The sequence below is a fragment of the Kribbella steppae genome (assembly GCF_004342025.1).
GTDB lineage: Bacteria > Actinomycetota > Actinomycetes > Propionibacteriales > Kribbellaceae > Kribbella > Kribbella steppae.
Genome location: NZ_SLWN01000004.1, coordinates 57,672 through 114,943 on the forward strand (window position 1 = coordinate 57,672; position 57,272 = coordinate 114,943).

Annotated in this window: 52 protein-coding genes and 1 pseudogene (2 of these 53 cut by a window edge); 24 read left to right on the plus strand and 29 right to left on the minus strand. The window is 68.7% G+C overall.

Annotation, left to right across the window (positions count from 1 at the left end; genetic code table 11):
- On the plus strand, positions 1–619 hold the 3' portion of the coding sequence (locus EV652_RS12365; RefSeq protein ID WP_199238150.1) for an alanyl-tRNA editing protein. It extends 110 nt beyond the left edge of the window; the window shows 619 of its 729 coding nt (coding positions 111–729); its start codon lies off the left edge, out of view; it ends in the stop codon at positions 617–619.
- A gap of 45 nt (positions 620–664) precedes the next feature.
- A complete protein-coding gene (locus tag EV652_RS12370) occupies positions 665–2,026 on the plus strand; it encodes an FAD-binding oxidoreductase (protein WP_132209239.1) in 1,362 nt (453 codons plus the stop codon).
- Here the strand turns inward: EV652_RS12370 and EV652_RS12375 are convergent.
- Complete coding sequence (locus EV652_RS12375) at positions 2,023–2,871, minus strand: NAD-dependent epimerase/dehydratase family protein (RefSeq protein WP_132209240.1); 849 nt, start codon at positions 2,869–2,871, stop codon at positions 2,023–2,025. The two genes, EV652_RS12370 and EV652_RS12375, sit on opposite strands and share 4 nt — an antisense overlap.
- Before the next feature lie 91 nt (positions 2,872–2,962).
- On the opposite strand from EV652_RS12375, the gene EV652_RS12380 reads away from it, so the two are divergent.
- The gene (locus EV652_RS12380) at positions 2,963–4,120 is read left to right on the plus strand and encodes a pyridoxal phosphate-dependent aminotransferase (RefSeq protein WP_132209241.1); all 1,158 of its coding nucleotides are present in this window, start codon (positions 2,963–2,965) and stop codon (positions 4,118–4,120) included.
- A gap of 12 nt (positions 4,121–4,132) precedes the next feature.
- Here EV652_RS12380 and EV652_RS12385 read toward each other — a convergent pair whose 3' ends face one another.
- The gene (locus EV652_RS12385) at positions 4,133–5,476 is read right to left on the minus strand and encodes a sulfatase family protein (protein WP_132209242.1); all 1,344 of its coding nucleotides are present in this window, start codon (positions 5,474–5,476) and stop codon (positions 4,133–4,135) included.
- Positions 5,477–5,556: 80 nt separating this feature from the next.
- Between EV652_RS12385 and EV652_RS12390 the strand changes: the two genes are divergently transcribed.
- Entirely contained in the window at positions 5,557–6,510 is a 954-nt protein-coding gene (locus tag EV652_RS12390) for an MBL fold metallo-hydrolase (RefSeq protein WP_132209243.1), read from the plus strand.
- Positions 6,503–8,104 (plus strand): FAD-dependent monooxygenase, encoded by a 1,602-nt coding sequence (locus tag EV652_RS12395; RefSeq protein ID WP_199238151.1) that lies wholly within the window; start codon positions 6,503–6,505, stop codon positions 8,102–8,104. Before EV652_RS12390 ends, EV652_RS12395 begins: the two co-directional genes overlap by 8 nt.
- On the opposite strand, the gene EV652_RS12400 is transcribed toward EV652_RS12395, so the two are convergent.
- The 5 genes from EV652_RS12400 to EV652_RS12420 form a co-directional block, all read right to left on the minus strand.
- Positions 8,073–9,221: a DegT/DnrJ/EryC1/StrS family aminotransferase gene (locus tag EV652_RS12400; RefSeq protein ID WP_132209245.1), complete on the minus strand. Its 1,149-nt coding sequence runs from the start codon at positions 9,219–9,221 to the stop codon at positions 8,073–8,075. The two genes, EV652_RS12395 and EV652_RS12400, sit on opposite strands and share 32 nt — an antisense overlap.
- On the minus strand, positions 9,218–9,973 hold the full coding sequence (locus tag EV652_RS12405; RefSeq protein WP_132209246.1) for an amidohydrolase family protein: 756 nt from the start codon (positions 9,971–9,973) through the stop codon (positions 9,218–9,220). The genes EV652_RS12400 and EV652_RS12405 overlap by 4 nt, the downstream gene beginning before the upstream one ends.
- Positions 9,970–10,653, minus strand: coding sequence for an amidohydrolase family protein (locus tag EV652_RS12410; RefSeq protein WP_132209247.1), 684 nt, complete (start codon positions 10,651–10,653; stop codon positions 9,970–9,972). Before EV652_RS12410 ends, EV652_RS12405 begins: the two co-directional genes overlap by 4 nt.
- Before the next feature lie 7 nt (positions 10,654–10,660).
- Positions 10,661–11,914, minus strand: a complete 1,254-nt coding sequence (locus tag EV652_RS12415) for an ABC transporter substrate-binding protein (protein ID WP_132209248.1) — start codon at positions 11,912–11,914, stop codon at positions 10,661–10,663.
- A gap of 108 nt (positions 11,915–12,022) precedes the next feature.
- Positions 12,023–12,622 (minus strand): TraB/GumN family protein, encoded by a 600-nt coding sequence (locus tag EV652_RS12420; protein ID WP_199238152.1) that lies wholly within the window; start codon positions 12,620–12,622, stop codon positions 12,023–12,025.
- Between the two features lie 166 nt (positions 12,623–12,788).
- Between EV652_RS12420 and EV652_RS12425 the strand changes: the two genes are divergently transcribed.
- Positions 12,789–13,292, plus strand: a complete 504-nt coding sequence (locus tag EV652_RS12425) for a GNAT family N-acetyltransferase (protein ID WP_242001715.1) — start codon at positions 12,789–12,791, stop codon at positions 13,290–13,292.
- Here EV652_RS12425 and EV652_RS12430 read toward each other — a convergent pair.
- Together EV652_RS12430 and EV652_RS12435 are read right to left on the minus strand one after the other, a co-directional pair.
- On the minus strand, positions 13,282–13,791 hold the full coding sequence (locus tag EV652_RS12430) for a flavodoxin (protein ID WP_242001716.1): 510 nt from the start codon (positions 13,789–13,791) through the stop codon (positions 13,282–13,284). The two genes, EV652_RS12425 and EV652_RS12430, sit on opposite strands and share 11 nt — an antisense overlap.
- A 255-nt stretch (positions 13,792–14,046) precedes the next feature.
- Positions 14,047–14,877, minus strand: a complete 831-nt coding sequence (locus tag EV652_RS12435; RefSeq protein WP_132209251.1) for an oxidoreductase — start codon at positions 14,875–14,877, stop codon at positions 14,047–14,049.
- A 151-nt stretch (positions 14,878–15,028) separates the two neighbouring features.
- Between EV652_RS12435 and EV652_RS12440 the strand changes: the two genes are divergently transcribed.
- Complete coding sequence (locus tag EV652_RS12440) at positions 15,029–15,916, plus strand: helix-turn-helix domain-containing protein (protein ID WP_132209252.1); 888 nt, start codon at positions 15,029–15,031, stop codon at positions 15,914–15,916.
- Here EV652_RS12440 and EV652_RS12445 read toward each other — a convergent pair.
- Positions 15,913–16,287, minus strand: a complete 375-nt coding sequence (locus tag EV652_RS12445; RefSeq protein WP_132209253.1) for a DUF5997 family protein — start codon at positions 16,285–16,287, stop codon at positions 15,913–15,915. The two genes, EV652_RS12440 and EV652_RS12445, sit on opposite strands and share 4 nt — an antisense overlap.
- A 57-nt stretch (positions 16,288–16,344) precedes the next feature.
- Here EV652_RS12445 and EV652_RS12450 point away from each other — a divergent pair, with 57 nt between their 5' ends.
- A complete protein-coding gene (locus EV652_RS12450; RefSeq protein ID WP_132209254.1) occupies positions 16,345–17,103 on the plus strand; it encodes a LysR family substrate-binding domain-containing protein in 759 nt (252 codons plus the stop codon).
- 76 nt (positions 17,104–17,179) lie between these two features.
- Positions 17,180–17,698, plus strand: coding sequence for a VOC family protein (locus tag EV652_RS12455; protein WP_132209255.1), 519 nt, complete (start codon positions 17,180–17,182; stop codon positions 17,696–17,698).
- A 10-nt stretch (positions 17,699–17,708) separates the two neighbouring features.
- On the opposite strand, the gene EV652_RS12460 is transcribed toward EV652_RS12455, so the two are convergent.
- Positions 17,709–19,736, minus strand: a complete 2,028-nt coding sequence (locus EV652_RS12460) for a GMC oxidoreductase (RefSeq protein ID WP_132209256.1) — start codon at positions 19,734–19,736, stop codon at positions 17,709–17,711.
- A 56-nt stretch (positions 19,737–19,792) separates the two neighbouring features.
- Between EV652_RS12460 and EV652_RS12465 the strand changes: the two genes are divergently transcribed.
- Both EV652_RS12465 and EV652_RS12470 read left to right on the plus strand, forming a co-directional pair.
- Positions 19,793–20,551: an SDR family NAD(P)-dependent oxidoreductase gene (locus EV652_RS12465; protein ID WP_132209257.1), complete on the plus strand. Its 759-nt coding sequence runs from the start codon at positions 19,793–19,795 to the stop codon at positions 20,549–20,551.
- Positions 20,552–20,597: 46 nt separating this feature from the next.
- The gene (locus EV652_RS12470; protein ID WP_132209258.1) at positions 20,598–21,692 is read left to right on the plus strand and encodes an aldo/keto reductase; all 1,095 of its coding nucleotides are present in this window, start codon (positions 20,598–20,600) and stop codon (positions 21,690–21,692) included.
- Here the strand turns inward: EV652_RS12470 and EV652_RS12475 are convergent.
- Positions 21,679–22,269, minus strand: coding sequence for a TetR/AcrR family transcriptional regulator (locus tag EV652_RS12475; RefSeq protein WP_132209259.1), 591 nt, complete (start codon positions 22,267–22,269; stop codon positions 21,679–21,681). The genes EV652_RS12470 and EV652_RS12475 overlap by 14 nt on opposite strands.
- Before the next feature lie 113 nt (positions 22,270–22,382).
- On the opposite strand from EV652_RS12475, the gene EV652_RS12480 reads away from it, so the two are divergent.
- Positions 22,383–23,342 carry a TIGR03885 family FMN-dependent LLM class oxidoreductase gene (locus EV652_RS12480; protein WP_132209260.1) on the plus strand — a complete coding sequence of 320 codons (960 nt, stop codon included), beginning with the start codon at positions 22,383–22,385 and terminating at the stop codon, positions 23,340–23,342.
- A gap of 183 nt (positions 23,343–23,525) precedes the next feature.
- Here the strand turns inward: EV652_RS12480 and EV652_RS12485 are convergent, their stop codons facing one another.
- The 7 genes from EV652_RS12485 to EV652_RS12515 all read right to left on the minus strand — a co-directional run bounded on the left by EV652_RS12485 (position 23,526) and on the right by EV652_RS12515 (position 29,260).
- Complete coding sequence (locus EV652_RS12485) at positions 23,526–23,921, minus strand: DoxX family protein (protein ID WP_132209261.1); 396 nt, start codon at positions 23,919–23,921, stop codon at positions 23,526–23,528.
- Positions 23,922–24,099: 178 nt separating this feature from the next.
- Entirely contained in the window at positions 24,100–24,621 is a 522-nt protein-coding gene (cpt, locus tag EV652_RS12490) for a chloramphenicol phosphotransferase CPT (RefSeq protein ID WP_132209667.1), read from the minus strand.
- Positions 24,622–24,677: 56 nt separating this feature from the next.
- Positions 24,678–25,364: a GAF and ANTAR domain-containing protein gene (locus EV652_RS12495; protein ID WP_132209262.1), complete on the minus strand. Its 687-nt coding sequence runs from the start codon at positions 25,362–25,364 to the stop codon at positions 24,678–24,680.
- Between the two features lie 37 nt (positions 25,365–25,401).
- Positions 25,402–26,652 (minus strand): MFS transporter, encoded by a 1,251-nt coding sequence (locus EV652_RS12500; RefSeq protein ID WP_132209263.1) that lies wholly within the window; start codon positions 26,650–26,652, stop codon positions 25,402–25,404.
- Positions 26,653–26,703: 51 nt separating this feature from the next.
- On the minus strand, positions 26,704–27,315 hold the full coding sequence (locus EV652_RS12505) for a maleylpyruvate isomerase family mycothiol-dependent enzyme (RefSeq protein WP_132209264.1): 612 nt from the start codon (positions 27,313–27,315) through the stop codon (positions 26,704–26,706).
- Positions 27,315–28,124, minus strand: coding sequence for a fumarylacetoacetate hydrolase family protein (locus EV652_RS12510; protein WP_132209265.1), 810 nt, complete (start codon positions 28,122–28,124; stop codon positions 27,315–27,317). Before EV652_RS12510 ends, EV652_RS12505 begins: the two co-directional genes overlap by 1 nt.
- The gene (locus EV652_RS12515) at positions 28,121–29,260 is read right to left on the minus strand and encodes a cupin domain-containing protein (protein ID WP_132209266.1); all 1,140 of its coding nucleotides are present in this window, start codon (positions 29,258–29,260) and stop codon (positions 28,121–28,123) included. The genes EV652_RS12510 and EV652_RS12515 overlap by 4 nt, the downstream gene beginning before the upstream one ends.
- A gap of 63 nt (positions 29,261–29,323) precedes the next feature.
- On the opposite strand from EV652_RS12515, the gene EV652_RS12520 reads away from it, so the two are divergent.
- The gene (locus tag EV652_RS12520; protein ID WP_132209267.1) at positions 29,324–30,076 is read left to right on the plus strand and encodes an IclR family transcriptional regulator; all 753 of its coding nucleotides are present in this window, start codon (positions 29,324–29,326) and stop codon (positions 30,074–30,076) included.
- A 66-nt stretch (positions 30,077–30,142) separates the two neighbouring features.
- On the opposite strand, the gene EV652_RS12525 is transcribed toward EV652_RS12520, so the two are convergent.
- The 5 genes from EV652_RS12525 to EV652_RS12545 all read right to left on the minus strand — a co-directional run bounded on the left by EV652_RS12525 (position 30,143) and on the right by EV652_RS12545 (position 37,718).
- Positions 30,143–30,955, minus strand: coding sequence for a class I SAM-dependent methyltransferase (locus tag EV652_RS12525; protein WP_132209268.1), 813 nt, complete (start codon positions 30,953–30,955; stop codon positions 30,143–30,145).
- An 88-nt stretch (positions 30,956–31,043) separates the two neighbouring features.
- On the minus strand, positions 31,044–32,924 hold the full coding sequence (locus EV652_RS12530) for an FAD-dependent monooxygenase (protein ID WP_132209269.1): 1,881 nt from the start codon (positions 32,922–32,924) through the stop codon (positions 31,044–31,046).
- Positions 32,921–34,051, minus strand: coding sequence for an MFS transporter (locus tag EV652_RS12535; protein ID WP_158441150.1), 1,131 nt, complete (start codon positions 34,049–34,051; stop codon positions 32,921–32,923). Before EV652_RS12535 ends, EV652_RS12530 begins: the two co-directional genes overlap by 4 nt.
- 70 nt (positions 34,052–34,121) lie before the next feature.
- Complete coding sequence (locus EV652_RS12540; RefSeq protein ID WP_132209271.1) at positions 34,122–37,292, minus strand: ATP-binding protein; 3,171 nt, start codon at positions 37,290–37,292, stop codon at positions 34,122–34,124.
- A gap of 15 nt (positions 37,293–37,307) precedes the next feature.
- Positions 37,308–37,718 carry a PRC-barrel domain-containing protein gene (locus EV652_RS12545; protein ID WP_132209272.1) on the minus strand — a complete coding sequence of 137 codons (411 nt, stop codon included), beginning with the start codon at positions 37,716–37,718 and terminating at the stop codon, positions 37,308–37,310.
- 311 nt (positions 37,719–38,029) lie between these two features.
- Here EV652_RS12545 and EV652_RS12550 point away from each other — a divergent pair, with 311 nt between their 5' ends.
- From EV652_RS12550 to EV652_RS12575, 6 genes are all read left to right on the plus strand, one after another.
- Positions 38,030–39,241, plus strand: a complete 1,212-nt coding sequence (locus tag EV652_RS12550) for a helix-turn-helix domain-containing protein (RefSeq protein WP_132209273.1) — start codon at positions 38,030–38,032, stop codon at positions 39,239–39,241.
- A gap of 114 nt (positions 39,242–39,355) precedes the next feature.
- Positions 39,356–41,329 (plus strand): outer membrane protein assembly factor BamB family protein, encoded by a 1,974-nt coding sequence (locus EV652_RS12555; RefSeq protein ID WP_132209274.1) that lies wholly within the window; start codon positions 39,356–39,358, stop codon positions 41,327–41,329.
- 10 nt (positions 41,330–41,339) lie between these two features.
- Complete coding sequence (locus EV652_RS12560; protein WP_132209275.1) at positions 41,340–43,295, plus strand: NHL repeat-containing protein; 1,956 nt, start codon at positions 41,340–41,342, stop codon at positions 43,293–43,295.
- 44 nt (positions 43,296–43,339) lie between these two features.
- Entirely contained in the window at positions 43,340–44,575 is a 1,236-nt protein-coding gene (locus EV652_RS12565) for a DegT/DnrJ/EryC1/StrS family aminotransferase (protein ID WP_132209276.1), read from the plus strand.
- Positions 44,572–45,297 (plus strand): hypothetical protein, encoded by a 726-nt coding sequence (locus tag EV652_RS12570; RefSeq protein ID WP_132209277.1) that lies wholly within the window; start codon positions 44,572–44,574, stop codon positions 45,295–45,297. The genes EV652_RS12565 and EV652_RS12570 overlap by 4 nt, the downstream gene beginning before the upstream one ends.
- Positions 45,294–46,025, plus strand: a complete 732-nt coding sequence (locus tag EV652_RS12575; protein ID WP_132209278.1) for an amidohydrolase family protein — start codon at positions 45,294–45,296, stop codon at positions 46,023–46,025. The genes EV652_RS12570 and EV652_RS12575 overlap by 4 nt, the downstream gene beginning before the upstream one ends.
- Positions 46,026–46,057: 32 nt before the next feature.
- Here EV652_RS12575 and EV652_RS12580 read toward each other — a convergent pair whose 3' ends face one another.
- Positions 46,058–46,582 (minus strand): GNAT family N-acetyltransferase, encoded by a 525-nt coding sequence (locus EV652_RS12580; protein WP_132209279.1) that lies wholly within the window; start codon positions 46,580–46,582, stop codon positions 46,058–46,060.
- Positions 46,583–46,700: 118 nt separating this feature from the next.
- Between EV652_RS12580 and EV652_RS12585 the strand changes: the two genes are divergently transcribed.
- Positions 46,701–47,780: a HupE/UreJ family protein gene (locus tag EV652_RS12585; RefSeq protein WP_132209280.1), complete on the plus strand. Its 1,080-nt coding sequence runs from the start codon at positions 46,701–46,703 to the stop codon at positions 47,778–47,780.
- A gap of 38 nt (positions 47,781–47,818) precedes the next feature.
- Here EV652_RS12585 and EV652_RS12590 read toward each other — a convergent pair whose 3' ends face one another.
- Positions 47,819–49,033, minus strand: a complete 1,215-nt coding sequence (locus EV652_RS12590) for an RNA-guided endonuclease InsQ/TnpB family protein (RefSeq protein ID WP_242001717.1) — start codon at positions 49,031–49,033, stop codon at positions 47,819–47,821.
- A 157-nt stretch (positions 49,034–49,190) separates the two neighbouring features.
- Here EV652_RS12590 and EV652_RS12595 point away from each other — a divergent pair, with 157 nt between their 5' ends.
- The 3 genes and pseudogenes from EV652_RS12595 (at position 49,191) to EV652_RS12605 (ending at position 54,494) form a co-directional block, all read left to right on the plus strand.
- Complete coding sequence (locus tag EV652_RS12595; RefSeq protein WP_158441151.1) at positions 49,191–52,763, plus strand: outer membrane protein assembly factor BamB family protein; 3,573 nt, start codon at positions 49,191–49,193, stop codon at positions 52,761–52,763.
- Between the two features lie 145 nt (positions 52,764–52,908).
- Positions 52,909–53,609 (plus strand): annotated as a pseudogene (locus EV652_RS12600) (helix-turn-helix transcriptional regulator).
- A 69-nt stretch (positions 53,610–53,678) separates the two neighbouring features.
- Positions 53,679–54,494, plus strand: coding sequence for a glucose 1-dehydrogenase (locus EV652_RS12605; protein ID WP_132209283.1), 816 nt, complete (start codon positions 53,679–53,681; stop codon positions 54,492–54,494).
- A gap of 133 nt (positions 54,495–54,627) precedes the next feature.
- On the opposite strand, the gene EV652_RS12610 is transcribed toward EV652_RS12605, so the two are convergent.
- From EV652_RS12610 to EV652_RS12620, 3 genes are read right to left on the minus strand one after another with little or no spacing between them, the layout of a single operon-like run.
- Entirely contained in the window at positions 54,628–54,903 is a 276-nt protein-coding gene (locus tag EV652_RS12610) for a hypothetical protein (protein WP_132209284.1), read from the minus strand.
- A 48-nt stretch (positions 54,904–54,951) separates the two neighbouring features.
- Positions 54,952–55,749, minus strand: coding sequence for a CPBP family intramembrane glutamic endopeptidase (locus EV652_RS12615; protein WP_132209285.1), 798 nt, complete (start codon positions 55,747–55,749; stop codon positions 54,952–54,954).
- The gene (locus EV652_RS12620; RefSeq protein WP_132209286.1) at positions 55,746–56,795 is read right to left on the minus strand and encodes a LacI family DNA-binding transcriptional regulator; all 1,050 of its coding nucleotides are present in this window, start codon (positions 56,793–56,795) and stop codon (positions 55,746–55,748) included. The genes EV652_RS12615 and EV652_RS12620 overlap by 4 nt, the downstream gene beginning before the upstream one ends.
- A 171-nt stretch (positions 56,796–56,966) precedes the next feature.
- Here EV652_RS12620 and EV652_RS12625 point away from each other — a divergent pair, with 171 nt between their 5' ends.
- A protein-coding gene (locus EV652_RS12625) for an alginate lyase family protein (RefSeq protein WP_132209287.1) crosses the window boundary here: on the plus strand, positions 56,967–57,272 show its start. Its footprint extends 2,916 nt past the window's final position; only the first 306 of its 3,222 coding nucleotides appear in the window; the start codon lies at positions 56,967–56,969; its stop codon lies beyond the right edge, outside the window.

A 57,272-nucleotide genomic window follows, 5' to 3' on the forward strand; every position in this document is an offset into this window, starting at 1 on the left:
GTCCGCGTTCTACCCCGGCGGAGGCGGCCAGCCGCCGGATCAGGGCGTCCTGCTCTGGGGCGGCGTCCGGACCCGCATCCAGGGCACGGTCAAGGGCGACGACCTCTATCTGGTGCCGCACGAGGACGACCCGGTGCCGCCGGTGGGAACGGCCGTCCGAGGTGCGCTCGACGATCAGCGCCGTACGGACCTGATGCGGACGCACTCCGGTCTGCACGTCCTGACCGGCGTGGTCTTCCGGGACTTCGGCGCGCTCGTTACCGGCGGAAACATGGAGCCGCTCACGGCCCGGATGGACTTCGACCTGGCCGAGGTCCCGCCGGACTTCAAGGACCGGGTGGCCGAGGCGGTCAACGCGGAGATCAGCACCGACCGCCGGATCACGGTGGCCAACCTGCCGCGCGAGGAAGCGTTCGCGATCCCGGACATCATCCGCACCGCCACCAACCTGCTGCCACCCGATATCGAGGTCGTCCGGATCGTCGACATCGCCGGCCTCGACACCCAGGCCGACGGCGGCACCCACGTCGCCTCCACCGCGATGATCGGCCGGATGGACGTCGTGAAGATGGAGAGCAAGGGCCGCGGCTTCCGCCGCCTCCGCGTCCGCATCACCTGACCCTCGGGAGGGGCAGACTGCGGAACTGGAGAGGGGAGGCACACGATGGGTGCGCTGGCAGAACAGCTTCGGGGTGTGGTGGAGGGGCCGGTCTTCGGGCCCGAGGACGAAGGTTTCGCGGCGGAGGTGGCGGGGTTCAACCTCGCCGCACAGCACAGTCCCGAGGTAGCCGTCGGGATCACGTCGGAGGCGGATGCCGCCGCGGTGGTGCGCGCGGCAGCTGAGAGCGGTACGCCGGTCCGCGTACTGGCGACCGGTCATGGATCACCTGTACCGATCACCGACGGTGTCCTGGTCACCACGTCGCGACTGGCGAACGTCACCATCGACGTGGACGCCAAGATCGCGCATATCGATGCAGGCTGCCGGTGGGCCGAAGTCATCGCGGCCGCGGGCGAGCACGGGCTCGCGCCGGTCACCGGCGCGTCCGACGCCGTCGGCTGCATCGGTTACACGCTCGGCGGTGGTCTCGGACCGCTCGCCCGGACGTACGGCTTCTCGTCCGACTGGGCGCGCGGCTTCCGCGTCGTGACGGGCTCCGGCGAGGTCGTCACGGCCAACGCTGACGAGAACGCCGACCTGTTCTGGGCCCTGCGCGGCGGCAAGGGCGGTTTCGGCCTCGTCATGTCGATGGACTTCGCACTCGTCGAGCTCAGCACCCTGTACGGCGGCTCGGTGTTCTTCGACGCCGACGACATCGCGACCGTGTTCGGAACCTGGACCGAGTGGACGAAGACGCTGCCCGAGACCGCGAACTCCTCGGTCGTGATCCTGCGCCTGCCCCCGCTGGAATTCATCCCCGAACCGCTCCGGGGCAAGACGGTGCTCAGCGTCCGGTTCGCCTTCGTCGGCGATCCGGCCGAGGGCAAGAGCCTGTTCCAGCCGATCCGGGACGCCGGTACGGCGCTCATCGACACCGTCGGCGAGATGGCGGCCACCGACATCGCGCTCATTCACAACGACCCGAAGGACCCCACGCCGGCGTTCGACCGCGGTCAGCTGCTGAACGACATCGACGCCGGCTTCGTCTCGGCGTTCCTCGAGGCGGTCGGTCCGGAGCGGCAACTGCCCCTCGTCGCCATCGAGATCCGGCATCTCGGCGGAGCAGCGAGTCGCGACGTACCGGAAGGCAGTGCGGTCGGTGGGCGCGGCGGCGCCTACAGCCTGGTGCTGATCGGCGTGCCCGATCCGAGCCTGTTCGAGACGGTACTGCCGGGTGTGGTCGACGGCGTCAGGGCCGGGCTGACCGACTGGATCTCGGCCGAGACCACGATCAACTTCGACGCTGCCTTCTCATTCCCCGGTTCGTACCAGGCAGCCTGGCCGTCGGACACGTTCAGCCGGCTGGCCGAGGTGCGCGCGGCGTACGACCCGGATCAGGTGTTCCCGTACGGGCCGGCCAGCTAGTCGCGCCAGGAGTACTGCGGGTCGTAGCCGAGCAGCTTGCGGGCCTTGTCGATCGACAGCAGGGTCTCGTTCGGGCCGAAGGGCCGTTTCACCGGTACGCCGGGGAAGACTTCGGCCAGCAGTTCTTCGTTCGGCCGGGTCATCACCGTGTCCGCGTTCGCGATGATGAACACGTCGGTGCCGGTGACGTCGTACTCGAGCGCCTTGCGGACCGCCTGAGCACCGTCGCGCGCGTCGATGTAGCCCCAGAGGTTCCACTTGCGCAGCCGGGCGTCCGCGTCGAACGACGGGAAGTTCACGTAGTCCTCGGGGTACATCACGTTGGAGAACCGCAGGCCGATCAGCTTGAGGTCCGGATGCCACCGGACCAACTGCCGGGCCAGCTCCTCCTCCAGCGTCTTCACCAGCGAGTACGTGCTGTTCGGCTGCGGCGGATACTCCTCGTCCACCGGCACGTACGGTGGGAAGTCGTCGAACGGCAGCCCCAGCACGGTCTCGCTCGACGCCCAGACGATGTTGCGAACGCCGGCCCGCAACGCCGCCGAGAACACGTTGTAGGTCGCGACCATGTTGTTCTCGAACGTCGCCGCGTTCGGCCGCAGCCCCGGCGCCGGGATCGCGGCCAGGTGGACGACCGCGTCGACACCGTCGTGCCGGTCGTCGATCCCCGCGAGTGCCTCGTAGGTCTGGCCGAAATCGGTCAGATCGACCCGTGACGACGTCACGCCGGTCCGGGCCGGTGGCGCCTGGTCGAGGGCGACCACGTCCCAGCCGTTGTCCACCAGGTGATCGACGACTGCCCGGCCGAGCTTGCCGCTGCTTCCGGTGACCGCAACCCGTGCCATCCGTACTCCCTTTCCAGCTGTTGCTCCCGATAATTCCACGCCAGGCAAGCGCTATCAGCCGGTAACCAAGCAGTGGACTAGGCTCGACCCTGTGAAACTAGCTGGGCGGATGGAACGTCTCGGGACCGAGTCGGCGTTCGAGGTGCTGGCCAAGGCCAAGGCTTTGGAGGCGAGCGGCCGGGAGATCGTGCACCTCGAGATCGGCGAGCCGGACTTCGACACCCCGGCCCACGTCGCGGCCGCCGCGCAGCAGGCCCTGGACAAGGGCCACACGCATTACGTGCCAGCGCCCGGCATCCCGGAGCTGCGGACCGCAGTGACGGACTTCCTCGAACGCACCGGCCGGCTCAGCACCTCACCGGACCGGGTGCTCATCACACCGGGCGCCAAGCCGATCATGTTCTTCACGATCATGGCGCTGTGCGAGGAGGGCGACGAGGTCCTCTACCCGGACCCGGGCTTCCCGATGTATGCCTCGATCGCCGCGTTCGCGGGCGCCACGCCGGTCCCAGTGCCGCTGCGCGAGGAGAACGGGTTCGTCATCGACCCCGAGGAGTTGGCGTCGCTGGTCACGCCTCGCACCAAGCTGCTGATCCTCAACTCCCCGCACAACCCGTGCGGTAGTGCCTCGACCCCCGAGCAGCTCGAGGCAATCGCCGAGATCGCCATCCGGCACGACCTGGTCGTTCTCAGCGACGAGGTCTACTGGGCGCTGCGGTACGACGGCGACCACCACAGCGTGCTCGACATCGACGGCATGGCCGAGCGGACGATCCTGCTCGACGGCTGGTCCAAGACGTTCGCGATGACCGGCTGGCGGCTGGGCTTCGGTGTGTTCCCGCAGCCGCTGATCGAGCCGATCACCCGCCTGGTGATCAACTCGGTCTCCTGTACGTCGGCCTTCAGCCAGCATGCCGCGATCGCTGCCCTCGAAGGTCCGTGGGACGACGTCGACACCATGCTCGACGCGTTCCGGGAGCGGCGCGAGGTGATCGTGTCGGGCCTGAACGCCGTACCAGGTGTGTCGTGTGTCGAACCGGGCGGTGCGTTCTACGCGTTCCCGAACATCACCGAGCTCGGCATGTCCGCCGCCACCTTGGCCGACCGCCTGCTCGAGGAAGCCGGCGTCGCCTGCCTGCCGGGTACGTCGTTCGGTGCGTACGGCGAGGGCCATCTGCGCTTCTCGTACGCAAACTCGGTCGAGAACATCCGGCGCGCCCTGGACGCCTTCAAAGACCTGACGTCCTAGCGCCCTGACGTCCTAGAGCTCAGCCTCGGCCGGCTCGATGTGCAGCTGGCCCGAGTCGCGCTCGGGGCTCACAGCGATGGTCGGCGACGCCTCACCGGCGTCGATCATCCGGCTGATCAGTCGCTCCCGCAGCCGGGCGGCAACGTGGGTGTGTGAGCGGTAGCCGATGAGGTTGTCCAGCTCGTACGGGTCGGCCATCAGGTCGAACAGGTAGGTCTCGACGTAGTGATCCGCGCCGGCAGCGGCCGGATCGCAGTCCGGTGCGACAACGCCGTACTTCCACCGCTGCGTCCGCACCGCGCGGGCGGTCTCGGACTCGCTGACCTGGACGAAGACGTCGTCGCCCCACGCGGCCTTGCGATCGTGCAGCAGTGGCACGACCGACCTGCCCTGCATCTCCTTCGGCACCGGCAGGCCGGCGGCGTCGAGCAGGGTCGGTGCGAGGTCGACATGGCTGAGCAACTGGTTGACCTGACCGCCTCCGGTGAAGATGCCGCCGGTGGCCACGGTCGGGACCCGGATCGAGGCGTCGTGGACGGAGCGCTTGTACTCGGAGTTGCGCGTCTTGAAATGGTTCCCGTGGTCGGAGGTGAACAGGACGATCGTGTCGTCCCGCAGCCCGAGGCTGGTCAACGTGTCGAGCAACCGCCCGTAGGCCTCATCGATCCGCTTGATCATCCCGTAGTACCCGGGCAGTTGCCGGTACGACGTCCCGCCCAGCGTCGCCAGGTCGGGCGGGGTCCACGCACCGCGATAGGCCTCTTCGTAGCCCTCGGGAGCCGGGTAGTCGTCACGGCGGTTCTGATGATGTGGTTCCAGCAGTGACAGGAACAGGAAGAACGGCCGGTCCTTCGGTTTGGCGACGTACCGCATGGCGGCGTCGGTCAGCGCGTCCACGCGGTAGCCGGGCAGCTTCACCTGTGCGCCGGTGTCGTCGTACACGATCGTGTTGTAGGAGTCCGAGGTGTGTTCAAGCGCGTTCGCGGCTAGCCAGTACTCGTACCCACCGCGTTGCGCGGGAGCGACCGGCCCGCGAGAGGCAGAGTCGCCCAGATGCCATTTCCCGACGTACGCCGTTTCGTAGCCCGCGGCACCGAAGTGGTGCGCGAGCGTCCTGGCGTCCTCCGGCAGCGGAATGCCATTGCGATAGGGGCCCGCGGTCGTCGGATACAGGCCGGTCTGCAGCGTCGCGCGCGCCGGAGTACAAAGCGGTTGGCACGTGAACGAGTTGGCGAAATGCGTCCCCGCCCGCCCCACCCGATCCAGGTTCGGCGTCAGCCCCACCGGATTGCCGTGCAACCCGGTCGTGTCCCAGCGCTGCTGATCGGTAAGGAAGACAACGACGTTCGGACTCATGGTGTTGATCCTTTACTGATGGAGTCACCAGTGTCACGGTGAATGGCAGGTATCGGTCGCGCCGGAGACTGGAGGTTGGGATGAAGCCGTTCGCGTCTTCGGCTGATCTGTCCGAGAAGACCGAGACGCTCGAGGTCCTCGCCGACGGGGTGTACGCGCTGACCGCGGAGGGCGATCCGAACGTCGGTGCGATCGAGGCCGAGGACTTCCTGATCGCCTTCGAGGCCAGGGCCACGCCCGTCGCCGCCCGGGAATGGCTGGACCGGCTCCGTGAGCACACCACGAAGCCGGTGCGCTATCTGGTGCTCAGCCACTACCACGCGGTGCGGGTGCTCGGCGCGGCCGCGTTCGGCGCCGACGTGATCATCACGCACGACAACACCCGCAAGCTGATCGCGGAACGCGGCCAAGAGGACTGGGACAGCGAGTTCGGCCGGATGCCGCGGCTGTTCAAGGAACCTGCCTCGATCCCCGGCCTCACCTGGCCGGACCTGACGTTCTCCGACCAACTCACCATCGACCTCGGCGGTCAGCGCGGTGAACTGGTCCTGCAGTACTGCGGCCGCGGCCACACCGCCGGAGACATCGTCGCGTGGCTCCCCCGCCAGCGCATCCTGTTCGCCGGTGATCTGGTCGAGGCGCAGGCCGCGCTCTACACCGGGGACGCCTTCCACACGGATTGGTCGACGGGGACGCTCGACCGGGTGAAGGCGTTCGAGGCCGAGGCGCTCGTCGGCGGCCGCGGCGCCGTACCGCGTTCGCGCGAGGCGGTCGACGCCGCGATCGAGCAGACCCGGCACTTCCTGCTCGTGCTGCGCGAGAAGGTCGGGGCGGTGCACTCGCGTGGTGGGACGGTGGCCGAGGCGTTCCAGGAAGCGCATGCAGCGCTCGCCCCGGAGTACGGTCGCTGGCCGATCTTCGAGCACTGCCTGCCGTTCGACGTACAGCGTCTGTGGGACGAACTGGACGGCATCGACTGGCCGCGGATCTGGACTGCCGAACGTGACCGCGAGGTCTGGAACAGCCTTGTTTGACGGCCCTCCGATCGCGGTGATCGGCAACGGACCGGTCGGGCAGACCACCGCGTTGCTGCTGGCCCGTTGGGGCATCCCGGTGCTCCTGCTCGACCAGCGACCGGCCCGGGACGTCGTCGGTTCGAAGTCGATCTGCCAGCAGCGGGACGTGCTCGACATCTGGGCCTCGGTCGGTGCGGAACGGATCGCCCGCGAAGGCCTGGCCTGGACCACGGCGCGCACGTTCTACCGTGACCGCGAGCTGTTCTCCTGGTCGTTCGTGGATCCCGGCCGCTCGGCGTTGCCTGCCTGCGTGAACATCTCCCAGAGCCGCACCGAGGCGATCCTCGACGACTGCATCGCCGCTCAACCGCTGATCGACCTACGTTGGGGACACGAGGTCACCGGCATCTCCCAGGACGACACAGGTGTCACGCTGACCAGCGACACCGGGACGTTGCAGGTTGTGTACGCCGTGCTGTGCGCCGGCGCGCGGGCGGAGACGCTGCGGCAGCAGCTTGGTGTCACGTTCGAAGGCGAGAGCTTCGACGACCGATTCCTGATCTGCGACATCCGCGCGGACCTGCCGGGGTGGGAGAACGAGCGGCGGTTCTACTTCGACCCGGTCTGGAACCCGGACCGCCAGGTCCTCATCCATCCGTGCCCAGACTCGACGTACCGGATCGACTGGCAGGTGCCCGAGGACTTCGACGCGGAGGCCGAGCGGGCCGACGGTCGGCTGGACGCGCGGATCCGGCAGATCGTCGGCGACCGTCCTTACGAGATCGTGTGGCAGTCGGTGTACCGGTTCCAGTCCCGGTGCGCGGATCGGATGCGGGTCGGCCGGGTGCTGCTCGCCGGAGACTGTGCCCATCTGTACGCACCGTTCGGCGCCCGTGGTCTGAACTCCGGGGTCCCGGACGCCGAGAACGCGGCCTGGAAGCTCGCCTTCGTCCTGCACGGCTGGGCGCCGGTCGAACTCCTCGAGACCTACCACCTCGAACGGCACGCGGCCGCGCTCGAGAACCTCGACGTCACCAGCGCAACCATGAGATTCCTGGTGCCGCCCGATGCGGCCCACTGGTCACGGCGACGTGCCCTGCTCGACGCTGCCCTCGCCGATCCGGCCAAGGTCGCCGACGTGGACTCGGGCCGCTTCGCCGAGCCCTTCTGGTACGTCGATTCGCCGCTCACCACCGCCGATGCGACACGCCCGTTCGGCGGCCGGCCACCCCGCGGCCAACTCCCGCCGCCTGGTCCTGGCATCGTCGTTCCCGATGCGCCCGTGACCGGAGGCGGCCGGCTGCGCGAGCTGGTCCGCGACGGATTGTTGCTCCTGACAACCGACGGCACCCAGACAGCTGTGTCCGCCGAGGGCGTCGATGCGGCTGGCCTTGCCGCGACCATCGCAGCGGCCACCTGCGCACCGCATCGCGTCGTCAGCCTCACGGACCTCGGCCTCGACAACACTGTGGTCGGCGCACGTCCCGGCGAAGCATGGCTGATCCGCCCGGACGGTCACGTCTCGGCAGTTCTCACCGACCTCTCACCAGAGTCGGTTCGCACGGCTGTCCGGCGTACCCTCAGCGCCGGGAGAATGCCTGCTGAACTTTGACCGTGGCGGTCACGATGTCGGCGAGATCTTCCTCGTCGGCCATCAACAGACTCTGCCGGATCCAGACGATGGAATCCCCGGCGGCCTCCCCCACCGGGCACGGCTGGAGGTCGGAATACGGGCGGAGTGCGTCCTCGCGCGACAGCGAGCGATACCCGGAATCCAGCGGGATCCCCTCGGCCGTCATCGCCGCGATGAAGTCGGCCTTACTGCGTCCGCCGTACGCACGCGGCTCGTATCTCACCAGCGCAAGATGATGGCTGCTCCTGGTCGTGCCGACCGGTTCGGGAAGGATGTCCAGACCTTGCTTGCGGAGGAATCCGACCGAGCGTTCCCGGGTCGCGACCTGCTCGTCGAGGGCGGCGAGTTGCGGGATCAGGACGGCGGCCTGGAACTCCGTCATCCGCAGGTTCCAGCCGACATCGGGGTGCTCGTACCACCCACCCTCCAGGCTGCGTCCGACATTGTGGAACGCCCACAACCGCCGGTAGACGTCCTCGTCATCCGTGACGATCAGCCCACCCTCACCGGCCGTCATCGCCTTGCTGGACTGGAAGCTGAAGCACGCTGCATCGCCCAACGTGCCCACCGGCCGCCCGTGCCGCGTCGCGCCGTGCGCCTGCGCCGCGTCCTCGACGATCGGTACGCCGTACTGCCTGAGCGCCTCGACATCCGCCGGTGCACCGGCGAGGTGGACGGGCATGATCGCCTTCGTCCGCGGTCCGATCAGCCGTCCGACCGCAACCGGATCGAGGTGCAGTGTGTCCGGCGTGACGTCCGCGATCACCGGCCGCGCCCCCGCGAGGACAACCGAGGTCGCACTGGCCACGAACGTGTACGCGGGCACGATCACCTCGTCGTCCCGACCCACTCCCAGCGCTCGTAGAGCGAGGAAGAGTGCGACGGTGCCGTTGACGACACTCACGCCATACGACGCTCCGACCGAACGCGTGAACGCCTCGGTGAACTCGTTGACCTTCGTACCCGACGTGGCTCCCCACGCGCCGCTGTCGAGCACCTCCAGGAGCAGGTCGCGTTGTTCTTGCGTCGCCGGTGGTGGCCAGCTCGGCCAGGCCGCACGTCGTACCGGCGTACCACCGTCCTGTGCGAGCGTCATCGAGCTGCCTCCAGGAGTCTCGTCATGGTGCCGAACAGCAGTTGGTCGCGTTCCGCCGGCTCGATCGGCGCGAGCATCACCCGCCCCAGCCCGACGCGCAGATCCAGGAACAATGCGTCCGACCCGAAGACCATCCGATCCGCGCCGACGGTGGCGACCAGCCAGGCCACATGCCGCGCGGTCAGCCGCGAACTGCAGATCTCGAGCGTGACATTCGGGTACTGCGTGGCTACCTCAGCCGCCGCGGGAAGTCCGGCCGGGAACAGCCCGGCATGGCCCATCAGCAACTCGACCGACGGGTAGCGCGGGGCGACTTGCGCGAACCGCGCCGGGTCGCACCAGGGCGAGCCGTACATGCCGTGCGACAGGATGACTCCACCGTGCTCGGCGACAAGCTCGAACGCGGGTGCGTAGCCAGGTCCTTCGAGCGGATGCTGATGTGTGTCGGGGTGCAGCTTCAGCCCGATCACGCCGGGTGTCGCGAGCAGGTCGGCCGTCCGCTGCGGCGCCTCGGGGTCGTGCGGGTCATAGACGGCGTACCCGAGGAAGCGGCCCGGGTGCTTCTGGATCTCGTCCAGCAGGAGCGCGTTGCCGGCCCTGGAGTCGGGACCGATCGCGAGCAGGTGGGAGACGCACATGGTCGCGACGCCGCAGCTGTCCATCACCCGGACCAGGCTCTCGGTCGAACTGTCCGCGATCGCGAACGCGAACCACCCGCCGAGATGCCCGTGCGCGTCGATGATGCCCGTCATCCGAGCAGCTCCAGGACGTTGCCACCGGCAATCAGCTCGACGTCCCGTTCCGCCAACTCGAGGTGGTCGAGCTGGAACCGCGGCCCGGCGTCGTCGGTCTCGGGTGCTCCGGTGCCGAACAGCACGCGATGGGCGCCGTACCGGTTCGCCATCCACTCGACCTGCAGATGGCCACACAGACTCGCTGTGTCGACACGCACCTCCGAGTGGGCGTCCATGAGATCGGCGAGCTCCCGCAGCGCGCGATAGCCCGTGTTGATCAGCACGATCCGCAGCGTGGGCACCTCGGTCGCGAGCCGGTGGATCTCCGCGGGGCTCGCCGACTCCCACCCGAGCAGCACGGTGATGTTGCGCTCGGCAAGCTCCCGCGCGCCTTCTAGCCCCTGCGGGCCGCCGAGCGCGAACCGATGCTCAGCCGGACACATCCGCACAAGCCGTGCATCGGCCGGCACCGCCGTCCCCAGCGGTCCTGGTACGACGACCGGCACCCTCGTCAACCGTGGATGCTCCGGTCCGTCGACAGGCGTGACCGGGTCGTAGTGGAGCGCGTGCGAATGCACCACACAAGCCGCGTCGATCGCCAACCGGTCGAGCTCGGCCAGGAGCCCGGGCACGTCTCGACTCGGCACGTCGCCCACTGGAACCGGCCCGAGGATCCGGTTGGCGTCGACCACTCTCATCGCTGGCTCAACGCTGTCTCGACAGCAGTTCGTCGGATTGTTTCGCCGCCGCGTCGAGCGCCTGCTGCGGCGTCTTCTTCCCGGTCATCGCGGCCTGGATCTCGACGGCGAGCAGTGCCATCACCTGCCGTGCGGCCGGGTTCACCTCACCGTGGAAGGCGTACTGCAGCGCCTCCTCGAACTTCTTCGCCTGCTCGTCCGACGCCGGGACCGGCGCGTCGGTCCGTGGCGACAGGTAGTTCGACGCGGTCCCGAGACTGATGACCTGCTTCGGCTGGGTCATGAAGCTGAGGAACTTCTCCGCACCCTCGATGTTCTTCGACCCGGCGTTCACCGCGAGCCCGCCGGGCAGCCCGAACCCGACCCGCTTCTTGTTCTCCAGCGGTACGCCGACGACCACATTGGCCGCACCCCAGCTCGAGTTCACCGTCTTGGCGTCGATCAGCGTGTTGGTGAAGCCCATCGCCACCTGCTGCTTGCCGAGCGCGTGGTCGGCGACCAGGTTGGCGTTGGTCAGGCTGCTCTTCGGGATCCCACCCGTGTCGTACAGGTTCTTGATGAAGGTCAGCGCCTCGACGCCTGGCGCCTGGTTGAAGGCGACCTTCTTGCCGTCCTCGCTGAACACCGAGCCACCGGCCTGCCAGAGCAGCGGGTAGAAGCTGAGGTTCAGCGACGTCTCGGGTGAGGCCGAGTAGTCCAGCGTGGCGACGCCGGCCTGCTTGAGTTTCGGCGCGGCCGCCTTGATCTCGTCCCAGGTCTCCGGCGGCTTCGTGATGCCGGCCTTGGCGAGCAGTTTCTTGTTGTAGAGCGTGGTGGTGACGGTGTGATAGATCGGGGCGCCGTACAACTTGCCGTCGACGGTCAGCGCACTCAGCGCTCCGGGCAGGAACTTCGACTTGTCCGCCTCGAGCACCTTGTCGATCGGCTCGAGCGAACCGCTCTTGACGAACTGCGGGATCTGGTCCGGCCCGAGCAGCAGCACGTCCGGGCCCTTGCCGCCCGAGAACGCGGTGGCGAGCTTCTGGTCCCGGTTCAGCCAGGGTTGGTGCTCGATCTTCAGATCGACGTCGGTGTTGGCCGCCTCGAAGTCTTTCTCGACCTGCGACCAGTAGGCGGTGGCCGCCTTCTCGTCGGCGATGACCGGATACATCCAGACTGTGACGGGCTTTGCCGACGCCTCCTCGCCCGATCCGCCACAGGCGGTCAGTGCGGCGGCCGCGGCGAACGCGGTGAGCGGAACCACGAGACGGTTGATCTTCATCGGACCTCCACAGCCTTTACGGTCAGGACCGAAACTACCGCGCGGCGCACCGGTGGCGTCAACCACCTAGCAGAAAACCCCGGTAAGTTTTCAGTCCCGGCCGTTATCTCACTCGGCCGGAACCGCCATCACCCAGTCGGCGCTGACGACCCGGTAGCCGAGTTTGTACAGGCCGCGGAGGATGCCCGGTACGTGCCCGGCGCCGTACACGACCGCGACGTCGATCTTCTCCTCAGCCCGGTCGCGGACGATCTCGGCCAGGGCGGTCAGCACCCGCTCGTCGCGGCGGTCGAGCAGCAGGTCCATGAACTCGTCCAGGTTCTCGCCACGGAGCTCCTCGGACCGGGTCGGCAGGTCGTTCACCTCGAGGTTCAGGATCGCCCGCCGGCCGGCGAAGAACTGCCCGACCGACACCACCGGGACGGCCGCCCAGGTGAACAGCTTGGTCTTCCACGGCAGCTTGCCGAACCCTTCGTCGAACTCGTCCCCGGTCAGGTCCGGCGTCACGATCGGTACGCCGAGATCGTCGTACGGAATGTCGTCCTCGACCAGCCCGGAATCGTCGTTGGCCGGGATCACCTTGTACGTCGTCGTCAGCGCGCCACCGACCGCCGAGTCGCCGATGATCCCCTCGACCACCAGCAGGTCGCACTCCCGCAACTGGCGCTCGACCTCCCGGTAGAACTCCGGCGCTGCCACATGCAACATCGGAAACACCAGGACGACCGGCCCACCCCCACGCCGCGTGCACCGCAACACCGCACACCGAGTCCCCACCACACTGCTCTCGACGATCTGCACTGCCACCACCCCCGCTTCCCAGTGTCAGAACCCAAAGGGTCAACTCCGGCCGACCCTTGACATACTTTCGGCCGTGGAGACGAGTACGGGGACGGGCGAAGTGCAGCAGCGGACGGCCTGGGGCCGTTGCGTGGACTGGGCGCTACGTCCCGCTGAGCCGGCTGATGTCGAGCCGATCGCGGAGCTGCGTGCGACGGTGATGCGCCCGGACCTAGAGCGGTTGGGGCGGTACGACGAGCATCGGGTCCGCCAGCGCCTGCGTGACTCCTTCTCACCACAGCACACGTCGGTCATCGTGGCCGACGGCACCTTTGCGGGCTGCGTGACGCTGCGCCCGGCCGACGACGGGCGCTGGCTGGAGCATTTCTATCTCGCTCCGGACCTCCAGGGCCGCGGCCTCGGATCGGCCGTCCTGCGGACCCTCCTGGAGCAGACTGACTCCGACGGCGTACCTGTCCGTCTGAACGTCCTGCAGGGCAGCTCCGCCCAACGTCTCTACGAACGCCATGGCTTCACCGTCGAGGACGAAGACCCGATCGACGTCTACATGGTCCGACAACCAGACGCTACTCGCTGAGCAATCCCGTACGACGCAGCCACGCCTCGACCTGAGGACGGGCGGTTCGGACCGTTTCGCCTTGGATTGCTAGGCCTTCGCCGATGGTGGCTCCGGGGCAGGCGGCGGTGTAGTCGTCGACGGCCCGGCCGAGTCCGCTCATCGCGTGGGTGGTGAACGGGTAGATCGTCTTGCCGGTGAAGTCGTGGCCATCGGTGAACGTCGACATGATCATCGGGGGCCGTACGTTCCAGATCGGGCTGCCGAGCAGGAGTACGTCGTACTGGTCGATCGACGGCTCTGGGTTGGCGATGGCGGGGCGGGCGTCGTCGTTCTGCTCGCGGACGTTCCGGGCGACGGTCTCGTCGTACCCCGTCGGGTAAGGGTCGGCCGCCTCGATCCGGTACACGTCACAAGCGATCAGGTCGCTCACCATCTCCGCTACTACCTGGGTGTTGCCGACCTCCAGCGTGCGCCGGCCGCCGTAGTGGTAGTTCTCGCCGGCGCGGGAGAAGTACACGAGGAGAGCCTTGGAGTTCCCGGGTTGGGTCGCTGGTCCCGACGTCCCGGGTTGGGGCGCTGGTTCGGACGGCCCTGGCCGCGTTGAGGAGCACGCGGTCAGAGTCGTCGTACCCACGAGCCCGGCAGCCGCGAAGGCGAGGAACGAGCGGCGGGACGGTGGTTGATGTGCGCGCATTCAGTTGATCCGGACGCCGAACCCGAGGATGGGTAGCTCGACGCCGTTGTTCAGGGTGACTGTCTGCATGAGTGTCTTTCAGTTGTCGTAGCTCGTGCTGGTGCTGAGGTGGCTCCACTGCTCGAGCTGCTTACGGTCGGCGTCGAGGACCCCGTTGATCGCAGTGAACGCGTCCTGACCGAGGACCAGGAACCTCGGCGGAGTCGGCTCGGCGAGCGCGGTCAGGATGGCCTGCGCGGCGCGTGCGGGATCGCCGGGCTGGGTGCCGTGGACCGTGTCGTTCTCCTTGCGTCGCTTGCCGGCGGTGTCGGCGTAGTCGGCGATCGCGTCGGCAGACTGGGACAGCGAACGCCCGGCGAAGTCGGTCCGGAACCCGCCCGGCTCGACGATGGTGACGGTGATGCCGAGCGGTTCCAGCTCCTTCTGCAGGGAGCCGGACAGCCCTTCCAACGCGGCCTTCGTTGCGGAGTAGTACCCAGAGCCCGGCGGGCAGATCCTGGCGCCGATGGACGAGACGTTGACGATCGCTCCGGTACGACGTTGCCGCATGCCGGGCAGGACGGCCTTGATCATCGCCACCGGCCCGAAGACGTTGGTCGCGAACAACTGCTCGACGTCGGCCTCGTCACCTTCTTCGACGGCGGCGCGGTACCCGTAGCCGGCGTTGTTCACCAGGACGTCGACAGCGCCGAACCGCGTCTCGGCCTGCCCGACGACCTCGCGGACCTGCTCGCGGTCCGTGACGTCGAGTTGCTGGACGAGCGTCGTACTGGGGTACTTGTCTGCCAGGTCGGCGACCGTGCCGGGATCGCGCGCGGTGACGACGGCGTTGTGGCCGGCGGCAAGCACCGCCTCGGCGAGGGCTCGCCCGAGTCCGGTGGAACAGCCAGTGATCAACCAGGTGCTCATGAATCTCCTTTCGCTACTCCCAGCAAACTCTTCTTCCCGCACTCCAGGAAGGCGCTCCTGATCCGTGGACTGCCAGTACCCCCTTCGCGGAGCGCCAAGGGGGATCTGACAGTGCCTGCCACGTTGCGTCACCGGGATCTACGCTGGCGGCATGGACAGTCGAACCGAGGTCCGTGAGTTCCTCCGCTCCCGGCGCGCCAAGGTGACACCCGATCAGGCCGGGTTGCCGGTCAGCGGGCACCGGCGGGTGCCCGGGCTGCGGCGGGAGGAAGTCGCGCTGCTCGCAGGGGTGAGCGTCGACTACTACGCGCGCCTCGAGCGTGGCGACCTGGCGGGTGTCTCCGACGAGGTCCTGGATGCGATCGTCGGCGTACTGCGGCTGGACGAGGCGGAGAGCACCCACCTGTTCAACCTGGCCCGCGAGGCCCGGTCCAGCCCGAGTCGTCGGCGGCGGGCCGCCGTACGGCCGGAGCCGCAGATCCGGCCGAGCCTGCAGCGGTTCCTGGACGCGATCACCGGTGCGCCGACCTGGGTCCGGAACGAGCGGATGGACTTCATCGCGGCCAACCCGCTCGGTCGCGCGCTGTACGCACCGCTCCTGGAAGACCCGGTCCGGCCGGCGAACAACGCCCGCTACTTCTTCCTCAACCCGGCCGCGATGACGTTCTACCCGGACTGGGACCGCAACGCGGACGACATCGTCGCCACCTTGCGTAGCTACGCCGGCCGCAACCCGCACGACAAGGGCCTGACCGATCTCATCGGCGAGCTCGCCACCCGCAGCGAGGACTTCCGCACCCGGTGGGCCGCGCAGAACGTCCGCTTCCACCGGACCGGACTGAAGCGCATCCATCACCCGGTCGTCGGCGAGCTCGAGCTCAGCTACGAAGCGATGGAGCTGCCGGCCAACCCCGGCTGGACGATGTTCTCCTACACCGCCGAGCCCAACTCCCCCACCGACGAACGGCTCCGCCTGCTGGCCAGCTACGCAGCGACGGTCGAGGCCGCCAAGGCGGCAGAAACCGCTGACAAGCCCTAGTCGCGGGTTTCTTCCTTCAGCCGGGCCGCTTCCCTGCGGACATCGGCCTGGACCCCGCGTTCGTGCTCGAGCCAGTCGGGGTTCTCCGACTTGATGTCGTCGATCTGCTCGGTGGTGAGGGCCTCGGTGATACCGCCGCGGGCGAGGCCGCTGATGGACACGCCCAGCTTGGCGGCGACCACGGACCGCGGGTGCGGACCGTCGCGGCGGAGGTCGCGCAGCCACTCGGGCGGGTCGGCCTGCAGCGCGTTCAGCTCGTCGCGGGACACGACGCCCTCCTGGAAGTCCGGCGGCGTGGCCTGGAGGTACACGCCCAGCTTCTTCGCCGCCGTGGCGGGCTTCATCGTCTGGACTGCCTTACGCGACGTCATGGCGCAAGGGTAGCGAGCGGGTGCGCGGCCGCTGATCACGCCCGGTAGCCTGACGAGGTGACCGGGTCGCAAACGTCGTTCAGGCTCGGGTACGTCCCAGGGGTGACGCCCGCCAAATGGGCGCGGATCTGGCAGGAGCGGTCACCCCGCATCCCACTCGACCTCATCCAGGTCACGGCCGCGGAAGCCGTCGGGCTGGTCCGGAGCCACCAGGCGGATGCCGCCCTGCTGAGGTTGCCGATCGACCGAACCGGTCTGCACGCGATTCCCTTGTACGTCGAGACGACGGTCGTGGTCATCCCGAAGGACCACGTCGTGACGGCGGTCGAAGAGGTGACCACCGAGGACCTGGCCGACGAACTCATGCTGCACCCGCTGGACGACGTACTCGACTGGGAGCGCCCACCCGGCCGGCTGATCGATGAGCGGCCGGCGACGACCGCGGACGCGATCGCACTCGTCGCGGCTGGGACTGGGCTGGTCGTCGTACCGCAGTCGCTCGCTCGGCTGCATCACCGGCGGGATCTCACCTTCCGACCGCTCGTGGACGCGCCGGAGTCGGGCGTCGCGTTGTCGTGGCCGGAGGAGGAGACGACCGAGCTGATGGAGCAGTTCATCGGCATCGTCCGCGGCCGGACCGCCAACACCAGCCGGGGCCCCGCCAAGCCGACAGCGTCCAAGCCGACCGCCGGCAAGCGACAGACCGGCGCCGGCAAGCAGACCGGCAGCGGCAAGCAGGCCGGCGGCGGCAAGCAGCAGGCCGGCAGCGGCAAACGGCAGGCCGGCGATGGCCGACGCCGGAAGCCTCGCCGATAGCACCCTGCTCCGGCCCTGGTCTTAAGTTGAGCTTTCAACTATCATCGGGAGTGCAGTCGACGAGAAGGAGTGCGTCATGGCGATCTTCCGGTTGAACCACGCGGTGCTGTACGTGCGCGACGTCGCCGCGAGCGTCGCCTTCTACCGCGACGTGCTCGGCTTCGGGTACACCGAGGGCGGTGACTCGTTCCAGGGCGCGGCCTTCCTGCGCGCGCCGGGATCGACCAACGACCACGACCTCGGCCTGTTCGAGCTCGGCTCCCAGGCCGGCCCGTCCGGTGCCGGGCGGACGACGGTCGGGCTGTACCACCTCGCCTGGGAGGTGGACACCCTCGGTGATCTCGAGGATCTGGCGACCACGCTGGCGGATGCCGATGCGCTGGTCGGGGCGTCGGACCACGGCACGACCAAGTCGCTGTACGGCAAGGACCCGAACGGGTTGGAGTTCGAGATCGTCTGGATCATCCCGGCGGATCTGCTCACCGACGAGGACCGCAACAAGGCCGGTGTCGGTCGGCTGGACCTCACCGCCGAAGTGGCGAAGTACGGCCGCGATGCCCGCAGCGGCGTCGGTATCTCCCGCATCCTCGGCTGACCGCCGCCCCTCAGCGGGTGATGCTGTCGGCGATGCGGAGGGAATTGGCCAGGACGGTCAGGACCGGGTTCACCCCACCGTTGGTCACATGCACCGAGGCGTCGGCGATCCACACGTTGTCGTGCCCCCAGACCTGGCCGCGCGGATCGGTGACCGAGCGGGCCGGGTCGTCGCCCATCCGGCAGCTACCCGCCTGATGCTGACCGCTGCTCGCTTGCTGCGTACTGCCAAGACCGCCAACCGCGGTCCGCACCGCACCAGCCTCGACTAGCCACTGCCGAGCCTTCTCGCTCATGAAGGCATGCGCCCGGACGTCCTCGGGATGAATGGAACCGCTGAGCACCACGACCGGGTTCCCGAACCGGTCCACGACCGTCGGATCGACCCTCACCCGCGACTCCGCTGACGTGACCTCCTGGATCGGGCCGACCACCCGCATCATCCGGCGAGCCTCACGCCGCATCGCCTGCTTCCCTGCCACCCCGGCCCGCGGGATCAGCCCGGCCGCGGTCAGATAGTCGTACGTCGCGGCCGGCGTCGGAACGAACTCGTTCGCCAGCATCCCGCCGCCCACCAGCCCGTCGTTGCCGTGCCGGAAGTCGCACGTCGCGATCGACACCCCAGGACCGACCAGATCGACGATCTCGTCGTCGAAGAGCCCGACCGCTCCGGCGTACACATGTGCCTGCAGGTACCGCCCGACCTGATCCCGGTTGTTGCCGAGTCCGTCAGGCTCACCGTCGTGTGCGCTGTTGAGCAGCAGCCGTGGTGTCTCGGTGGCGCCCGCCGCGACGACCACCTCGGCGCAGTTCACCGTACGACGCCAGACCCGGCCGGCCTCGTCGTACCCGACCAACGCAACCCCAACGACCCGGCCATGGGACGTCACCAGCCGCTCAGCCGTCGTCTCGGTCACCAACGTGCAGCGGCCCGTCGCGAGCGCGGCCGGCAACGCGGTGTTGTGTGTCCCGCCCTTGGCCTCGACCGGGCAGGCGAACCCGACGCACTGCCCACACCGCACGCAGCCCGCCCGGCCTTGGTAGTCGACGGAGTTGATCAGCAGCGGTACGTCGAGAGTCCCCCAGCCGAGCCGCTCAGCCGCAGCCGCCAGCCGCTGACCGGGAGCGGTCCGCGGCAAGGCCGGCATCGGCAACGGGATGGACCGTGCGTCGTGCCATGGGTCCACTCCCCCACCGCTGACGCCGAATCGCTGCTCGGCCAGGCTGTAGAAGGGCTCCAGGTCGTCGTACGTGATCGGCCAGTCCGCCAGGCTGCTTCCAGCCGGAACCCCGTAGGTGCTGGCCATGGCGAAGTCGCGTGGGACGAACCGCCACGCCTGCGCGCCGTACACGCGCGTGCCGCCGCCGACGGTGAAGGCGTTGTTGCCCCACCCCGGATCCGGCGGCAGGACAGAGCGCCGTACGCCGTCCATCACCGAGATCCGCGGTCGACCGTGCGGATCGGGGTCGGTCGGAGCGGGCAGCGCAGACCACGACCGCGGGTTGCGCAGGTGGTCGTGGGTCAACGACGCCGTCGTCGGGTAGCGGCCGGTCTCGACGACCAACACCGACCGGCCCGACTCGGCGAGCACCTGCGCTGCCGCCCCGCCGCCCGCACCTGAGCCGATCACGATGGCGTCGTACCGATCGGCCACTGCTGACGGCGGCGTGATGGCCAACTCGGTCTGCACCACCTGCCCGCCGCCGGGCTCCCAACCGACGACGGCCCACCCTGGCGGTTGGTTGCCATAGGCATCTGGAATGTGCCCGTCACCAGCGTAGTACCCCTGCGCGATCAGCCGAACGAGCCAGGCGCCATCCTCATCCGCGAGCACCGCGTCGAGATCCGGCTCGTCCCCCGCCACCTCCAACGCCCGCTCCACCCCCGGTCTCCAATCCGGCCGGTCCTCCGCGAGCACCCGCTCGACGAACGCGACAGCACCCGCATCCGCCGCCGAAGGAAACTCATCCGCCGGAACAGCCACCTCAGCCAACCGCCCGAGAGCCGCCCGCTGCCGTTCCGAGAGCCCGTCCACCATGCGATCCCCTTCGTTGCCGTCAACACCCACGATTTCACTAACTACCCTCGGGGTTTATGGGCAACCTCTTCGACCTGACCGGGATCGTCGCCGTCGTCACCGGATCGAGCCGTGGCATCGGCTTGGCGATCGCTCGTGCGCTCCTCGGCCAGGGAGCCGGCGTCGTCATCAACGGCTACGCGCCGGACGAGACCACCCAGACTCTGCAGACGCTCCTCAGCGAGTATCCGGATCGGGTCGCAGCCCTGGCCGGTGACGTGAGCGATCCGAGCGTCGCGCAACAGCTGGTGGATGTCGCCGTAGAGACGTTCGGGCGCCTCGACCACGTGGTGTGTAATGCCGGGATCGACATCATCAAGCCGGCGGTGGACTACACACCGGACGAGTGGGACCGGATCCTGGCCGTCAATCTGCGCGGTGCGTTCCTCCCCGCTCAGGCCGCGGCCCGCCACTGGATTGCCCTGGGTCAGGCCGGTTCCGTCACCATGACGTCGTCGATCGCCGGCCAGGTCGGTATCCCGACACTCGCGCCGTACGCCGCCAGCAAGGGTGGCATCAACCAGCTCGTCCGGACGCTGGCCGCCGAGTGGGCCACCCACGGCATCCGCGTCAACGCGGTCGCTCCCGGCTATGTCGCCAACATCATGGACAACGTCGCTCTGCACGACGAGCAGCGGATCAACACCTTCACCCCGCTGGGTCGCCGCGCCACCGTCGACGAGATCGCCGCCCCCTACGCCTTCCTGGCCTCCCCCGCCGCCACCTACATCACCGGCGCCATCCTCCCCGCCGACGGCGGCTACACCGCGACCTGATTTTTTGTACTTGTGGGTCCATTTTCTCCGAGCCACGATGAAGGTCATGGCACTTGATCACTACTACCTACTGGGCCGGTCCGGGCTGCGGGTGAGCCGGCTGGCGCTGGGCACGATGAACTTCGGCACCGGCGGCTTCCACGCCGCGTACGGCAAGACCGAGGACGAGGCCCGCTCCATCTTCCGGCGGTACGTCGATGCCGGCGGCAACTTCATCGACACGGCCGACTTCTACACCGCGGGTGAGAGCGAGACGATCCTCGGCCGCCTGATCGAGGAGGCGGGGATCCGGGACCGGATGGTGCTCACCACCAAGTTCACCAACAGCGTCGACCCCGGCGACCCGAACGCAGGCGGCAACGGCCGCAAGGCGATGATCCGCGCGGTCGAGGCCTCCCTGCGCCGCCTGCGGACCGACTACGTCGACCTGTTCCTCCTGCACACCTGGGACCGGATCACGCCGGTCGAAGAGGTACTGCGCACGTTCGACGACCTCACCACCGCGGGCAAGATCCGGTACGCCGGCCTGTCCGACGTGCCAGCCTGGTACGCCGCCCGCGCACAGACCCTCGCCGACGCGCACGGACTCGCACCGATGGTCAACCTGCAACTGCCGTACTCCCTGGTCGAGCGGACGATCGAGACTGAGCACGTCCCGGCCGGCCAGACACTGGGCCTCGGGATCACGGCATGGAGCCCACTCGGCAGTGGTTTCCTCACCGGCAAGTACCGCAACACCGACCAGGGTGTTGCCGGTGCCGGTCGTCTCACCGGCGACGGCGCACCCGTACGTACGTGGACCGACCAGCACTGGGAACTTCTGAAGACCGTCGAAACCGTCGCGGACAAGCTGGGCGTGACGATGGCCCAGGTCGCGCTCAACTGGGTCGCAACCCAACCCTGCATCGCCTCGGCCATCGTGGGCGCGAGCAGTCCGGAACAGTTGGACAGCAGCCTGGGAGCACTCGAGTTCGAACTACCGGCGGAGTTGCGGTCGGCTCTCGACGAGGCGAGCGCCGTACCGCCGGAGTCGGTCTACCGGATGTTCACCCCGGAGTACCAGGGCTGGCTGGTCAACCCTGGTGCGAAGGTCACCGACAAGCCCGCCGGGTATCGCCCACCCGTCGTCAACTGGAACTGACGCGCAGGTAGTCGAGGCAGAGGTCCAAGGCGTACTCGAGGTGCTTGGACGAGCCCGACGACATGAGGATGGAGACCCCGCCCTGGATCGCGGCGATCAGCGCGGCCGCGGCGCGGTCGGGGTCGACATCCGCGCGGATCTCGCCCGCGGCCTTCATGTCCTCGATGCCGGCCCGGATCCGGCGCTGCCACTGGGCGAGCAGTTTGCCGGTCACCGCCTGCGCGGCCGGTGTCGCCCGACCGATCTCGGTGATCAGCACACCGAGCGGGCAGTTCACCCCCTGGCGCCGGTACTTCTCGACGACGACGTCACGCCACTCCTGCCATGCCTCCCACGAGGTCAGTTGCCCAAGCTGCGGCTCCTGATCCTCGATCACCCGATCGGCCTCGCGCTCGGCCACCGCGAGCAACAACTGCTCCTTGCCGTCGGGGAAATAGTGGAACAACTGGCTCTTCCCCGTCCCACTGCGCCGCCCGATGTCGTCGAGCGTCACGGACGCGATTCCCCGTTCCCGAATCTCCGCGGCCGCCGCGTCCACGATCCGTCCGCGCGTCGCCGCACCCTTCGCCGTCAGCACGCCAACGACTGTACCTGGCGGTCCAATCAAATCGCAGGCGGGTCGACCGCTAGCGGGTTTCGGCGACTGTACGGCGGGCACCGGCAGGCGGATCGAGGATCCGGAGGTTTTGCATGCCCGTCGTCGGATGGCACGCGTCGCACGAACAGATCCCGCCCAGCCAGTTGCTGCGGGACATCCAGTTGGCCGAGCAAGCGGGGTTTCAGGCAGCGTGGTCGTCTGATCACTTCACGCCGTGGAGCCGGCGGCAGGGTGAGTCAGGTTTCGCGTTGTCGTGGTTGGGCGCGGCGATGGCGACCACGTCGATTCCGGTAGGAGTCGTGAGTACGCCGGGGCAGCGGTACCACCCGGCGATCATCGCGCAGGCCCTGGCGACGCTGGCCGAGATGTTCCCCGGGCGCTTGTCGGCCGGGTTCGGCAGCGGCGAGTTCATGAACGAGCACGTCACCGGCGAACCCTGGCCGGACAAGGGCACTCGTAACGCACGCCTGAAAGAGTCCGTCGACGTGATTCGCACGCTCCTGGCCGGTGAGGAAGTCACCCACCACGGGCTGATCCACGTGGACCGGGCGAGGTTGTGGTCCCTGCCCGAGCAGCCGCCTCGGATGCTGGCTCTCGCAGTGAGCGAAGCGACCGCGCGGTGGGCCGGTGAATGGGCCGACGGGCTGGTCACCATCTGGCAGCCGCCGGAGATGTTGAAGCGCATCGTGGCCGCGTTCCGCGAGAACGGCGGCGACGGCAAGCCGCTCGCGATGCAGATGCACGTGAGCTGGGCGCCGACCGAGGACGAGGCGTTGAACATCGCCTTCGACCAGTGGCGGACGAATCTGTTCGAGGCACCGCTGTGCTGGAACCTCGCCACCGCGGAAGAGTTCGACCTGGCCGCGACGCATGTCCGGCCGGAAGACATGCGTCGCAGCGTGGTGATCTCGTCGGATCCGGAGCGGTTCGTCGAGTGCGTCCGCGAGGTGGCCGATCTCGGTTTCGACGAGGTCTACCTCCATCACGTCGGCCAGAACCAGCAACCCTTCCTCGAGACCTTCGGTCAGCAGGTCCTTCCCGCGTTGACCTAGAGGCTGGTGCGGAACGGGCCGGTGACCTCGTAGGTGATGCCACCACTGCTCGATCCGCTCGTCCCCCGGCTGGGACGAGAAGTAGAGGCGGTTGCCGGCCGGGCTGGGGGCGCTCCTGGTCGTCCTCGCCACCAGCCTGCCCGCCCGCCTGGCCACCCGGATCCCCGCCGCTGACGCCCTCCGCTACGAGTAACGCCGTACCGACTCACTGATCGCCGACCGGCGGAACCACGCGATGCTCGCGGCGACCAGGAGGTACGCGAACGCGACCACGGGCGAGTAGCCGAGGACGAACACGTTCGTGACGACCGCACCAGCCATGATGCCGGCCAGGCCCAGGGCCGCCGGACCGCAGAGCCGCGGGATCAGGAGACCGATCGCGCCGGCGAGTTCGAGGGTGCCGACGACGTAGCGGAACCACTGACCCGCGCCGATGTCGGCGAACAGGTCGACCATGACCGGACTGCCGGACAGCTTCATCAGGGCCGTCGGCACGAACCCGACCGCCAGCACCACCTGAACCACCCACAGCGCCACCGATCCAGGCCGGACCCTGCGCATCGTGACCGTCGTACTCATGATGTCCTCCTTCGTCGTTCTGGTACGACGAAGATCCCGTCACGCAGCCATGACCCACATCCGTGCCGAGCACGGAGGCACCACGGAACCACCACTGGTCTCGATGCAACGGGTCGGCTGGGTCGGGCAGTACTGCCGGAACCACCGCGACCCCAGACCACCTACAACGCGTACTCGGTCACTTGAGGTGGCGGGCGATGGTGTGGGCGGCGTCGATGGATTCGGTGTGGGTGGTGTCGACCTCTACGTCGTACTTCACGCCCTCGTGGACGATCTCGGCCTGCAGTGCGGCCATGCCGGTGACCCGGTCGCCTCGGGCCATTTCGCGGCCGGCGGCGACCGCCGCGTCACAGCGCACGCCGACCCACAGCACATCGAGGTCGCCGACCGCGTCGCGCCAGCGCTGCTGCGAGGCCGCCCCACCGAGGAACACGTCGTCGACGATCACGCGCGCACCGGCCCGGCACATCGCGACGATCCCTTCCACCCAGGCTGCTTCGAGCTGCCGGAACACCGGCCCGACCGCGATGTCACCATCCGGCTTGAACTCGATCCCGGCGTCCGAGTCCTGCATCGCCGCCGGCAGCGCGTCGACGAAGCTGTCCACCCCGAACGCCATCCAGGGCTCCGGCAACACCGCCTGCAAGCACCGCACGATCCCCGACTTGCCCGAGCTGGACCCACCGTTCAGCACAATCATCCGCGTCACGGGCCCAAGGCTAGACGGCAACCGCCGCGTGAGCCCGCTGATTTCGATCAGAGCTGGTTGCTCTGGCGTTCGACCTGGGTGACGATCTCCTCGGAGACCCGGCGCAGTTTGGTGTTGCTGGTCTGCGACAGCCTGGTCAGGAAGGCGAAGGCTCGATGCTCGGGGAGCTTGTAGCGCTCCATGACGATGCCGATCGCCTGACCGATCGTCGTCCGGGTGCGCAGGGCCTCCTCGAGGTTGTGGATCTCGCGGGCGTACTCGATCGCCGTCGCGGAGTGGTGAGCGAACAGGGCGGCGAGTGCGGAGAAGTCCTCGAACGCCCCGACGTTGCGGGAATACAGGTTGAGGGCACCGTTCGCCTTCGGCGCGTCGAACAGCAGCAGACCGGCCTGTGCCCGGATACCGGCCGCCACCGCGACATCGGCGTACCGCGGGAAGCGTTGGTCGGTGGCCAGATCCGGGGAGATGACGTGCACCGTGTCCACCGCGGCCTGGTAGCACGGCCCTTCGCGCAGCTCGTACTGCGCCGCGTCGACCGGTAGCAGCACCGCATCGGTCGGCGCGACGGTTTCCAGCCGCTCGTCCTCGTGCAGCACCGTGATGCTGGCGTACTCGACCTCCGGCAACAGTTCGACCGCGGCCGCCGTAATGCTGCGCAACGTGTCGTCCAGCGCACGCGGCGTCAGCGACTTCGACAGCTGCCGCATCGTCTCGACCATTTGCTCATCGCGCATAAATAGCCCGGTACCCGATACCGACTCAGGAATTCGCTCAGACGGCGACCGGGATCCGTTCCCCCTCCGGCGCCGCGTGCGTGCGGCGGGCCAGCAGGATGAACGGCAGGGCCAGAAGCTGGATGACGGCGCCCAGGAGGTACGCCGGGCCGTAGCCCCAGACGTCCGCGGCACGGCCGAGGGTCGGCTGGATCACCACGCCGCCGGCCGATCCGAGCAGGCTGTCCGAGGACAGGACGGTCGCTCGCTGCGCCGACGGGATCAGCTCGTTGAGGTAGGCCTGCCGAACCGGCGTCACCGCGGCGAACAGCACACTCCAGACAGCCAGCAGAACGAACGCAGCCCAGAAGCTCGTCGTCAGGCCGATCAGGACCAGTACGACGACGACCGACCCCACTGCGGCGAGCATGACCGACGTACGCCGACGGAACACGCGAGCCACGGACGACGCCGAGGCGCCACCCAGGATCTGCGCACCGGCAACCAGTCCGGCGCTCAGGCCCGCGATCGCGTACGAGTCGCTGCTGCCGTACAACTCCAGCAGGTACGGCTGCGCGGCGTAGAAACCGTAGACGCTCACACCCGCGGTGAAGGGCGCGGCGAGCATCACCCACCGCACCGGCGGGTTCAGCAAACCGTGGTCCAGCGACGACCGCAGGATGCCGCGCATCTCCGCGACGACCGATACTCGCGGCTTCGGCGTGAAGCCGATGTCGTGCATCGCCCGCCACGCCACCACGAAGGTGACGCCGAGCAGTGCCGCACGGACGGCGTACGGGACACCAAGATTCGTCCACTGCGCCAGCAGGCCGCCGCCGATCGAACCGCCCAGCATCGCCACACCGCTCGCGATCTGTCCCTTGGCGAACGCGGCGTCCAGCGAGCCTCGGTACCCGGTCGCGTTCAGCCCGTCCACCAGCCACGCCTCCGTCGCACCGCTGAAGAACGTGAACCCCAGTCCGAGCAGCACCGACGCGGTCGCCCACGCCGCGAACGGCGCACCGGTCTGCTGCCACAACAGCAGATACAGCAGCGTGGACACGAACAAGGTGATCGTCCCGAGCAGGTACGACGTACGCCGCCCGACCGTATCCGCGACCACACCGGTGGGGACCTCGAACAACACCATCCCCACGGTGAAGAACGCGTTGGCCACGAAGGCCTCCCCGATGCTCAAGCCGGCATCGAGCAGGAACAACGTGTTGACGCCCCAGATCATCGACGATGCGGCCGTCGACACCACAGTCAGCGTGATGTACGTCCGCAGAACCTGCTCCGGCCTCGTCATCGGGCACCTCCTCCGTAGTCATCTGCTACGTCGGAGCGGACCCGAAGATCTCTACAACCAGGGTGTCAGCGGCTCTGCAGGCGCACCATCGGCGGTGAGCACGCTCTCATACGGCCGGCCGGCCAGGTACGCCGCGACCTCTGGCAGCGGCCCACGGACCTCCGGCACGTCGCCACGGTTGGTCCGGATATCGGTGCACAGCTCGTCGAGAAAGTCGTCCGGCAGCTCGGCGAAGGTCACGCCGGTGCCGAGGTCGACGGCGTGGATCATGACTTCGCGGCTCCGCATCCACGGGATCGCGATCGCCGCGACCTCGCGGCCCTGCGCGGTCCGCACCGGGGCCTGCCACTGCTGCTCGGTCAGCGTCGCCATCGACTCCGTCAGAATCCGTGCGGACTCGTCGAACCAGGCGAGCAGCTCATCGGCCGGCCGCAGTGCACCCGCCTCGATGTCAGCGGTCCGCTGGTCCGGCGAGGCGTACATCGGTCGCTCCTCGCCGGTCCGGGCCCAGTGCACCAGATTGCCGAGTGCCTCGGCGTTCAACGCGAGGTGTGCGGCAACGTGTTTCCTGGTCCAGCCGGGCAACTGCGACGGACCGTCGAGATCCACGAGAGCCTTGCGGCAGAGCGCCGTACCTACTGCGATCCACTCATCCGTTCGCATCAGCCGGCCGCCACCCGGTTCTCGAGCCGGCCGATGCCCTCGATCTCGGTCACGACGATCTCGCCGCCCTGGAGGAAGACCGGAGGCTTGCGGGCATGGCCGACACCGCCGGGGGTGCCGGTGGCGATCAGGTCGCCGGGGTTCAGGCGGATCATGGTCGAAACGTACCGGACCAGATCGACCGGGTCGAAGAGCAGATCGCCGGTGGTGTCCTTCTGCATCACCTGGTCGTTCACCCGGCAGCGGATGTCGAGCGCAGGGCGCGGTCCGCCGACCTCGTCGGGGGTGACCAGGTACGGACCGACCGGGGTGGTCGAGTCCCAGTTCTTGCCCTGCAACCACTCGCGGGTGCGGAACTGCCAATCGCGGCAGGTGATGTCGTTGAGCACGGTGAAACCGGCGATCGCGTCGACAGCTTCGTCCTCACTGGCACGCCGTACCTCGCGACCGATCACCACCGCCAGCTCGGCCTCCCAGTCGAACATCTCCGTCTCGGCCGGCCGGAGGATGTCGTCGTACGCACCGATGAGTGTGTCGGCGAACTTGCAGAACAGCGTCGGGTACTCGGGCAGGTCGCGGCCCATCTCCTGGATGTGGTTGCGATAGTTCAGCCCGACACACACCACCTTGCTCGGCCGCGGCACCAACGGGGCGAAGTCCGCCCCGGCCAGCGCATACTCCTTGCCGTCGGCAACTTCAGCCGCGGCGAGTACGGCGCCGACGTCGGACACCCCGAGATCGACCAGCACGTCGCCCTCGACGCGGACGGCGGTGGTGCGGTCATCGACCCGAATGGTTGCCAGCTTCACCGGCCGACCTCCTCGACCTGGCTGCGGAACAGGTTCAACTTGCTGAAGATCGGCGCGTCACTGAACTGGAACAGGTCGAGCGCACCCGAGTCGGAGTCAGAACCCGACGCCTGCGACGACACCGACAACGGCATCCACGATGGTACGACGAACAAGTCGCCGCGCTGCACCGACCACGAGAAGTCGCCGACCGTCAAGCGACCGGACCCGTCGAACACTTGGTACACCGACGAACCGGTCTCCCGACGAGGTGCCGTCTCGACTCCCGAAGCGATGCGATGGAACTGCACCCGGATCGTCGGCAGCACATCACCTGCGGTGGTCGGGTTGGTGTAGCGAACCACCGCGTGACCACGTTCGACCGTGCTCGGGTAGCCCTCGCGCTCCAGCTCCAGCTGATCGGTCAACGCGGCATCGGTGTCGGCCCACCGGTAGCACAGCAGCGGGCTGCCCTCGGCCGGCTTGAACTGGGACACCGGCACCAGCCCCGGATGACGCCAGAGTCGTTCTGAGCGGGAGCGGTCCGGCGTCGCGTGCTCCTCCTCGGACAGGTGCTCGCGGCCGAAGTCGAAGAACTGCGACTCGACGTCGTACTGGAACGGGATGTCCAGCCCGTCGATCCAGGCCATCGGCTCGGACGCCGAGTTGTGGTGCGCGTGCCAGTTCATCCCGGCCTGCGGGAGGAAGTCACCGCGGCGCATCGGAACCGGGTCGCGCTCGACGACCGTCCAGACACCTTCGCCCTCGACCACGAACCGGAACGCGTTCTGGGTGTGCCGATGCTCGGGTGCGTCCTCCCCCGGCATCAGGTACTGGATCGCGGCCCACAGGGTCGGCGTCGCGTACGGGCGTCCGCCCAGGCTCGGGTTGGCCAGTGCGATCGCTCGCCGCTCGCCGCCGCGGCCGACCGGCACGAGATCGCCGGAGCGCGCGGCCAGCTCGACCAGGTTCTTCCACTCCCACAGGTGCGGCTGGGCCTTCGAGGTGGGCTGGTGCGGCATCAGGTCGCCGATCCGGGTCCACAGCGGTACCAGCAGTTCGTTCTCGAAGCCGCGGTAGAGATCTTCCAGCTCAGGCGTCGCCGGCGGCTGGTCAGGCCCGTCCTCGGCGGTCAGCTTCACAGGTGAGTCGGTCATGGGAATCACAGTGCTCTGTCCGCCGAATCCAGAACAGAAGATTCTGTCCTGCAGAATGGGTCAATGGCCAAGCAGATGAAGAACCCACCGGCGTACGGCGTGACGAGTGTGGACCACGCACTACGCCTGGCGGTGATCCTGCAGGTGGAAGGGCCGCTGACCGTGTCCGCCGCCGCCGAACGGCTCGGCGTCGCCCGGTCCACCGCGCATCGGCTGCTGTCCACGCTGGTCTATCGCGACTTCGCCGTACAGGACGACGACCGCGGCTACCGCGCCGGCCCGGTGCTCGAGGTCGCGGCGACCGCACACTCCGGGACCGGCGTCATCCGAGCCGCCGCGCTCGGGCCGATGCGCACCCTGGTCGACACCCTCGACGAGACCGTCAATCTCAGCGTCCGCACCGGTCGGACGATCCGCTTCATCGCCTCGGTCGAGTCCACCCAGACGTTGCGGGTCGGCAGTCGCGAGGGCATGGTCCTTCCAGCCCACCAGTCGACCGGCGGCCTGGTCATGCTGGCCGCACTCACCGACGAACAACTCATCGCCCTGTACGACGCCGCGCCGCCGACCGAACGGGTCGACCTGACGAAACTCCGGCGAGAACTGCGGGCGGTCCGGCGCAGCGGTGTCGCCATCAACCGCGAACGCACCGAGCGCGGCCTGATCGCCCTCGGTCGCGCGATCACCAACGCCCAAGGAGAGACTGTCGCGGCGGTCTCGGTGTCGATGCCGCGCGCCCGCTACTCCCCCGCCCGGGTGGAGCGGATCACCCCCGCCCTCACCACCGCAGCCCAAGAGATCTCCGCGGCGCTGTAGCCGAGCGAGGCCGGCTACGGCTCCGCGGCGCTGCGACCGAAAGCCCGGTCACAGCGCCGCGGACGGTCAGGCCTTGGTGGCGATCGCGATCAGGTACTCCCAATCGCAGGCGAGCGTGCCGTCGCTTGCGTGGTTCGACGCGTTCGCCAGCGCGATGACGTCGGCTCGGAAGGCACGCCGGCCGTCCTCGTCGAGCCGCTCGGCCGCCTTGTACGTCGGGCCGTAGTACGTCAGGAAGAAGTCGGCGAAGTGCTCTGCCGACGCGAACCGCTGCGTCACCTTCGCAACGGTCGTCTCGATCGAGCTGACCCGGTCGCCGAACAGCTCCCGCAGTACCTCCTCAGTCCCCCAGCGGGTTGGCGGCAGCGCACCAGGCGGCGGTGCCGCGTGCCGACCGACCGTCTTGAGCAGCTGCCCGATGAACCCGGTCGGCGTCCAGCTCGCCAGCCCGATCCGCCCGCCTGGCTCGGCGACGCGGACGAGCTCGTCCGCAGCCCGCTGGTGGTCGGCCGTGAACATCACGCCGATGGCCGACACCACGTAGTCGAACGAGTTGTCCGCGAACGGCAGGTTCTCCGCGTCCGCCTCACGGAAGTCGACCGTGAGTCCTTCGGCCTTGGCACGCTGCTCGGCCGTGGCAACCAGCTCCGGCACGTAGTCGATGCCGCTGACGACCGCGAAGTGGCGAGCCGCGGCGATCGCGACATGCCCGGTCCCGGTGGCGACGTCCAGCACGGTCGCACCGGGCCGCGGATCGACCGCGGCGGCCAGTGCCTCCGCGACCGGCACGGTCACCCAGGCGATCTTGCCGTAGTCGCCGCTCCCCCAGGTGGCGCGTTGTTTCGCCTTGATCTCTTCGAATGTTGCGGTGGTGGTCATGATGATTCCCCTTCTTTGTGGACACGCCGACCGTCGTCAGGTCGTGCGTGATGAATAGCCGTGCTGATAGCTGAATGGCGCAACGGCCTTAGTGAGCTGCGAGCCGATCGGCCGGCAGCGGGTACGGCGAGATGATGTCCAGGTACGGCGTCGGATCGCCGGACCAGTCGTAGGCACGGATCGCCGAGGCACTACGCCGGCCGGTGATCGTGCGGAACAAATCGTGGCGCCCGGCCGTCAAGCTGACCGCGGGTTCGCCGGCGCCGAGCACCCAGTCCTTGTGCCCGTCCGACAACCGCAACGACGGCAGGCCGCGTTCGGCGATGCGGGCGTGCAGCCAGTCCCGGTACGCCGCGAAGCCGAAGTGCGTGATCGGTGAGGTCCCGTCGGGCTCGAGTCCGAGCGCTTCCCGAAGATCCGCGAGATGGACGGCGAGGTCACCGACAGGTGCCGAGAGCAACCATGGCGGACCGGTCGGCCCCTCGCCGCGGCGCATCAACGTCACCAGCCTGCCGCCGTACTCGTCGAACTCCCGAAGCACCGACTCGATCGGCCGATCCGCGCGAGTGGACACCTGACCGGCCGTCCATACGTCGCGCTGCTCGGCAAGTCCCGGATCACGCCAGGCATCCAGGGCGTCGGCGAAGTACGACCCGCGCAGGGTGTCCTCGGCGATCCCGGCCAGGTGTGCGATCAGGTCACGCACCGTCCACTCCGGACAGGCCGGGACCTGCAGCTCAAGCCGCGACTCGTCGAGATCCATCGCCAGTACCTGCCGCCGACCGTCGTCGTACGCCCAGGCAGCGTTCCAGCGAGCGATGCGTTCCCGGGTGTTGACCCGCGACGGGCGGACCCGCTTGGTGAAGGTGTCCAGGAACTCCTGGCTGGCAACGGGATCCGAGGCGAGTCCGGAGAAGGTCGCGGCAGCCCGGCCCCGAGCGAAGGCGGCCAGGGCGAAGGACCACTCGTAGTACTCAGCAGCCCGCTGGTCACGCCACTCCTGGTAGCCGTCCAGGTCACCGCCGGCGGCCAACGTCGTACCGATGTACCAGGCCTGCTCGATCGCGTCGCCGATCCCCTGTGCCGTCACCGGATGCTTGAAGTGGCCGGCGTCGCCCAGCAAGGCCCAGCCCGGTCCGTTCGCCGTCCGGTAGTGGCCGCGCAGCATCGTCTCCGGGACCACCACGATCGGCGAAATCCGCTCCGCACCGTCCAGCAGACGTGCGTTCAGCACGGCCGGGAACTGGTGAAGTGCGGCGAGATAGCGTTCCTCGCGCACTGCGGCCGATCCCCGCGTGATCTCCGGCGTACCGGTCACGGACAACAGGTGGACCCCGTCCTCGCACGGCACCGACATCAACGCCGACTGCTCGTGGACGTCGATGTGGCACCAGTCCGACGGCGGCAACCCGCGCCAGTACGCCAGCAGGAACGCCATCTCACCGCGTCGCTCCTCGGTCGCCGGCACACCAAGCCGCCGCGCCACCGTCGACACCCGCCCGTCCGCGCCGAACACCCAGGTGGACTCGATCCGCTCTCCGGTTTCGAGTACGACGCCCTGCACCGGATCCGACCCGATCAGCCCGGCCACCTCCACGCCGGCCCGGAACTCGACGCCGGCCGCCTTGGCCACCTCGACCAACGCCGCGTCGAGCGTGATCCGCCGAACGCAGGTCGCCCGGTCGTAGCCACCGATCGGTGTGAACCCACCGGCCACGTCGTGACCTAGAACCCGCCAACTGAAGTTGACCATCCGCAGCTCGTGCGAGGCCTTGAGCTCAGCCAGCGCGCCCAACTCGTCCAGGCGCTGAAGCGTGTCCGGGAACATCACGTGCGTGGAGACGGTGTCGCTGGGGAACGGGTCCCGGTCCAGCAGGAGGACCCGCCAACCGGCCCGTGCCAGCAGGGTCGCGAGGGTCGACCCCGCGCAGCGTGCGCCGACCACGACCGCGTCATATCGCTCGGTCATCGCACACCCACCTTCACCCGGGCAGAGATCTCACTATCTGTTGCCGTCACACCGACCGCAAGGAGCAGCGGTACGGCGAGCGCGACCCCAACGACCGTCCAGCCGCCGAGCGCGAGCCCCGCCCCGCCCAGTACGGCGCCGACGAGATAGCCGGCCTGCATGGACGCGGCGCGCACGCTCATCGCCTGCAACGGTCCGACACCGGCCAGATCGAGCCCGGCCGCGCTACCGGCCATCATGCGAACCCCGGCGCAGAAGGCGGTCACCGCCCACATCAGCACGGAGAACCCGAACGACGGACGGACCGCGCCCAGGACCAGTGCAGCCAGGGCCAGGGCCGAACCGGCGACGAGCACCATGGGCCGAGCCGCGCGGGCCACCCAACGCCGGGCTACGAAGGTGGCGACGACATACGCGATCGCTCCACCACCCAGCGCGACGCCGGTCGCCGCGGGCGACGCTCCATGGGCATCGGTGAGGAGGCCGCCGACCCACACGAGCACCCCGGACCAGCCGCCGTACGCCAGTAGCTCTCCGGAGGCCCAACGGCCCACGCCAGATCTGCGCAGTACGGAGGTCGGCGCGGGTTCAGGCAGGCCGCGCTTGCGGCGGGAGACTGCGTGCAGTGTCACCAGGCTCGCTGTGAGTGGTACGAGCCAAGCGAGTCGCCAGCTGTGACCGCCGAGGAAGCCGATCACCGGCATACCGGCGATCCAGGCGCTCGGTGCGCCGACCATCGCCCACGACAGCAGCGTGGCGCGCTCGCCCTCCGGCGCCCAACTGCCGGCTGCCGCCAGCCCGCCTGCCAGGACCAGGGACACGCCCGCCCCGAGGACGATCTGTGCCGCGGCCAGCGCGGCGAAGGACGGTGCGATCACACTCGCTGAGACCGCGACGGTCAGCAGACCGAGCCCGAGCTCGAGCAGTCCGCGCAGCTCCCAGCGCCGGCGACTCATCACCAGGCCGACCGCGACGAGTGCGGCAACTACGCCGGACATCGCCCGGAGCTGGCCCGCCGTGGCGGGTGAGACACCGAAGTCGGTCGCGACCTCGGACAGGATCGGCGTGAGCACCAGCAGGCTCGACTGCGCCGCGAACAGGCACCCGAACAGCCTCGCGCTATCCATTGCTGAAGATTGCTTCATGCCAGCCACGATGACCGCGCGATGTTGAAGCTCTGTGGAACCGGTGTTGAAGTCAGCGCCCCCAGGCCTTCAACGCGGCCGCTCGCCGCCACGCCAGCCGGTACGTCGTGAAGATCTCGACCGCACGCTGATACGCGTCATCCACACCGGTCACCGCACCGCGCGCCAACTCGACGACACCGCCCAGACCGCGCCAGTCCTCGCCCGCGGCCAGAATCTCATCGCAGCGCTGGAGTTCAACCGCTGCTTCCGTGAGATCGCCGCTCTCCGCCAGAACCTGTGCGAGCTCGGCCCGGGCCGCGAGCTCGGTCGGCACCTGCGGGCCTTCGACGCCGATCGTCACCGCCCGTCGTAACGCCGTAACAGCACCGTCCTGGTCGCCGAGGAGCCGACGGACTCCACCAAGCCAGCGTGCGTTCAGTGCGGCGTCGTGGAAGTCGCCCGCGTCCTCGTCCCGGTGAAGCGCCGTAGCCCAGTCCCGCTCGGCCCGTTCCCAATCGCCGTCCAGGAAGGTCAGCATCCGCCGGCTGACGGCATCGGCAGGCAACGGGTCGGCCACTCGATGTGCCTCGTCCAGATCACCCATCGCCGCCAGCGCCAGCGCGAGTTGGTCGACGATCGTGTCGTGCGGGTGCTCGAAGGTCTCGAACCGCGCCTGCGCCAGTCCACGCCGGCACCACGCCCGGCCGGCGACCGGATCCAGCAGGTACTCCGTCGCAGACAACGCAGCGCCGCTCACCGAGGTCCAGCCGAGGTACGGATCGGCCAGTTCGTGCGCGGTCGCCCACATCGCTTCCCGGATCTTCACCGCATCGTGCAGCTGCCCGCGGTTGAACTCGTACCAGGCCCGTCCCCACGAAGCCATCACGGACAGATCGCGCCGGCCGAGGTCCGTGGCCAACGCTTCCGCCCGTCGCGCGGCATCCCCGAGAACCTCGGTGCGTACGCCGTACATCGCGGCCTGCGTCATCCCGCGGTGGAGGTGGAACCGGTCTCCGCTCAGTCGTTCCGCGGCGGCGAGATGATCGATCGCCCTGGGAATGTCCATCACCGAGTGGTTCGTGCACAGGGCACCGCCGAGCCGGCTGTGGACCGTCGCGGCTGCGGCGTCGTCACCGGTGTACAGCTCCAGTGCCGTCTCCAACAGCTCGATCGCCCGCCGGTCACCGATGCTCGACTTGAGTCGCAGAATCGCTGTCTGCACCGCCGCGGCAGCCCTCCGGTCGGGCGTCGCACCGGCCTGGTCGAGAACGTCGACGGCGGCTTCGGCGTGGGCGACAGCCTCATGCCAGGCATAGACCCGGGCTGCCTCGTCCGCCGCCTGCAAGCTGAGGTCCGCGGCCTGCTCCGGATCCGCCGCCGGGCCGGCCGCCCGCAGATGCACCGCAGCCGCCGCGACGGTTGCTCCCGGCAACTGCATGGCCTCGGCGGCACGAACATGCAGCCGCTGCCGCCGGGTCTGCGGGATGTCGCCGTACACCGCCTCGCGCATCAGGTCGTGCGGGAAGCTGTACGTCGCCTTCCACGAACTCCCCGCCTCCACCAGGAACCCGGCGCCCACCGCCTGATCCAGCGCGTCGATCAACGGATCCTCGGCCAGGTCGACCAACTGCGCGAGCAACCCGAACTCCGCCTCCCGGCCCAGTACGGCGGCGCACCGCACAACCTGCTGTGCATCAGCCGGCAAGGCTTGCAGCCGATGCCGCAATACGTCGCGCACTCCGGAAGGGACCACGAACTGGCCATCGCGGGTCTTGAGGTCGCGCATCACCTCATTGGCATAGAACGGGTTCCCGCCGGTACTGCGCCACAACTCCCGCACGAAGTCAGCCGGCTGATCGCCGACCAGCGTGCCCAGGTCGCTTTCGCTCAAGGGCTGTAGCACCAGTCTGTCAGCGCCTGGGAGATCACCGAGCAACGCCAGCAAGGCCGGATGTCTTGTGCCCGGCGGATCGCGGAAGCAGACGATCACCAGGACGCGTTCGGGCAGCTGACGCAGGACGGCCCGTACCAGCTCCGCACTGGCGTGGTCGATGCGCTCGGCATCTTCCAGAACGAGTACGGCAGGCGCCATCTGTGCGAGCAGTCCGACGAACCGGCTCCCCATCACCTCGGGAGCGGAGGCAACGATCTCACCGATCTCCGCGCTCGCCGAGAACGCCGAAACGACCGGCTGATAAGGGATCTCGGCCTGGTCGCAGCGCCCGACCAGGAACCGGGGCTCATCCGCGGCCGCGCTGTGCGCGAACTCCGCGACGAGCCGGGTCTTGCCGACGCCCGCTTCGCCGGACACCAGCACCACCCGGGCCGCGCCGTCACGCACCTCCCGCCACAGCCCGCACAATCGATCGAGCTCACTCGACCGCCCGACCATTCGAGCCCGGCGCACACTGCTGAACAATGCGTCCGGCGGAGCCTTCACCTGACGCGGCGTGGCCGCCTGCGCACCAGGAAGCAGCAGGGCCGGATCGCCCCGCAGGATCGCAGTCTCAAGTGCCGCCAGTGCCGGACCAGGGTCGAGCCCGAGCTCATCAGCCAGGCGTTCTCTCGCAGAGGCGTACGCCGCGAGTGCATCAGCCTGCCGCCCAGCGCGGTAGAGCGCGAGCATCAACTGACCGTGGAAGCGCTCGCGAAACGGGTGGTCCACCACCAACCGCTCCAGCTCGGAGATGACGTCGTACCGACCCAACGCGAGATCCGCGCAGATCCGCGCCTCCAGGGCATCGAGGCGGAGACCTTCCAGCCGCGCGGTCTCGGCCTCGGCGAACAGCGGATGGCCAAGATCCTGCAGGACTGGTCCACGCCAGAGCTCGAGCGCGTCCCGCAGCAGTTGCGCGGCCCGCTCCGGATCGGCCAGCCCGACGGCTTCCTGACCCAGCCCGGCGAGCCGCTCGAAACGGTAGGCGTCGACCTGCTCCGGATCGACCGCCAGGCTGTACCCGGACCGCCGGGTGACCAGCGCCTCAGCCGCGCCGACGGAGGCGAGATGCCGACGCAGATGCGACACATGAGTGCGCAGCGTGACCTCGGCGCCGGCGGGCGGTTCATTCCCCCACAGCGCCTCGGTCAGCCGCCCGGCGGACACGGACTGGTTCAGGTGGATCAGCAGCATCGCCAGCAGCCCACGCTGCTTCGGACCACCGAACTCGAGCCGCCGGTGATCGAGCGTGACCTCGAGATCACCGAGGATCCCGAACCGCGGTGCGCTGCCCCCTGACGTCACATAGGCAAGGTACGGCTACCGCGGCCAGCCTGGGTAGAAGTAGCCCGGACCCCAGAAGGGCGGGGCGTCGTAGTAGCCGTAGACCTCTTCGAGGTAATGGCGTTCGGGTACGACGTCCGGGTCGTACACCGGACCACCGGCGACCCGGTCGCGATCGGTCGAGATGTGGACGCTCTCGTCGTCGACGCGGGTGATGGCGTCGACCGGGATCAGCCGCTTCTTCTCGCCGAGCCCGAGGAAACCGCCCGAGCCGACCTCCATGAACCGGACCCGCTGCTCGTCCTCGTCGATGAGCAGTCCGTCGACCTTGCCGACCTCATCACCGTTGAGATCCAGCACGGTGCGACCACGCAGGTCGTCGGCGGGGTCGGCCAGTGTCAGGCCGACGTCGTCCAGTCGGACCAGAGTGTGAGTGAGCTCGTTCATCGGTCCTCCCTTCACAGGTTGCGCACAGTGCAGCCGGCCGGTGACACCGTGTGCGAGCGGAATTCATCGACCGGCCACACCGCTCCGGTACCCAACGCAACCGCGGCCATGCCGACGGTGTGTACGCGGCCTCCGGGAGGCGCCGTCAGAGAACGGGTGCCCCGCGCAACCAACCGAACCGGGCATTCGTAGCATGGACGCCAGAGTTCCGGACCGGACCGCAAGTCATCGAGCCCGGCCTCTACGGCGAGGGTTCTTGCAGCAACCTGATGATGTGGTGAAACTGGGCCGATGATGGAGGGGGACCCGACATGGTGACGACGATCGGCATTGTCGGGCCGTCGGACCTGGTCGCCTCCACCAGCCGTATCGTCTCGGCCCTGCGCGGTGTCGAGGTCGTCCCGCTGCGCTACCGGCGGGAGACCGACACTCCCAAGGTGATGGCCGAGGCGCCGCCGAGTGTCGACGCGTGGCTGTTCACCGGCGTGGTGCCGTACCAGATCGCCGCCGCACACGACCTCCTCGACCGCCCGGCCGCACACGTGGAGTACACCGGCGCGACGTTGATGCGGGCCCTCGTCCAGTTGCTCCGCGAAGGCCAGGACGTCACCTCGATGAGTATCGACGTACTGGACGAGGCGCAGGTCCACGAGACGCTGGAAGAGGTCGGGCTGCCGACGGGCGATGTCCGGGTGCTTCCGTACCGTCGCGGGCTGAGCGCCGACGACGTGATCGCATTCCATCACCAGGCCGGCGCGACGGTCGCGGTCACCTGTCTGCGGTCGGCGTACGAGAAGCTCCGGACCGAGCAGACCACCGTCCGGTTGGCTCCGTCGGTGCACTCGGTCCGTGCCGCGGTGAACAGTTTGCTGCTCGTTCATGACGCTTTGCGCAGTGACGATGCGCAGATCGCCCTCGGTCTGGTCGAGATCGCCGCCGACGGTGAGCAGGCGCTGCGGCGCGAGGCCGGCTCGCTCGGCGGCAGCGTCCTGCGGTACGACGACAAGCGGTATCTGATCATCGCGACCCGCGGACCGCTCGAGCAGGCGACCGCTTCGTTCACCGAACTCGGGATGCTGAGCAGGCTCAAGGAGCAGTTCGGGCCGGTACGGATCGGGTTCGGGATCGGCGGCTCGGGGACCGAGACGGAGGCGCTCGCCCGGCGCGCGCTCGGCCGGGCGAAGACCGCCGGGCGGACCGCGGCCGTGGTCTCGCTGCGCAACGACATCGATCTGGTCCTGGTCGGCGGAGCGGCGCCGCGCGCCCAGCAGCGCTCGAAACTGCAGGTGCTCGCGCAGCGCGCCGGGTTGTCGAAGGCGACGCTGGAGCGGCTGCAGGAACTCGTGCGCGCGACTCCGGAAGGGCTCACCACCCGCTCGGTCGCCGACCACCTCGGCATCCAGCCGCGGACCGCCCGCCGCGTCCTGAACCGGCTGGAGCGGGCCGGTCTGGCCGACGCCACCGGCACCCAGATCGGCACCGGCAGCGGCCGGCCGCTGGTCGTGTACCGCGTCCACCTCTGACGCTTTTCCACACCCCTTCTGCTGATCTGTTGACGTCCCGATTCGGCCGCGCGTACGCTGCCGGGTAATTTCAGCCATGACCGTAAAACGGGCCACGGCGTCCCGGGAGGCCTTGTGGACAAGCGATGTGCGCGGAACCTGATCGGCGTGCTCGTCATTTGTGCAGCGCTCGTGAGCGTTTCGGCCACCCCCAGCACCGCCACCTCCAGCACGGCTACCTCCAGCACGGCCGCCGTGGGCGCGGTGACCGTGGACAATCTCGGTCCGGCCTCGGCCGTCACCTCGACCAGCGTCGCCGAGCAGGTCGGCGACCGGATCTGGACCGTGACGTCCGGCGTCTCCCCGATCCAGGTCGGCGCGTTCGATCCGGTCACCCGCACCGTCGACCGCAAGATCACCCTGCCGACCGGCGCCGGGGCCTGGGCAATGGCCCACCTCGGCACCGATCTGTACGTCGGCCTCTACACCCCCGGCGACGTCTATCGGATCGACACCACCACCGGCACCGCGACCCAGGTGGCCCGCTTCGGGTCGTTCATCTGGTCGATCGCCGCCACCCCCGACGGCAAGATCGTCGCCGGCACCTACCCGGACGGCGCCGTCCACGAGTACGACCCGGCGACCGGCGCCACGAAGACGTACGGCGCGGCCGTCCCCGGCGAGCAGTACGTGCGCAGCATCGCCGCCGACGCGACCACCATCTACGCCGGTGTAGGCACCAAAGCCCACCTGATCGCCATCGACCGCGCCACCGGTTCGCGACGGGACGTGCTGCCGGCCGCCTACGCCGACCGCACCTTCGTCGCCACCCTCAGCTTGTCCGGGACGACTCTCGCCGCGGGCCTCTCCCCCACCGGGACGATGCTCGTGTTCAACACCGCCGACCTGAGCACTCCGGTCGAGGTGCAGACACCCGGCGGCGATCAGTACGTCACCGCCATCACGATCGACGCACCGACCGGCGACGTCTACCTCGGCACCCGCCCGTCCGGCACCCTCTACCGGTACGCCGGCTCCACGCTCGAACGACTCGGTTCGCCGTACGACGGGGCGTACTTCAACCGCATCTTCGTCGACGGTTCGACCATTCGGGCCGAGCTGACCAGCCAGGTCGTCGAGTTCGACCAGACCAGCGGCACCTTCACGGGCACCGATCTCGGCACGGCCGGTCTGCCACCGGCGCCGGAGCAAGCCATGGGCATCGCCGCCACCTCGACCTCGGTGCTCGTCAGCGGCAAGGCCGGCATCCAGGTGCACGACCTCAAGACCGGCACGAACACGCGCACCTTCCTGCCCGGCGAGGCCAAGACCCTGACCCCGGTCGGTTCCGATGTCTACCTCGGTGTCTACACGCTCGCGCGACTGTGGTCGATGAAACCGGACGGCACCGGCCTGCACGAGCTTGGCCGGATCGGCAACGAGCAGACCCGCCCGACCGATGATGCGTACGACGCCCGATCGCGGACCTGGCTGATCTCCACCGAGCCCGACTACGGCAAGTACGACGGCACGCTGACCGAGCAACACCTGGACACCGGCGAGCTCGAGGTGCACCGCGGCGTCGTACCGCAGCAGTCCGTCCGATCGGTCGCCACCCAGGACGGTGTCGCGTACCTGGGTGGTGCGACCCGGAACAGCCTCGGCACGGATCCGATTTTGCCCGAGGCAACGGTCGTCGCCTTCGACCTGCATCGCAACCGCACCCTCTGGGAGGTCGCACCGCTGGCCGGCGCGCAGTCGTACAGCGACGTCCTGGTCTATCGCGGCCGGCTCTACGCGACGACGGACGACGGGCGGCTCGTCGTACTCGATCCGCGCACCGGAAAGGTGCTCTCGACCGTGGTGATCGGCACTGGTCAGAGCCGGCTCACGATTGCCCGCGCTGGGCTGTTCGGGACGGACAGCAAGCGGGTCTTCCAGGTCGTGCCGAGCCTGTCCGGACCGCCCGCGGTGACCACGGTGGTCGACGGCCTGGCCACCCAGATCTACGGCTATCCGCTGATCACGACGTCGCACACCGGCGACGCCCTCTACACGATCAAGGGCCGTGACCTGGTCCGGATCGGCAATCTCCCCCGCGAGCAGTGAGGCCCTTCCGATGATCTCTCGCCGTACTGTCCTGACCGGTGCCCTCCTCACGGGCGCGGCTACCGCCCTGCCGATCTCCGGAACGCGAGCAGCCGTCCAGGCTGACCTCATCGACGGGTCGACGCTGCCGAGGTTCGGAGCGGCCTGCCTGACCGCGGCGGTGGTGGCGATGGCGGTGCACAACGGGCATGCGTACGTGATCACCCGCGGCATCGTGCCGCCCAAGCTGGTCGAGATCGACCTCACCACCCGGCAGGTCACCAGGACGATCGATCTGCCGATCGGTGAAGGTGGCTGGGGCATCACCGTTGCTGCCGGCAAGATCTACGTCGGGCTGTATCCGGTCGCCGACGTTTACTGCTTCGACCCGGTGAGCGCCCAGCTGACCCGGGTCGGCAGCCTGGCCGGCGCCGGTGGTTTCGTCTGGGACATGACGACCGCGCCGGACGGTCAGGTCTTCGCGGTCAGCTACCCGAACGGCACGGTCTGGCAGATCGACCCCGCCACCAACGCCCTCACCCGACTCGGCACGCCAGTGACGGGCGCGCAGTACGGAAGGTACGTCGGCGCCGCGGGGAACTTCGTCTACGCCGGGATCTACACACCGTCGCAGCTCGTCGGCTACGACCGGACAGCAAAGACCTTCAGTGATCTCACCCCGGCGGCCGTGCGTGGCCAGAACTTCGGCCCGTTCGCGGCCACGGCAGACCGGATCTACGCCGGCGCCTCCGGAGCGCTGGTGAGCATGGCACAGGACGGCAGCGACGTTCGCATTGTCCCGCTGCCGGACGGTGAGACAGGCGTCGACGCGATCGCGGTCAGTCCGGACGGCACGGCGTACCTGACGACCCGTCGCTCTGGCACGGTGTGGTCCTGCGGCCCGACTGACACCACGCTCACCGCAGTCGCTACGCCGGCGCCGGCCGATGAGCATCGCCGGCTCTTGTTGCTCGATGCGACCACGCTGCTCGGCTCCACCGGATCCGGTGTTCTGTGGTGGCTCGACCTCGAGACCGGGTCCTTCGAGCTGCTTGATCTCGTTGACGCCGGCTTCACCCCCGCGCCTGACAAGCCCCAGTCGATCGAGCTCGGGAACCCGCATCTGTACGTCGGCGGCCACTGGGTCGTCACCGAACACGCGATCGGCACCGGCGCCACCCGCCGCATCCGCGTGCCCGGCGAGGCCAAGACCCTGACCTGGGTGGAGGACGGGTTGTACTCCGCGATCTACCCGAGCACCGAGGTGGTGCGCATCAATCCGCGGACCAAGGAAGTGCACAGCTTCGGGACCATCGGCCATGACCAGATCCGGCCTTGGCAGGCGGCGTACGACGAGAAGACGCAACTGCTCGTGATCGCCTCCGCGCCAGGGACCGGGAAGCTCACCGGCGCCCTGACTCTCCTCGACACCAAGACCGGCGCGCTCGACGTGTACTACGGCGTTCTGCCTGATCAGAGCGTCATGTCGGTTTCGATCGTGGACGGTATCGCGTACCTCGGCGGCGACGTCGTCGGCGGTGGCGGTATCACCCCGACCCGCTCGGCGGCCGCGATCGGTGCGTTCGACCTTGGCCGGCGGAAGCTGCTCTGGACGGTCGATCCGCTCGCGGGTGAACGTTCGATCCAGAGCGTCGCGGTCAAGGACGGCATCCTGTACGGCGTCCTCAAGCGGACCAGCGGTGGTTGGTTCACGTACAACCTCACGACACGCGCGGTCGTCCGCGGGACGAACAAGCTCTCCGGCTATGGAGAGATCTATTCGGACTACACCGGCGTCTATTGTGAAACCAACTTCGGCGGGAACCTGTATCAGCTCGGCCCTGGTCTCACCGAGGCGAAACTACTGGTGAACAAGCTCGGCGACGGGTGGTACACGGTGCCACAACTGTCGCCGGTCCGCGGCGGAGCACCGCACAGCGTGTGGGGCCTCGCCGACCGCGATCTCGTCCAGCTACCGTTGCCGTGAGCAACTTCAACTGAGCACCTTCAATCGACGTGGGGACTGTTTCGATGGACCAGACCGAACTCGCACGCGACGGCGGCACACCGGTGCGCTCCACCCCGCTGCCCTCGGTGATGGACGCCTCCGGCCGGCGCTTCGGCGACGAGGAGGTGAAGGCCGTCGAGCGGGTGCTCCGCAGTGGCATGCTGTCGGCCACCTGGGGCACCGAGGTTCCGGCGCTGGAGCAGGAGTTCGCGGAGGTCCTGGGTGCGGGGCACGCGGTCGCCTGCAGTTCCGGTACGGCGGCCCTGCACCTGGCGGTCGCCGCGGTCGACCCGGAGCCGGGTGACGAGATCATCACCACGCCGATCAGCGACATGGGCACGATCTTCCCGATCCTGATGCAGAATGCCGTACCGGTGTTCGCCGACGTGGACCCGATCACCGGCAACCTCGATCCGGCCACGGTCGCCGCCGCCATCACACCCCGGACCAAGGCGGTGCTCGCCGTCCACCTCTTCGGCAAGCCGGCACCGATCGTCGAGTTGCGGGAGCTGTGCGACCAGCACGGGATCGTGCTGATCGAGGACTGCGCGCAGGCCTATCTGGCACCGGTCGGTGACACGGTGGTCGGCCGGATCGGGCACATCGGCTGCTTCAGCCTGCAGCAGACCAAACACATCAGCGCGGGCGACGGCGGGCTGGTCGTCACCGAGGATGCGGCACTGGCCCGGCGGATGCGGTTGTTCGCCGACAAGGGCTGGCCGCGAGCCACCAACGAGCGGAACTACCTCTTCCTGGCGCTCAACTACCGCATGACCGAGCTGGTGGGCGCGGTCACGCGTGCGCAGCTGACGCGGCTGGCCGGCGTGATCGCAGATCGTCGTACGGCGGCTGCCCGGGCCACCGCCGGTATCGCCGACCTGGCCGGCGTCACGCCTCCGCCGGACTCGGGCGATCACGTCTACTGGCAGTACCCGCTGATCCTCGATCCCGAGGTCGCGGGCGATCTACACGAGTGGGCGACCGCATTGACCGCCGAGGGCATTCCGGCGAACGGCGGCTACCTGACGAGCCCGCTGTACGCCGCACCGGCACTGCGGGATCGGGTGACGTACGGGGACTCCCACTTCCCGTTGCAGGATGTCGAGTATCCGGACGGTCTGTGCCCGAACGCCGAGGAACTCATCAGCCATCGGCTGCTCGTCCTCCCATGGAACGAGAACTACACCAAGACAGACGTCGACGACATCGTCACCGCGATCCGCAAGGTCCATACCGCACTGTCTAAGGTGGCTGGATGAACGACGTACCCGTGCTGCTGGACTGCGATGTACTGGTCGGCCATGACGTGACGACGGGTCGATGGAGCCGGCCCGATGCGGTGCGCGACGTGATGAAGGCGACCGGGATCTCGGGTGGCGTGGTGTCCTCGCTGCGGGCGACGTACTTCGACGTACCGAGTGGGAACGACGAGGCGCTCGAGGTTGCTGGGAGCAACGGGTGGACGGTGTGCCCGGTGCTGGATCTGCGTGATGCGCTCGGTGCCGAGCGGGAGCTCGACCGGCTGCTGTCCGGTGCGGAGCGGCCGCGGGCGATCCGGTTGGCGCCGACATCGCAGGGAGTGGAGCCGGGGTTCCCGGCCTTCGAGCACGTCGTTCGGCTGCTGGTGGATGCCGGGCTGACGATTTTCACGGAGGGCGACGTACGGAAGGTGGGTCCGGCGTTCCGCGGGCTCGGGGCGCGGGTCGTGTTCCTCGACACGCACTTCTACTATCTCGGCGACTTCGTGGTGCTGGCGCGGGGTGAGGCCGGGTTCCACACGTCGACCCGGATGCTAACCGGGCCGGACTCGCTGGAGATCGTCGCGTCCGAGGTCGGGGCCGAGCGGCTGGTCCTGGGCTGCCGCACGCCGTTCCACGAAACCCAGGCGGTGGTCCGGCGCCTGTTGACCTCGAAACTCAGCCCGGCCGAGATCGCCCAGATCGGCAGCCACAACCTCACCCGCATCCTGGAGCAAGCATGATCATCGACGTGCACGCCCACTGGGGGCCGTGGTTCTTCTCCATGGATGTCGGCAGTGTGGCCGTGAACAGCGAACTGCTGGACCGGTTCGGGATCGACATCCAGCTCGTGTCCGCGATCGAGGCCATCGTGTACGACGCACCGGCCGGCAACCGATCGCTGGCGGCCCAGCTCCCGGCCGACCCGCGATTGCGCGGGATGCTCGTGGTCGACCCGCGCCGGCTGGACGAGGCCCGGACCGATCTCACCGAACTGCTCGGCGACGACGGCCGCTCCCGCTGGGTCGGCGCGAAGATCCACACCGAGTACAGCCGGACGCCGATCGACTCCCCCGGTATGCAGGCCGCAATCGAGCTCACCACCGAGTTCGGCCTGCCCACCCTGGTGCACACCTGGGGCGAGAACGTCCTCGACCTCGCCGACGTCGCCGCGAAGGTGCCGGGGGCGCGCGTGATCGCTGGTCACATGGGCGCGAACGGCTGGCCACTCGTCCCGGAGGCCGCGAGCCGCAGTGACCGGATCTGGTTCGAGCCGTGCTGGTCAGCCCCCGAGGCCGGCCGCATCCGCTGGATCCTGGACCGCATCGGCCCGTCCCGCCTGATGTTCGGCACCGACGCCACCCTGATCGACCCGTCGGTCGCCCTAGGCACCTTCGAAGCCGCCAACCTGAACCCCGCCGAACACGAAGCCATCATGAGCCACAACGCCCAGCAGCTCTTCAGCCTCTGACCTACTGGCCGACCGACCCCCGCGGCTGGATCTCAGGTTGGCGCGAGGAAGACCACGATGTCGGTCTCCGGGCCGTGCACCGGCGGTTCCTGCCAGCCGACGCGGCGGTAGAAGGCGATCGTGTCGTGCGCCTGGTCCCAGGTCAGGAGCCAGGCCCGTGGGTGCGCCTCGACGGCCGCCGCCAGCAACCGCCGGCCGAGTCCCGTCCCACGAGCGCTCTTCAGGACGCCGAGCTCGTCGATCTCGAACGCGCCGACCAGCAACTCCTCCACCTGCTGCGCCCCGAGGCGCTCGAGCACCTTCCCGTACGCGCGGTCGGTCCGGAAGGGTGACGGCGTCGTCCACCCGGTCACGAACCCTGCGATCGCCCCATCAGCCGACCGCTCCACCAGCGCCCGGAACCCGTCCCGCCGCGCATCACCGTCAAGGCGTGCCCGAAAGGCACGACGAGTCTCCTCCGGATCGCGATGCGACCACGGCGGCGCCGTGAACACCTCGACGTACGCGTCGGTCAACTCGTCGGCGATCTCGAGCACATCCGCCCCATAACTCTGCACCCGCCGAACCTACCCGTGCGACCGGTTCGCAGGTGCGGATGTTTAGCCGTGCGATCGGGGGAAATCGTTTCCTCGAATGACACCCAATGATTGCCGAAGCAGCTTGGGATGGGGTCTCATGCGGCGCTTGGTTGCCTTCTCCGGATTGGTCCTCCTCCTGTTCAGCCTGGGAGCCACGACCGCGTCCGCTCATGTGATCGCGTCCACCGGCTACTCGACGGTTCGCCAGACGGGCAGCCAGGTGACGTATCAGCTCAGCCTGGAGTACGCCGTGCTGGCGAGGGCCGTCGATCTCGGCGCACCGGCCACCGACGACGGGCAGCGGGCGCAAGCGCTGGACGCGGCCAAGCCGAAGCTGGAGGAGTACCTCCACGATCGCGTCGTCGTCTCGCTCGACGGCGCCGCGTGCGAGCCCGCGCTAAAGAGCACGTCCGTCGGCCAACGCGCGGAGAAGCCGTACGCCGACCTGGGCCTGATCTACTCCTGCCCCGGCGACACGGGCCGGTTCCAGCTGCGGTACGACGTCTTCGCCGACGCCGAGGCGGTCGCGGACGACCACACCAACGTGGTCGAGTACAGCTTCGGCGACGAGTCCGGGCGAACAGTCTTCAACCGGTCGCAGCACAACTTCACCGTCGGCGACAACACGCTCGCCTCGTCCAGCCTGCAGTTCGGGAAGATGGGCGTCGAGCACATCCTGCTCGGGCTGGACCACGTGCTGTTCGTGGTCGCCCTCATCCTCGGCGCGACCACGTTCCGAAGCCTGCTACAGGTCATCTCGATGTTCACCGTGGCGCACAGCGTCACCCTCGTCTCCACCCTCCTGGGCGGGATCTCGGTGCCGGCGGTGATCGTCGAGCCGCTGATCGCGCTGTCGATCGCCTTCGTCGCGGTCGAGAACCTGCTCGGCTCCACCCGCCACCGGCTGCCGGTGGTCTTCGGTTTCGGTCTTCTGCACGGTCTCGGCTTCGCCGGGTCCCTGCGGATCACCGATCAGGTCAGCCCGGAACTCCTCGTCTCGCTGCTGAGCTTCAACCTCGGTATCGAGACGGGTCAGGCGATGCTGCTGGTCGCCGTCTTCCCGCTGGTCCTGCTGATCCGCCGCAGCCGCCTCGCGGTCCCGGCGGTGCGTACGGCGACCGGGGTCGTCGCCGCCTTCGGCCTCTTCTGGTTCGTAGAAAGGTTCTTCCTCACTTGACGTCCTCCCCGCCGTGAACAACGAGGATTCCAGCCCAGCTACGCGGAGGTAGTGAGTTGAGGTTCACGCTTCACAGACACCCGTACCGGTTTGTCTCGGCGCGCGCTGACCGCCCGTCCGGCGGCGATGTTGACAGCGGCGTTCACGTCGGCGTGGTCGCTGTGGCCGCAGGACTGGCACCGGAACGCTTGGCTATCGCGGTTCCCGGGTGCACAGTGCCCGCAACGCGAACACGTCTGGCTCGTGTACGCCGCGTTGATCTTCTCGACCCGGCCGGCAGCCTTGTGTTCGAGCCGCTGGACCAGCAGTCCCCAGCCGTTGCTGAGGATGCCGCGGTTCAGCCCAGCCTTGGCGCGTCGCCGGTTCGCCAGGTAGCTACCCGGCTTGGCTGGGTCGGGCTTTGGTTTCGGCCGTCGCGTCATGTGCGCCACCCGGAGGTCTTCGACACGGATCACGTCGAAGCGGCGCGCAAGATCCGTGGACGTCTTCTCGACCCAGTCCTTGCGGCGATCCGCAGCCCGGGCGTGGATCTTCGCGATCGCGGCTTTCACGCGTTTCCCGCGGTTCGAGCCGCGCTGGGCTCTGGCGAGTCGCCGCTGAAGGTGCACCAGTCGCCGCTGCTCGGACTCGGAGAGTCCTGGGCAGTTGAGCAGTTCTCCGGTGGACAGCGCGGCGGACACGGTCACGCCGCGGTCAACACCGACGACCGCGCCGTTGCTGGGCGCGGGGACCGGGTCCGGTACGGCGGCGAACGCGATGTGCCAACGCCCGACGCGGTCACGGGTAATCCGGTACGACCTGGCGTCCGGCAGCGCCCGGCTTACCCGGAGCCGCACCCAACCGACCTTCGGGACCAGCACCCGCGCCCACTTGCCGCTCACCTGCTCAACCCGGCCGGCCTGCGCACCGACCACACGAAACCCTTCATGTCGTCCGGCTCTGCGCCACGTCGGGCGTCGATGACTGCCGGCGAAGTAGTTCCGGCGTGCTTGGTCGAAGTCCCGCAACGCCTGCTGCTGGACGGTTTGCGACCCGGCGCGCAGCCAGCCGAACGCGGCGCGCGCTTCGGTCAACTGCCGGGCCTGCTCGACAAACCCCGGCACGGAGCCTCTCTCGCGCCTCCACATCGACCACTGCTCAAGAGCCAGATTCCACACGAACCGCGCTTGCCCACACTGCGCCAGCAACCCAGCTGCCTGCACCGGCGTGGGAAACAAGCGATAACGAGACACAACTCCGATCCAACCAGCCATCGCTGACAGTTCGGCGACCAGTTCGAAGGGAGGGAGTCGCGGTTCCACCCGCCCGTAGAGGCAGGGCTTTCCCGCGACCTATCTCATGATCCGCCTGACCCGCTCGTCTCGCGATCAACAACCTGCCACCACCAGGTGGCACAGGATTCTGTACGGCGTGACCGGTGTGCTGACCGCACTGGTGATCGGCGTCCCGCTCAGCGGGGTGATCGCCGACGCCGTCGACGGCCCGAGTGCCACCATCTCCGGCACGGTCTTCGAGGACCGTGACAACGACGACCGGATCGACAGCGGTGAGCCGGCGCTGGCCGGTGTCAGCGTGTCCGACGGACAGCAGATCGTCGTGACCGACACCCAGGGCCGCTACACCCTCAACACCGACGTCGAGCGCCGTGACGTCGACCTGGTCTTCGTCACCCAGCCGGCCGGCTACTCGGTCGGCACCGACGCCACCATGACCGCGAAGTTCTACCGGAACCTCGGTCAGCTCGCCACCGGCGACGCGAAGGAGGTCAACTTCGGCCTCCGCAAGGACAAGGTGTCCGCGAACGGCGGATTCACCTTCGGCAACGTGGCCGACCCGCACGTCAACGCCCAGCTGGCCGAGCAGATCACCGAGATCAACACGACCCGCCAGCACCTCGCCTTCATCCAGGTCAGCGGCGACCTGACGAACAACGCGACCGACGCCGAGTTCGAGTTCTACAAGGCCGGCACCGCCCACTCGAAGGTCCCGGTCTGGCCGGCCGTCGGCAACCACGAGTACTCGGCGGGGTCGACGTACAAGGACCGGATCAACAACTACCGCAAGCACGTCGGGCCGGAGTGGTACTCCTTCGACTACAGCGACCGGCACTTCCTGGTGCTGGAGAACAACGGCGCCGCGCCGTTCGCCGAGCAGCTCGAATGGGCCAAGGCCGACCTCTCCCAGAACGTCAAGTCGGGCAAGAAGCTGGTCGTGCTGGCCCACCAGCCGATGAACGTCCCGTTCGGCTCGCCGTCGGTGTACGACGAGTACGGCAAGCTGCTCGAGCAGTACGGCGCCGAGCTGATGCTGGTCGGCCACGAGCACTCCAACGACGTGGAGCCGAAGAGCGACTTCGCCGGCACCGCGAAGCACGTGCAGACCGTGTCGAGCTCGTACACGATCGACAACTCGCCGCGCGGGTTCCGGTTCGTCAACATGGACAACAAGGCCTTCGACAACCCGTTCCGGCTGTACGGCGCCGAGAAGGACCTCACCATCGTGAGCCCGGCTCCCGGTACGTCGATCCCGCTCGACCGCTTCCCGGGTATCCAGGTGAACGCCTACGACACCAGCGACGCACCCAAGCAGGTCCGCTACCGCCTCGACAACGGCAGCTGGCTACCGCTCGAGTCCACCGGTGAGTTCACCTGGTACGGCGTACTGCCAAGCGGCGCCCGCATCGGCAAGCACACCATCACCGTGGAAGCCGCCGACAAGAGCGGCGCCACCTGGAAGCGCACGTCGACCTTCACCCTCACGAACGAGAAGGCGATCAAGCCGGTCGCGGGGGCCAACTGGTCCCAGCATCACGGCGACGCCGCCCACAGCGGTGTCTCCGCCGACGTCATCGCAGCGGGTCAGCGGCTCGCCTGGTCGTACCGCACGAAGGGCACGTTCCTGACCGGCTCCCCCGCGATCGTCGACGGGGTCGTGTACGCCGGTACGCGGGACGAGAACGGAGACGGCAACAGCGCCGTCCACGCGGTCTCGCTGGCGACGGGCAAGAAGCTGTGGAGTTACGCCGTACCGTCGTCGGTGCACGGCAGCGTCGCGGTGTCCGACGGGCTGGTCTACGTTCCGACGTTGCGCGGCACGCTGTTCGCCGTCGACGCCAAGACCGGGCAGCTCAAGTGGCAGAACGACCCGGGTCCGGCACCGGAGGGCAACAACCAGCGCACCTACGGGTACTACGGCGTGACGGTTGCCGACGGCAAGGTCCTGTACCCGTACCAGACCCGCCACGGCGAGGCGAGCCGCGGTCTGCTCGTCGCGCTCGACGCCAAGACGGGCACGCGGATCTGGGCGGCGCCGATGAGCGGCGCGACCATGAGCGACGGCACTCCGGTCGTCTCCGACGGTCATGTGTACGTCGGCAACGAGACAGCCGACCGGGTGATCTCGTACAACCTGCAGACGGGCGCTCAGGAATGGGTCGGGGCAGAGTCCCTCGGCGGCTGGCAGGACGGCATCCCGTCGGCCGCGGACGGCCGGGTCTTCATCGGCTCGGGCAACGGCATCATCGCTCGCAACGGCACCACCGGCGCGACGCTGTGGAGCTACCGCAGCTCCTGGCCGTCGTTGGTCAACGGCAACGCCACTCCGGCCGCGGCCGCTGTCAAGGGTGACGTGGTCTACATGGGCTTCCCGAGTGGTGAGGTTGCCGCGCTCAACGCCGGCACCGGCGCCGTCATCTGGAAGCGACTGCTGCCTGGCCAGCAGTACCGCGGTGGGTCGTTCACCTCGCCCGCGCTGAGTGGCAACACGCTGTTCGTCGGCTCCAACGGCGGCAGCTTCTACGCCCTCGACGCACGGACCGGTCAGCCGCTGTGGCAGCACGACCTCGGCACCTGGGTCTCGGCCGGCCCGGCGGTCAGCGGCAACACCGTCGTGGTCGGTGCGTTGGACGGCAACCTGTACGCCTTCACTCCCGGCGGTGTCGCGGCCAAGCCGTGGCCGGTCGTGTCCGGCAAGGTGACCAAGAAGGGCACCGGCGAGCCGCTCGCCTCGACTGCTGTCTCGCTGGTCCAGAACGGTACGGCGATCGCCTCCACCTCGACCGACACGGCCGGCAACTACCGGCTCGGCCTGGAGAAGGGCGCCGGCTCGTACACCATCCAGTCCGCGCAGCTCGGCTACGCAACGGCCGCCCGCGACATCACGGTCGGGGCAACCGGAGCATCGGGCATCGACCTCGAGATCTCCCCGGTCGCGGTCGACGCAAGTATCGGCAAGCGACTGCCGAGCGGCCTGGTCGAGGGCGGGCCCGACGACGTGGTGATCGAGAACAAGAAGCTGGCGCTCTCGGTCGCCAAGGTCTACAACGACCCGCAGCTGAACCTGTCGACCACGGGCAAGGTGCTGGACCTGGCGATCACCGGCCAGCCGGACCAGCTCGACTGGATCAACCTGCCGTACGTGAGTACGGCGGAACCGGTCGGCGGCAACTCGTGGCAACAGTTGCAGACCCGGTCGAACGACGTACAGATCGTCGAGAACACCGGCGAGAAGGCGGTGGTCCGGGTCACCGGCACCTCGGCGGAACACCCTGGTCTGAAGATCGTCACGACGTACACGGCGACACCGGACGAGGACTTCGTCACCGCGGCGACGACCTTCACGAACGACTCCGGTGCGGCGCTCTCGGTGTGGGCGGGTGACGCCATGGACCACGACGGCACCGGCTCGCGCTCGGCCGTGTCCGGCTACCCGGTGATCACCAGCGGCGGCCCGTTCAGCCAGGTACCGGACGCCAAGCGGTGGATCGGCCAGGCGGGTACCGGTCCGGACAACCAGACCTACGGGCTGGTCTACTCCACCGGCAGCGGTGCCTTCACCGGCTACTCGCAGAGCAACTTCACCATGAGCAAGTTCAAGCTCGACCTGCCCGCCGGCAGGGACCACACCATCACCCGGCGCATCGTTGCAGCCAGCAACGGAGGCGCCGCCGACAAGTTCGCCGTCCTGAACCAGTTCGCCTTCTGACCTGACGCCGCTGCGTCCGAAGAGCTGAGGCCTGGAGCGCTCGGATCTTCGGACGCCGGCGGATTTGTTAGCGTTGCGTGTGGCCAGGCGCGAGGAGTTGCGGGAGTTTCTGCGCGCTCGGCGAGCGGCGGTGTCGCCGGGTGAGGTGGGGCTGCCGGACGTCGGCAAACGCCGTACGCCGGGGCTGCGGCGGGAGGAGGTCGCGTCGCTGGCCGGGGTCGGGGTGTCGTGGTACACCTGGCTCGAGCAGGGGCGGGACATCAACGTGTCGGGCGAGGTGCTCGACGCGATCAGCAAGGCGCTGCGGCTGAGCGAGCCGGAGCGGTCGCATCTCTATCTGCTGGCTGGTCTCAATCCGCCGGTCCGGTCAGCCACGGTCGGCGCAGTCACGGAAGAACTGCGGCGCCTGGTCGACGCCTGGTCCCCGCGGCCGGCGATCCTGCGGGATCAGTACTGGAACCTGCTGGCGATCAACGACGCGACCCGGACGGTCTTCGGGTACGACGACACCGACCACAACTGCCTGATCTCGTTCTTCACCAACGCCGGTACCGCGGGATGCACGTCCACTGGGCATCGGTCGCGCCGGCCGTCGTCGCGGCGTTCCGGGCGGATGCGGCGCGGGCTCCTGAGGATCCCGAGTTCCGGCGGGTGGTGGACGAGCTCAGTGCGGCGAGTACGGAGTTCGCCGAGTTGTGGGCGCGCCAGGAGGTCGGCGTACCAGGGCAGGCGGTCAAGGCGGTGGACCATCCGGAGGCCGGTGAGCTGTTCTTCGACCTCACGACGCTGACGGTGGCCGACCACCCCGACTGGTATCTGGAGCTCTACGTCCCGCGGCCTGCCTAGGGTGGTGGTGCGGGACCCAGGTTCACTGCACACTGGTTGCCCGGCGCAACAACCGGCACGCTGGACGGCATGACTCACCGTTTCGAAGACAAGATCGCGCTCATCACTGGAGGCTCCAGCGGAATGGGCCTGGCCGCGGCTCGCCAGCTGCTGGCCGAGGGCGCCCACGTTGTCATCACCGGCCGCGACAAGACCCGTCTCGACGCCGCCGCTGACGACCTCCGCGGCACCACGATCCCGACGGACCGAGTCACCGCGATCCCGGCCGATCAGGGCGTCGCGGGCACGTCCGACCGGGTCGTCGCGGTCGCCGGGGATGCGGCGAGCCTGGCCGATCTCGACACCCTCGTCGCCACCGTCCGGGATCGGTTCGGGCGCCTCGACGTGGTCTTCGCCAACGCGGGTGTCGCCGCGTTCGAGCCGGCCGAGCAGACCAGCGAGGCCGAGTTCGACCGGGTCGTGGACATCAACTTCAAGGGCGTGTTCTTCACCGTGCAGAAGCTGAGCCCACTCCTGTCCGACGGCGCGGCGGTGGTCATCAACGCCTCGTGGACCATCCAGCGCGGCCTCGCGGGCGCGTCCGTCTACGCGGCAACGAAGGCGGCCGTGCACAACCTGACCCACACCTTCGCTGCCGAACTGGCGCCTCGCCGGATCCGGGTCAACTCGGTCAGCCCCGGCTACATCGAGACCCCGATGTTCCACGACAACGTCACTCCCGAGGCGCACGCGGCCGTCGTCGCAGCCGTCCCCGCCGGTCGCATCGGCACCGCCGAGGACGTCGCCGCCGCGGTCGCCTTCCTCGCCTCCGAGGAGGCGTCGTACATCAACGGCCAGGACCTGATCATCGACGGCGGCCTGGTCACCGCCGGCGCCCCGGTCTGATCAGCTCACCTGGCAGGCGTCGTAGACCCGACTGACCTGTTCCCGGCCGAGGTCGGCTGACCCATGCGGAGGCGGGCCGGCGGATCCGGCCGCTCTCACTCGGTCGGACGCCGCCGGCGGGCTCAGGTGGTGGTTACCCGGTCGTGACGGGCGCTGGATCGGCGGCGATGGTCTCCAGTTCGTTGCGGAACTGCGGCAGCATCCAGCGCAGCGGCTGGTCCAGGACGCGGCCGATCGTGGCCTCGTCGACATGCAGGAGGTCGGCGATGCGGGTCAGAGCGTCCGGCTCGTCGACCGCGGCGTACAGCAGATGGACCACCTCGTGCCGGTGCGCGAACACCGCGAGCGCCGCGGCCGCCAAACCCGGATCGATCTCCGGCGGACTCGTGATTTCCCCGTGAACAGTCACAACATCACAACCTGACAAAACACCGATCGGTTACGTGCGAGGTCGGTTTCAGCCTGGGAGCCAGCCGACTTTCCCGATCAGGTACGTCGCCCCGACCAGCGCGCCGATGTCGATCAGGGTGTGGGCCACGACCAGCGGCATCACCCGCCCCCAGCGGCGGTAGAGGTAGCAGAAGATCACGCCCATGATCACGTTGCCGAAGAACCCACCGAGGCCCTGGTACAGGTGGTACGACCCCCGCAGCAGCGCGCTGGCCGCCGTACTGGCGCCCACCGACCACCCGAGTTGGTCCAGCCGCCGGTTCAGGTAGGCCAGCACGATGACTTCCTCGAGGATGGCGTTCTGGGCCGCCACCAGGATCAGGATCGGGATCCGCCACCAGATGTCCGGCAGCCGGGCCGGGTCGACGGTCAGGTTCACGCCGGTCGCGTAGGCGGCGAGGTAGAAGGCCAGGCCGGCCCCGCCGATGGCCGCGGCAACCGCTGTCCCCCGCCCGAGGTCGCGGAGCCGGTCACTCAGGTCGAACCCCAGGGTGCGCATCGTCTCGCCGCCGCGGGCCATGAAGTGGGCGACCAGCGCGACCGGTACGAGTGCCGTCGCGACGGCGAAGAGCTGCCAGGTCAGGTCCAGCCACGGCCGGCCCGGCGCTCGCGACTCGACAATGACCGCGGTCTGCCCGCTGATCGGCTTCGCCGACGTGAGCACCCCGATGAATGAGATGATCGCCGACAGCCCGGACGCCCCGAGCGACAACGCCAGGACCAGCCAGACTTCCTTCGTCAGCACCCTTCGGTCGACCACCGGAGCCGCCGCCGGTTCGGCGGCCTCGTCCGCGGAGCTTGTCATGCCCCAACTATCCCGCGCCCGCCAACCGGCGCCGTGCTCTCCCGGACGACGAGGTGCGGGGCGAGGGAGATCACGTCCGACGCCTCGCGAGCGCTCGGGGGCACCGACTCGCTGGCGAGGGCTGGTGGGGACGACCCGAGCAGAGCGCTGATCGCCTCCTCGGCCAACCGGTCGATCGGGAAGGCGACCGTGGTCAGGGCCGGCCGCGCCTCACCGGCCGGGCTGATGTCGTCGATCCCGATGACGGAGAGGTCGTCCGGGATCCGCCGTCCCAGTGCGGCGGCCGCCTGCAGGACGCCGAGCGCCAGCAGGTCGTGGGTCGCGATCGCCGCGGTCACCTCGGGGTGATCGGTCAGGATCCGGGTCGCCGCCTCGAAGCCGCCGTACTGCGACTTGGTCGGCGTCGCCCCGATCCGCGCCGGCCGGATCGCGATCGACCCCTCGGCCAGCGCACGCTCAGCGCCCCGCAGCCGCACCTCGTGCGCCGGCAACTCGCCGATCACCGCGATCTCCCGGTGCCGGAGATCCCGCAGGTGCGCACCGGCCAGGTAGCCGGCCTGACCGTGGTCGAAGGTCACCACCGGCGTCGCGTCCGGGATCGCGGTCTCGGATCCGCACAGCACGAACGGAACGCCCAGTTGCCGGACCAGGTCCAGGTGGCGGCTGACGTTGCCGTCGTCGAACAGGATCAGCCCGTCGATGTAGCGCCGTTTGAGAGTCAGGAGCTGCTTGGTCGCACGGTCCGGATCGCCGTCCGTCGTACACAGGGCGATGCCGTAGCCGTCGACCTCGAGGCCGCGCTCGAGGCGGGTGATCAGCTCGGTGTAGAACGGGTTCGCCAGTGTGGGTACGACGAGGCCGATCATCATCGTCCGGCCGGTGGCCAGGCCGCGGGCAAGCAGACTCGGGGTGTAGCCGAGCTCGGCGATCGCCTGCTCGACTCGGGCCCGGGTGTCGGCCTTCACCACTGGGCGCTGGTTGATGACATTCGACACCGTCTGCTTGGTGACTCCGGCCCGGAGCGCGACGTCCTTGATCGTGACCACTGGCAGCTCCCCTCGACGACCGGTCCAATGATCGGCCCCCGAGGACCCCGAACACCAGCATTCGAACGATCGAAACGGTCCGAAATTTTCGGTCGGAGGCGGTCTGTTGACCGGTCCAAGGCCGCCCGGCAAGGTGAGTGCCGCCGTCCCCCACCGCCCCAGGAGAGCTTCATGGTGAACCCGGTCCTGAACCGCCGCACCCTGCTGATCGCCACCGGCGGATCGATCGCCGCCGCGCAACTCTCCTCCACGAGGTCAGCGGCAACCGTGACCCCAGCCGGAGCCTTCGCCCATCCCGGTCTCCTCCACTCCGCAGAGGACCTCGACCGCATGCGCACCGCCGTCGCCGCGCAGCAGGCCCCCCTGTACGACGGCTTCCTCGCCCTCGCCGCACACGCCAGGTCGTCGTCCGACTATGTGGTCCGCAACGCCGGGCACATCACCTCGTGGGGTCGCGGACCGGCCAACTTCATGGCC

Excerpts from the sequence above, each read along its gene's own strand:
- EV652_RS12465 (WP_132209257.1), top strand. The coding sequence starts at position 19,793 with ATGGGCAACCTCTTCGACCTGACCGGGATCGTCGCCGTCGTCACCGGA.
- EV652_RS12550 (WP_132209273.1), top strand. The coding sequence starts at position 38,030 with ATGGTGACGACGATCGGCATTGTCGGGCCGTCGGACCTGGTCGCCTCC.
- EV652_RS12515 (WP_132209266.1), bottom strand. The coding sequence starts at position 29,260 with ATGACCGACTCACCTGTGAAGCTGACCGCCGAGGACGGGCCTGACCAG.
- EV652_RS12390 (WP_132209243.1), top strand. The coding sequence starts at position 5,557 with ATGAAGCCGTTCGCGTCTTCGGCTGATCTGTCCGAGAAGACCGAGACG.
- EV652_RS12400 (WP_132209245.1), bottom strand. The coding sequence starts at position 9,221 with ATGACGCTCGCACAGGACGGTGGTACGCCGGTACGACGTGCGGCCTGG.
- cpt (WP_132209667.1), bottom strand. The coding sequence starts at position 24,621 with ATGATTGTGCTGAACGGTGGGTCCAGCTCGGGCAAGTCGGGGATCGTG.
- EV652_RS12485 (WP_132209261.1), bottom strand. The coding sequence starts at position 23,921 with ATGAGTACGACGGTCACGATGCGCAGGGTCCGGCCTGGATCGGTGGCG.
- EV652_RS12605 (WP_132209283.1), top strand. The coding sequence starts at position 53,679 with ATGACTCACCGTTTCGAAGACAAGATCGCGCTCATCACTGGAGGCTCC.
- EV652_RS12445 (WP_132209253.1), bottom strand. The coding sequence starts at position 16,287 with ATGACGTCGCGTAAGGCAGTCCAGACGATGAAGCCCGCCACGGCGGCG.
- EV652_RS12455 (WP_132209255.1), top strand. The coding sequence starts at position 17,180 with ATGGCGATCTTCCGGTTGAACCACGCGGTGCTGTACGTGCGCGACGTC.
- EV652_RS12575 (WP_132209278.1), top strand. The coding sequence starts at position 45,294 with ATGATCATCGACGTGCACGCCCACTGGGGGCCGTGGTTCTTCTCCATG.
- EV652_RS12500 (WP_132209263.1), bottom strand. The coding sequence starts at position 26,652 with ATGACGAGGCCGGAGCAGGTTCTGCGGACGTACATCACGCTGACTGTG.
- EV652_RS12545 (WP_132209272.1), bottom strand. The coding sequence starts at position 37,718 with ATGAACGAGCTCACTCACACTCTGGTCCGACTGGACGACGTCGGCCTG.
- EV652_RS12385 (WP_132209242.1), bottom strand. The coding sequence starts at position 5,476 with ATGAGTCCGAACGTCGTTGTCTTCCTTACCGATCAGCAGCGCTGGGAC.
- EV652_RS12420 (WP_199238152.1), bottom strand. The coding sequence starts at position 12,622 with ATGTTGCATGTGGCAGCGCCGGAGTTCTACCGGGAGGTCGAGCGCCAG.
- EV652_RS12370 (WP_132209239.1), top strand. The coding sequence starts at position 665 with ATGGGTGCGCTGGCAGAACAGCTTCGGGGTGTGGTGGAGGGGCCGGTC.
- EV652_RS12405 (WP_132209246.1), bottom strand. The coding sequence starts at position 9,973 with ATGACGGGCATCATCGACGCGCACGGGCATCTCGGCGGGTGGTTCGCG.
- EV652_RS12565 (WP_132209276.1), top strand. The coding sequence starts at position 43,340 with ATGGACCAGACCGAACTCGCACGCGACGGCGGCACACCGGTGCGCTCC.
- EV652_RS12435 (WP_132209251.1), bottom strand. The coding sequence starts at position 14,877 with ATGAGCACCTGGTTGATCACTGGCTGTTCCACCGGACTCGGGCGAGCC.
- EV652_RS12470 (WP_132209258.1), top strand. The coding sequence starts at position 20,598 with ATGGCACTTGATCACTACTACCTACTGGGCCGGTCCGGGCTGCGGGTG.
- EV652_RS12590 (WP_242001717.1), bottom strand. The coding sequence starts at position 49,033 with ATGGCTGGTTGGATCGGAGTTGTGTCTCGTTATCGCTTGTTTCCCACG.
- EV652_RS12585 (WP_132209280.1), top strand. The coding sequence starts at position 46,701 with ATGCGGCGCTTGGTTGCCTTCTCCGGATTGGTCCTCCTCCTGTTCAGC.
- EV652_RS12495 (WP_132209262.1), bottom strand. The coding sequence starts at position 25,364 with ATGCGCGATGAGCAAATGGTCGAGACGATGCGGCAGCTGTCGAAGTCG.
- EV652_RS12570 (WP_132209277.1), top strand. The coding sequence starts at position 44,572 with ATGAACGACGTACCCGTGCTGCTGGACTGCGATGTACTGGTCGGCCAT.
- EV652_RS12505 (WP_132209264.1), bottom strand. The coding sequence starts at position 27,315 with ATGCGAACGGATGAGTGGATCGCAGTAGGTACGGCGCTCTGCCGCAAG.
- EV652_RS12410 (WP_132209247.1), bottom strand. The coding sequence starts at position 10,653 with ATGAGAGTGGTCGACGCCAACCGGATCCTCGGGCCGGTTCCAGTGGGC.
- EV652_RS12530 (WP_132209269.1), bottom strand. The coding sequence starts at position 32,924 with ATGACCGAGCGATATGACGCGGTCGTGGTCGGCGCACGCTGCGCGGGG.
- EV652_RS12615 (WP_132209285.1), bottom strand. The coding sequence starts at position 55,749 with ATGACAAGCTCCGCGGACGAGGCCGCCGAACCGGCGGCGGCTCCGGTG.
- EV652_RS12440 (WP_132209252.1), top strand. The coding sequence starts at position 15,029 with ATGGACAGTCGAACCGAGGTCCGTGAGTTCCTCCGCTCCCGGCGCGCC.
- EV652_RS12520 (WP_132209267.1), top strand. The coding sequence starts at position 29,324 with ATGGCCAAGCAGATGAAGAACCCACCGGCGTACGGCGTGACGAGTGTG.
- EV652_RS12480 (WP_132209260.1), top strand. The coding sequence starts at position 22,383 with ATGCCCGTCGTCGGATGGCACGCGTCGCACGAACAGATCCCGCCCAGC.
- EV652_RS12560 (WP_132209275.1), top strand. The coding sequence starts at position 41,340 with ATGATCTCTCGCCGTACTGTCCTGACCGGTGCCCTCCTCACGGGCGCG.
- EV652_RS12460 (WP_132209256.1), bottom strand. The coding sequence starts at position 19,736 with ATGGTGGACGGGCTCTCGGAACGGCAGCGGGCGGCTCTCGGGCGGTTG.
- EV652_RS12525 (WP_132209268.1), bottom strand. The coding sequence starts at position 30,955 with ATGACCACCACCGCAACATTCGAAGAGATCAAGGCGAAACAACGCGCC.
- EV652_RS12415 (WP_132209248.1), bottom strand. The coding sequence starts at position 11,914 with ATGAAGATCAACCGTCTCGTGGTTCCGCTCACCGCGTTCGCCGCGGCC.
- EV652_RS12535 (WP_158441150.1), bottom strand. The coding sequence starts at position 34,051 with ATGGATAGCGCGAGGCTGTTCGGGTGCCTGTTCGCGGCGCAGTCGAGC.
- EV652_RS12375 (WP_132209240.1), bottom strand. The coding sequence starts at position 2,871 with ATGGCACGGGTTGCGGTCACCGGAAGCAGCGGCAAGCTCGGCCGGGCA.